Origin of the sequence: Nostoc sp. KVJ20, from assembly GCF_001712795.1 — a bacterium.
In the GTDB taxonomy this organism is placed as follows: domain Bacteria; phylum Cyanobacteriota; class Cyanobacteriia; order Cyanobacteriales; family Nostocaceae; genus Nostoc.
In genome coordinates this window covers 1-42227 of record NZ_KV757659.1, presented here as the reverse complement: position 1 = coordinate 42227, position 42227 = coordinate 1, and the positions used below count along the sequence as shown (strand labels likewise).

The following is a 42227-nucleotide window of genomic DNA, read 5'->3' as shown; positions in this document are numbered from 1 at the left end:
AGTAATGAGTAAAAACTTCTTACTTCTTACTCATTACTTATTACTTCTCCCCGGCACTTGCACAGGCTATAAGAGGTGTGGTGAGAAATCCGGGTTAGCCACAGCCAAACTTTACTTAGAAAACACGGTAGCATTGTTCAGATTTAGAATAAAGCTGACTATCAGTATTTCTTGCGGGCAATGCTGATATATTCATAAACCTAGAAGACAAGTTGCCCTCTATGGCTCCCACCACCTCTACTTACCATATTACTGATTTATTCGCCGAACGAGCTAGAAACCTTGCACCACCAACTTACGGCACTGAGTTAAGCAAAATTATTACTGTTAGCTTTGCCTACGGTTTAGCTGATCCAATTCTCTTTCCCCACGCTGATTTGGCTGCTGCAAGTGCTGCTGTACTGGCAGAAGAGGCTCCGATCGCTCTCAATTACGGGCCACCTTCAGCCCAATTGTATGAACAAATTATCCTCCGCTTGCAGGCTAAAGGAATCGCTGCCGATCGCGATCGCCTGATCATTGGCTATGGTTCTGGTCAGATTTTGGGTTTGCTACCAGATGTATTTGTCGAACCTGGTGACGTAGTAATTGTGGAAGGGCCAACCTTCTTGGGAGTGGTTAGTAGATTTGTCCATGCTGGCGCACGCGTAATTACCATTCCTGTGGATGAGTTGGGGATGGATGTGGACGCATTAGAAGAAACTTTGAGCGATTTGAAGAAACAGGGCATTCGACCCCGGTTTATTTATACTATCCCCACCTTTCATAATCCTACAGGCACTACTATGCCCTTATTTCGCCGCCAAAAGCTTGTAGCACTGGCGGCAGAGTATGGCGTGTTGGTGGTAGAAGACGATGCTTACAGCGATTTGCGCTTCCAAGGGGAAGCTGTGTCTCCTTTGGCAACCCTTGACAAGGAGGGGTGGGTTTTATACGTGAATACCTTTTCAAAAATTATTGCGCCTGGTATCCGACTGGGTTGGGCTTGTGGCGATCCAGCAATTATTGAGCGGCTGGCAATGTTCAAAAGTGAGGGGCCAGTGGGGCCATTTGTCAGCCATGTGGTCGCCCGCTACTGTGCTACAGGCAAACTAGATTATCACATTCAGGAGTTAATCGCTTGCTACAAGCATAAGTGCAATTTGTTGTTAGAAGCGATCGCTCACGAGTTTCCCAGTGATGTAGTTGCTTTGCGACCAGATGGGGGCTTTTTCGTTTGGTGTAAATTGCCACCAGACATCAGCGCCACAGCACTCCTAAACACTGCCAACGAACATGGCATCAGCTTTCTGTCAGGTACGCGTTGCTATGCCAATGGACAGGGAGATGACGCCATCAGGTTAGCTTTTAGTTTTCAAACAACGGAAAAGATTGTTGAGGGAATTGCTGTTTTGGGAGCAGTGTTGCGCGGATGGCGGTAATTCTTCAGGAGGCAGGAGGCAAGAGGCAGGAGGCAAGAGGCAGGAGGCAGGAGGCAGGAGGCAGGAGGCAGGAGGCAGGAGGCAGATAGCGCAGCATTAGCGAGTTCACAGTCCGCGTACTCTTACAGAAAAGCAAGCTACGTGCAGCGTCTCCTAGAGAGCGTCGGGCAGTCTTACTCCTGCCTCCTGCCCGACGCTCGCGGACTCGCTAACGCTGCGCTATCTGCCTCCAACATCCTCGATAAAGTTTGTAAACTTAAAAAATTTGTTCTAAGCGTTGAAAATCGCGCTGGACTTCATACCAGAGAGTTTTATTATGAGGGTCTGTCTTCAAAGCTTTTTTGAGATAAATTCTGGCTTTGAGCAGTTGTTTTTCGGAAATTAGCGCCCGTCCCCAAATTTGATAGACGATCGCTAGCCATTGCCGAACTTCTGCATCTGTTGACAACCGATCTGCTAAAGCTTCCGCCAGTGCGATCGCTTGCGGAAATCGTCTTTCTTGCAAAAACCGCTGCAATTGCTCATAAGTCTTCCACTTTAGCCGTTCTTCTATTTCCAACAGATTCGGCGGCTTTGGTTTCCCTGATTCTTGGCTTGTCACCGTTGTTACTGGTGTTTTCTGCCGCTGCGTTGCCTTGGTGTCATTACGCGCGGTTGACACATGACTTGAATGGGCAACAGTTTCCTCTGGCAGTACTACCGTCAGCAGGAGTTTGTAAGCCTCTGTTAAGGCAATAAATTTATCTTTGGCTTTGTTGTCATCTGGGTTGATATCGGGGTGATATTGCTGCGCCAGTCGCCGATAAGACGCTTTGATGTCAGCAAAAGAAGCTCCCGATCTTAAACCTAGTAAACGGTAGCAATCTCCAAGATCCATCTTGAGCTATGAGCTATCGAATATCGAGATAGGGGCTAACAGCTATGAGCTTTAAGCCTGAACTATTAATAATAAGGGCTAATTTGCTATTTTAAAGTTCAATGTTGACAGTTTGTTTAAAGAAGGGCATTGGGCATGGGGCATTGGGCATGGGGCATGGGTAAGAAGGGTAAAGGGGAATGGGTAAGGGGGAAAGGGTTTATTTCTTCATCCTTTACCCTTTACCCTTTACCCTTTAACCTTTTCCCCTCTCTTGTTGCTTCCCCTGCTCCTCTGCTCCCCTGCCCCTCTGCCCCTCTGCCTTCCTATTCCCCAGTTATTACCGAGGTTCGGTCTTCAATTACACGGTCAATTAAACCGTATTCCTTAGCCTCTTGAGCAGACATGAAAAAGTCACGATCCATATCTTTTTCAATTTTTTCTATGGTCTGACCGGTTTTATCAGCATAAATGCCATTAAGCTGGTGACGAATCCGCAGAATCTCTTTAGCTTCAATTTCGATATCGGTTGCTTGTCCACGGGTGCCACCAGATGGCTGGTGAATCATAATCCGTGAGTGAGGCAATGCTAACCGTTTGCCTTTTGTGCCAGCTGCTAGCAAAAAAGACCCCATTGAAGCAGCTAAACCCACGCAAATAGTCACTACATCTGATTTGATATGTTGCATGGTGTCAAAAATAGCCATGCCAGATGTAACCATTCCACCGGGAGAATTGATGTATATATAAATATCTTTACCTGGATCATCTGAGTCCAGATACAGCATTACAGCGATAATTTGATTGGCAATTTCATCATCAATATCTCGCCCCAAGAATATAATCCGTTCTCGGTAAAGGCGATCGTAGATACTAATCCAATCTGTATATTGTCCACCGGGCATCCGGTAAGGAACTTTAGGAACGCCTATAGGCATAATTTACTCCGTTCTTAATAATTTGGGGGCGGTAGGAGAGTTAGGAATAACTCATAACTCCTGTACAGACGGGATTAATCGCGTCTCTACTCAGCACTCAGCACTCAGCACTCACTAAAGGACACTGGCAGGAAGTGGGGGATTGGCGAGTTCTTCTTTCTCAAAAACTCGGTCAATCAGTCCGTATTCCTTCGCTTCGTAAGGTGTTAGGTATAACAGCCGATCCATATCTTTAGTAATTTTTTCTGGAGGCTGTCCAGTAGTGCGATGCAAGATATCAACTAAGGCTCCTTTATTTACCAAAACTTCCCTAGCGCGAATTTGAATATCCGTTGCTTGACCTTGGGCGTAGCTCTTGGGCTGATGCAGGATAATCGAGGAGTGAGGCAAACTGGCGCGGCAGCCTTTTGTACCAGCACTGAGAAGCATCGCTGCCATACCCATCGCGGAACCGACGCAGATGGTGTGGATAGGAGGCTTGATATATTTCATGGTGTCAAAGATGGCGAAGGCTTCGGTTTCAAAGCCAATGGGTTCGCCACTGTAACCGGAAGTGCCGGTGGAGTTGATATAGATTTTAATCGGTTTTTCGGGGTCGTCGGATTGCAAAAATAGCAATTCGGCCACGATTAATTCCGTGACAGCAGGCACCAGTGGCATCCCAATATAGACAATTCGCTCCTTCAATAAGAGGGAAGGTAAATCTGGCGGTGGTGTCCGGTAAAAGTTATCGCCGTAATATGGGGCTTGAACAGCCTTAATTGGGGAAATGTCCATAGCAACTGATCGCCTGAAACTATGCCGTTAACTGTAATACATCCTAGCGCGATGCACGCCTCCCTCAAGGTGCGGATTTCTCCCTAATGCTGAAGGCGGCTTCGCATCTGCCAATGCTTGGCTTCTAAGATATTCTGATTATATTAGTGTATTTATGTTGGATAGGTTTTCCGTAGAGCTAAAGTAGTGCTTTGAAGTTATTTATTAATATGTATATCCTGAATAGGGACTCTGAGTTATGAAGGTTAGTTTGCACCCTGCCTTGAATGATGGTAATTTGGACGCGAATCAACTGAATAGTCAACGTCAGTTGGGAATTTCGATTTCGGCGATCGCAGAAAATCAAGATCGCCATGTACCCCTGAATTTATGCTTAATTCTCGATCATAGTGGTTCCATGAATGGGCGATCCCTAGAAACGGTGAAAAAAGCCGCGAATCGTCTGGTAGATAGACTCAACCCTGGCGATCGCCTCAGTGTTGTAGTTTTTGATCACCGTGCGAAAGTCTTAGTACCTAGTCAAAGTGTCGAAGATCCAGAGAAAATCAAACAGCAAATTAATCGCCTCAATGCCGATGGAGGAACTGCGATTGATGAAGGATTGCGTTTGGGGATTGAGGAGTTGGCGAAAGGAAAAAAAGATACTGTTTCTCAAGCTTTCCTCTTAACCGACGGTGAAAATGAACATGGTGATAACAATCGCTGTTTGAAATTCGCCCAATTGGCTGCTAGCTATAATTTGACTTTAAATACTTTGGGATTTGGTGACAATTGGAACCAAGATGTTTTAGAAAAAATTGCTGATGCTGGCTTAGGTACTTTATCTTATATTCAAAAACCCGAACAGGCAGAGGAAGAGTTTAATCGCCTATTCAGCCGCATTCAAACGGTGGGATTGACTAATGCTTATCTGCTACTGTCCCTAATGCCCCATGTCCGGCTAGCGGAACTCAAACCCATTGCCCAAGTTTCCCCAGACACAATTGAGTTACCACTGCAACAAGAAGCTGATGGACGTTTCGCTGTGCGGTTGGGAGATTTAATGAAAGATGCAGAACGGGTAATTTTAGCTAATATTTATTTGGGACAATTGCCAGCAGGTGAACAAGCGATCGCTAATGTGCAAGTCCGCTACGATGATCCAGCCGCCAACAAGGTAGGTTTATTGACAGCAAATATCCCAGTTTATGCCCATGTCGTGAAAAATTACCAAGCAGACCTTAATCCCCAGGTGCAACAGTCTATTTTGGCATTAGCTAAGTACCGCCAAACCCAGCTAGCCGAGACGAAATTGCAACAAGGCGATCGCTCTGGTGCGGCGACGATGTTACAAACGGCTGCGAAAACTGCGCTGCAAATGGGAGATACTGGGGCGGCGACGGTGTTGCAAACTTCTGCCACCCAGCTACAAGCTGGCGGAGATTTATCGGAAAGCGATCGCAAGAAAACCAGAATTGTCTCGAAAACAGTTTTGCAAGATACTCCTCCCCAGTAAACTCAGGTTTAGATGAAAGTTAAATTGCTCTCGGCGTTAAATGACAATAATGTTGATGTGGCTCAAACAAGTAGCCAACGTCAACTAGCTATGACGATTTTTGCAATCGCTGGTGAGTCCGATCAAAATCTGCCCCTTAACCTCTGCTTGATTCTGGATAGAAGTGGTTCTATGCATGGACAACCGATAAAAACGGTGATCCAAGCAGTGGAAGGATTAATTGATCGGTTGAAAGTAGGCGATCGCATTTCAGTTGTGGCTTTTTCCGGTTCTGCGGAAGTCATTATCCCTAACCAAGCGATTCAAGACCCCGAAAGCATCAAATCTCAAATCAAAAGCAAACTGACTGCTAGCGGCGGCACTGCGATCGCTGAGGGTTTGGAATTAGGCATTACAGAACTGATGAAGGGGACAAGAGGCGCTGTTTCCCAAGCATTTCTGCTGACAGATGGGCATGGTGAAAGCGGTTTGCGGATTTGGAAATGGGACATTGGGCGAGATGACAATAAGCGCTGTCTGAAACTGGCGCAAAAGGCTGCCAAGCTGAACCTAACTATTAATACTTTCGGATTTGGCAATAGCTGGAATCAGGATTTGCTAGAAAAAATTGCTGATGTCGGTGGTGGGACTCTAGCTCATATTGAACGTCCTGAACAGGCTGTGAATCAATTTAGCCGACTGTTTGGACGGATTCAATCGATTGGACTAACTAACGCCTACTTGCTGTTATCTCTAGTGCCCAATGTCCGATTAGCAGAATTGAAACCCATTGCCCAAGTTGCCCCAGACACAATCGAGTTACCAGTGGAACCCGAAGCTGATGGTAGCTTTGCTGTACGTTTGGGAGATTTGATGCAAGATGTAGAACGAGTAGTTTTGGCGAACATTTATCTGGGACAATTGCCAGAAGGGAAACAAGTGATCGGGCATCTGCAAATTCGTTATGATGACCCATTAGTTAACGAACAAGGCTTACTTTCGCCCTTGATGCCGGTGTATGCAGATGTAGTGCGGGCGTATCAACCGACTTCTAATCCGCAGGTACAACAGTCTATTTTGGCATTAGCAAAGTATCGTCAAACCCAGTTAGCCGAAGCGAAATTGCAACAAGGCGATCGCACTGGTGCAGCCACAATGCTACAAACAGCAGCCAAAACCGCTTTACAAATAGGAGATAAAGGTGCAGCGACAGTGTTGCAAACTTCCGCCACTCGCCTGCAAGCTGGGGAAGAACTTTCGGAAGCAGACTTGAAGAAAACTAGGATTGTATCAAAGACTGTTTTACAGGAATAGTAATTCAGCGTTGCTGATTAACGGGATGAAAGTTTCGCGCCAAGGCGCAAAGTGAGAAAAAATATTTTATTCCTCAATTGAGCAACAAAGTAGTCGCATATTCCTAACTTATTAATTAACAACCAGCCAAGAGTTTGACTTATGCTGATCCAGAAGATTGTCCAAGAATTGCAAGACATCCCTGAAGACAAACTAGCAGAAATTTATGACCTAATTCACTACTTTCGGCTAGGTTTAAGTCAAGAACGTACACAACCCCGCACCCCTGGTTTATTAAAAGGACAACTCGGCGATGCTTTCTTTGAACCATTGCCAGAAGATGAACTTCAGCAATGGGAATGAGCTACCTCATCGACACCCATATCCTGCTGTGGTGGCTCTTTGACGACCCAAAACTCCACACTGACTGCCGAGACATCATTCGCAACCCAGATCATCGGATTATTGTCAGCAGTGCTTCTGCTTGGGAAATTGCCACCAAATAACGGATGGGTAAACTACCCGAAGCCAAACAACTTGTTGAACAATATTCACAGATATTGCATCAGGCTAAATTTATCGAACTTGCCATCACTACAGCCCATGCCCTCAGAGCAGGAAGCCTACCGATCGCCCACCGAGATCCCTTTGATCGCATGATCATGGCTCAGGCTGAACTCGAAAGCTTACTTGTCATCTCCTACGACAAAGCTTTCCAGACTGGACTGATTCAGGTAATTCCCGACCTCAAGTAAAGCCAAGTATCGCCAAACCCAGTTAGCCGAGGCGGATCGCACTGGTGCAGCCACGATGCTACAAACGGCTGCTAAAACTGCTTTACAAATTGGAGATAAAGGGGCGATCGTCCAAGTAGGACGATACAAAAAAGATTAGCACTTTGCTAAAGCCCTTTTCTTGCTAAGACTAGCAAAACTCTGCTAAAAGTGCTAGAGGTAATGATTAGTAGTAGCGTGTCAAGGCTAAAATGTAATGCACTATTTTAATTGCCACGCCAGTAGCTTGAGAATTACACATGAAAACCACTGGCATTCATCATGTAGCTATTATTTGTTCTGACTATAATCGCTCGAAAAAATTTTATGTCGAAACTTTAGGCTTTTCGATCATCGAAGAGACTTTTCGCGCCGAGAGAAATTCGTATAAATTAGATTTACGAGTTGGAGAAAATGCTCAAATAGAGCTATTCTCTTTCCCAAATCCTCCAGAACGACCTAGTAAACCAGAAGCTTGTGGTTTAAGACATCTTGCTTTTCAAGTTGATGATGTTGAAGAAACTGTTTTTTATTTAAAATCAAAAGGAGTAGAAGTAGAAAATATCAGAGTTGATGAAAATACAAGTAAAAAATTTACTTTCTTTAAAGACCCAGATAATTTGCCATTAGAGATTTATGAAAATTAAGCTTCAATTATAAATAATTCAAAAACTTAATCAGTTCGTACAATGAATGATAAGTATGTACAGTTTGGCTGTTTGTGAGTTTCCACAAAATTTGTTTGGATTGTGTTATCACTTCTACTGATAAGCCCTTTTTATTTTGATTAACTTGGAAGCCTGCACGTTTGAAAGCACGAATAGTCCATACAGACGCGATACCCTCACCTATCAAACTAATTTCTCCTTTGTGGGATGTATGGAGATTAAATTCCCCGGAAGCAACATCAAATTCTACACCTTCACTCTCGAAAGTATCAGCAAATGCACCACTCAACACTAAATCTTCCGGTGCGCCAACGTGTAAAATCCCATTAGTTGATAATAGCCAAACTTTATCAGCAAGACGCAAAGCTAAATCTAAATCGTGGGTAGAAAGAAGAATCGCTTGATTAGTTTCCCGCGCTAACTGACGCAACAACTGCATAATTTCCACCCGTCGCGGTAAATCTAAAAATGCTGTTGGCTCATCAAGTAACATCACAATAGGCGACTGAGCCAAAGCCCGCGCAATCATAATTTTTTGGCGTTCACCATCACTTAATTCGCTAACTTGGCGCTGTGCTAAGTGTACTGCTCCTACAGATTTTATTGCCCAATGTACTATTGTTTCATCTTCAGATGTCAAATTTCCCCACCAATCAGTGTAAGGATATCGCCCCATACTCACCAAGGTGTAGGCTGAAAGCATTCCCACATCAACTTTCTCAGTGAGTACCAAACTCAGCCGTTTGGCTAATTCTTGTGGTGCTAACTTGTAAATATTTTCCTCCAAGAGTCGCACTTCCCCCTCAATAGGGGGTTGCATTCCGGCGAGCGATCGCAGTAATGTAGATTTACCTGCACCATTGGGGCCAAGTAAGCAAACTAGTTCCCCAGCTTGCAGAGATACCGAAATATCCGATACAACACACCGAACAGTTTTTCGGGATGTTTTATAACCAATAGTCAAGTTATGAGTTGTTAAAATCGAGTTACTCATGATAAACTTCACCTAAAAAAGACCTGCGTTGCTCCGCGCTTACCTCCGCGTACCTCTGCGTTTCAAAAATCTTAAAAAGACTTTTGGGAATTACGTCGCAGAATTACCCAACTAACAACAGGAGTTCCAATCAAAGCAGTAACAGCATTTAAAGGTAAAACCATCTGACTTACCGCAAGTTGAGAAAACAAATCTGCAAACAATGCTAAGATTGCACCCATCATTGTTACACTAGGAATTAATATCCGATGGTCGGAAGTATTAAAAAGACTACGACAAAGATGAGGAATTGCTACACCTAAAAATGCGATGGGGCCGCAAAAAGCGGTAATTGCTCCAGCTAATATAGATGCACTGGTAATAATAGAAAATCTGGTTTTCTGCACCGTTAAACCTAAACTACGTGCATAAGATTCACCAAGTAAAAGTGCATTCAAAGATTTTGATTGCAACACTGCTCCCAATAAACTCAAAACTATCACAGGAATTAAAACAACTAACTGTTTCCAAGTCACCCCAGCAAAACTACCAAAAGTCCACATGATATAACTTTGAATGCGTTCTTTTGAGCTAAACTGCAACAAAATACTAACAATTGCACTAGTAGCATAACCAAACAATAAACCTAAAATTAATAATGTCATCGTATCTTGCACTCGGCGAGAAACAACTAACATCATCCCTAAAACTGATGCTGCGCCGAGACTTGCTGCTATAACTAAACCAAAATCGCTAATTATTCCCAAATCTGCTAATAATGTTGGTGTCGTAGCACTTGCTGTCAACACAACTAACGCTACACCTAAACTTGCACCAGAACTAATTCCCAATACAAAAGGCCCCGCTAAGGGATTTTTAAATAGGGTTTGCATTTGTAAGCCACTCACACCTAAAGCCGCACCCGCTAAAGTTGCAGTTAAAGCTTTAGGTAGGCGAAATTTGAGAATAATATGAGTCCATGTTACTTTTTCTGGTTCAAGTCCTAGCAAAATTTTGACTACTTCATCCAGAGGAATATCAACTGAACCCAAAGCCAAGTCTAATAAAAAAGCCAAGATTAAACTTACAAGTATAATTATAAAAATAATGGTTTTGAAAACCAGAGATTTTTGGGTTAATAGGGGAAATTTAAATTTATATTTTTCGTTGAACATTATTAATTAAGTTTGCGGTAATAAAATAGTTTATGATTGGGTAATATCTCTGGATGCAGTATTTTAATCAAGTCAGATAAAACTATATCTGGGTTACTAATTCCGCTTTCCCAGTAATCATTACCTCCACTTTCATTCACACGGGCATTATTATTGTAAAGATTGCCTGTTTTCACAGCCTTAAAATCAGCATAGCGATTATCTTCAGCGACTAAATCCTTTAAATTCTTCCAAGATTGACTAAAATTCAACCAGTAATCAGCATTGGCTGCACGTTCTAAAACAACTTCAAAAGATAAAGGTAAACTACCAGAGGATTTATCATCACTCCAGAGATAGTTTGCTCCTGCATCAGCCAGATATTTGGCTACGTAACTTTTACCCCCAGGCATATACCAAGTACCTTTAAAATTGAACCCAACAAATATAGTTGGACGATTTTTTACAGCTTTAGCTTTTTCAGCTACTTGTTCATATTTATTGGCAATTTCACTAAATATTTTTTCTGCTTGCTCGTCTTTATTAAAAAACAGAGCCGTAAATTTTAACCATTCGCTTCTTCCCAGTGGTGTGTCTTCCATATATTCAGAATTTATCCCCACTTTCAAACCCGCCTCTGTGAGTTTGGCATAACTATCAGTTTGGGAATTTCCAGTACCAAAAGTTGTCACCAAGTCAGGATTTAATTCTAATAATTTTTCTATATCCACATTAGAATTCTTCCCTACTTGTATTACATTTTTGGTTTTGATTTTCTCGACTACATCAGGAGTATTGACTTGTTTAGTGTTACTAATACCAATCAGTTTATCAACTACACCTAATTTCGCTAGGTGGGGTAAATGAGTAGTAGATAGAGAAACTATAGAATTAATGGGAACTGTGATTAACTGTGCTTGATTAAATTCTTTTGGCGTGGGAGTTCCACATTGGACTAAAATATATTCAAATTTTGTGTTAGCATTTTGCCAAGGATTTTTTATAGTGACGATTTTGTAGTGTTTATGATACTCCACTGCCAAGCCTGTGGCATGAATAATCTTGATTTTATTAGGGAAGTAATCAGTATTGGGGTCATATTTTTGAATACAGCCGTTATTATTGGTATTTGTAGAGGTGTTAATTGGTGTAATATGGCAAGCAATAATTAAAGTGGCAATTAAGAAGAATTTGCATAAAAAAATAATGGGTTTTGAGTGAGTAAGTTTTACCAATTTCATGGGGTTTTAGGAAAGAGAATTTTGCTCACGCAGAGACGCAAAGGCGCAGAGAGTTAGAGAGGAATAGAAAATAAGATGAACTAAATAAAATCTGTTTTATGTCTTCGCGTGAGATTTTAAAAATAGAAGTTATACGGAATCTGGTGGATAACAATGTTCAATAACTTTCTTACCTTTTAGCAAATGTTCATTGACAATAGTTTCAGCTACGCTTGAGTTAACGCGAGTGTACCAAGTTCTATCATCAGAATAAAATACTACTGGCCCTTGTTGGCAAACTTCCAAACAGCCAGATGTTCTCACTTCTATGTCTAAACTGGCATTTTCAACTGCTGATTTTAAAGCATCAAATGTGGGTTGCCATTTGCGTGAAGGAAGACAACGAGTAGAAGTACAAACTGAGATATAAGAATGCTTCAGAGTATTTTTGGTAAACGGGATTGGTTGAATACCCAATACATAAATATCTCTTAATTCCTGATACAAAGCTAACTTTGATAAATCAGGTTTACCTTCTGGTAATAAATTTTCACCATCAACGAAAGGATTCGGTAATAAAATCGTCATCAATTGTTCATCTGCACCATTCCAAAATTGAATTCCCCAACTTCTGGGATTCCCTTCTGTATTAAACCGACGATAAAAAGCTGCACGACTAACTTGACGCTGCTTCCTGACTTCTACAGGGGTTCTACAAAGAGGCCCACCAAAATTAGTATCAATACACAAATGTAAATGCCAACCTTCAGTAGCTACCGTCAAATATCCATCGTAGAGAATACAAAGTTTTGGTGCAGCATTAAATTCTAATTCCAAAACACTACCTTGGACAATATGTCCCACCCCTACCTGTTGCCAATTTTGCTCAAATAAAGTGTAAAGTAACGATGACAAAACATCACTTCCACAATCAAAATATTCATACTCAATTGTCCCACTTGTAGACAACGCCTCAGTCACAACTTGATTTAATGGTGTAACCAAACAATTAAATTCACTCATCTTCAACTCTCCTCTGCGTAAAAAAACTTTTAACCTTAAAACCTAGAACTCAACCCAACCTGAAAAACCCTCCCTCCATCAGGAAAACCCGGAAACAACTGATAACGCTGGTTAAAGATATTATCTACACTACTTGTCAGTATCAAACTATCACTTAAAGGGACGCGCATTTTGAAATCTAAAGTAGTATAACCAGACAAAAACTCTGTATTATCGTTATTCGTTGGATACCCATTCAAAGAATTCATGAGCAATCCTAAATACCAACCTTGAGGATTTTCATAAGAAACACCCAAATTTAATTTATCCGCACCTGCAAAACGCAACTCTTTATCAACTTCCGCCGGATTAGAACTTTCTAAAATCCGTGGATCATTAGCTGTATAATTAGCAAAAGCATAGATATTCTTCGCTAGCTGCAAATTTAGAGAGGCTTCAATTCCTGTAGTTCTAACTAGTCCAATATTTTCAAAAGTACCTGTATTGCCATTTACAAGTGGTGTCAGTCTTTTAAAGGCAATTGTATCTGACACTGTATTACTAAAGAAGGTCAAACGTAATAAGCCTATATTACCTAACTTTTGGTCAATGCCAATATCAAAACTATCACCCTTTTCGGGTTTAAGTTCAGGATTACCAATATTAGTAGGATTATTGTTAAATAAATTAGCAATGGTTGGCGCTCGGAAGTTTATGATATAGTTAGCTCTGAGTGTTGTGGAGTCAGACATTGCTAATTTTGTACCTACAGATGGTGATGTAAATGAACCATTTACCAAGCTACTGAAATCTTGGCGTACTCCTAAATTGATACTCAAGCTAGAAGTAAGATTATTTTCATATTTGGCGAAAATGCCTCCTTGACTAATACTGTCATCGTAATTTTCTCTATTGAGATTACTGCCATAATTAAAAGTGGTATTACGCACATTTACATTCCGGTAATCAAAGCCGTAAACCAAAATCTGATTTTTGGTCAGATTCCAACTATGTGTGGTTTGAATACCGTAAGAAACCTGGTTAGAATCAAACCGATTTTGAGATGAAAGTGCGCCACTACGGTTATCAAAACGAGTATTGAGAAAATCAGTATAAACTCTGGCTGTTAAAAGTGAATCATTTCCATTCCCTAATTTGGAATTCCAGGTTAAATCAGTGAGAACTTGGTCTGTGTATTTACGATTATTGTCGGTGAGAGAATTGAAAAAACCTTGCCCAAATTGTGGTTCAGGAATTGCTACTCCTCCTGGTACTCCCTGTTGCTTGCTTAAGTATAGGCTTGAGAGACTTAAGGTATTACGTGTTCCTAAATCTGCCTCTAGTTTGACATTAAAGTTGTTAAATAGAGCATCATTATTTGTTCTAGTTCCTGTAAAATTGGCTTCAGGAATTGTAAAAGGATAATTATTTTCTGCTTGGGTAAGGTTGTAACCTACAACCCAATAAATTGCACCTGCTTTCCCACTATTTTGAATACTTTGTTGGTTTAGTCCATAAGCACCAATATTCACCTTGGCTTCTGTTGTAACTTTCTCTGTGGGACGACGAGTGACAATATTAATTACCCCTCCTATTGCATCAGAACCATAAAGAGTTGAACCTCCTCCTGGTAACACTTCAACTCTTTCGATATTATTGGTAGTGAATTCTGAGAGGTCAAAACCCCCGCCACCAAGATTATTAATCGGTCTACCATCAAGCAATATTAATACTTGACCGGTATTAGAACCACGAATAAATTGACCACTTAAAGCGTTAACTTCTGTGCCAACTGTACCATCACCCAAGATACCAGGAAGAAATCGCAGTGCTTCTTTGACAGTTCTTGCACCTTGCGCTTCCATTTCTTCACCCGTAATTACGTAAACAGGACGGGTGGAATCTTTCACTGTCCCTTCGCGGCGAAAGGGTGAAAATACAGGTTCATTCAATAGCTTGTCGATGACTGTTAATTCAATATCTGGTTCTTCTGTGGATGCTGGAGTATTTTCAGGTGTTACTTGTGCAACTGGTTGTAAGTCTCTTGCAGAACCTTCATACTTGGGAAACTCAGATATTTGTGGAACTTGATTAGCAATCGCTACATTTCCTCCACCGACCATCCCATAAATTGCGGTAAAAACGAAGATTTTTGAGAAAAATTCACAACAAGTAACTATACGGGAAGTGGACATGAAACTCCTCGTTTTCAGTAAATGCAGGTATTTATTTGTGCTGTTGAATTTCTAAGATTTAGGGTTACAATGCATTGCCATACCTAAATCATGGTGGATACTATTTTGATAGCAAAAAAGACTTTGTGGTATTCCTTATGGATACCCAAATTCCTATAGGACAACCAAAAATTAAGTGTCGTTACTAACAGCGAAGCGAATTAGTAAAACTTGCAGAGGGTACTGTCTTAAAACAATATTTGTACCCATGAAATTCTTTAATAAAATGTATCATCTGTGCCTCGCAGATAAATGTTTTGTGTCTAGAGTGAGTCGGCGGGCATTCTGGCTCATACAATTTTGGATTTTGAATTTTCGATTTTGGATTATTGAGTAGCTTCCCAATCCAAAATCTAAAATCTAAAATCTAAAATCGGTTTACAGCTGCGGGACAGCGCCGGATTTACACCGAACTTTCCCCCTTGCGTCTGATGGCTGCTCCCCATCAGAACCGACAGTTATGTGTCACATTACCATAGTTACTGTCTATATGTAAATTCATTTGGTAATAATCGGTGAGAGGTTGAGATAATTTTATTTTTGCCAATTATAAATTGTGCTGGAAATTTAGGAAAAACGCAGGTATTAAGTCAACTTTTGTGCTGAATTTATGCGGCAAAAATGAATAATGTATATCAAGATTAAGCCTAGACTACGCCTACTGTAAGCATCGCCTACTCAAAAGCTGCAATTTTGTTATCCCCCTCCCCAGCATTGATCGGCTAAGAATTTAATGATACTTTAGATAAGATTGCAGTAAAAAATAGCTTTTTTGACTATCTATAAAACATTTCATATAAGTACCAAGTTGTTGTCATAAAACCATACAAAGACATAATTGCTGTCGAAAACGTCATATTTTAAACTATCGGTTATTATGCTAGTAAAATTTTACATTCAGACAGAGTGGGCAACTGGTTTTCTTCACTAATGAAGTAGGCTAAAGATGTCCTACACAAGTTGCGTGTCTGAAAGATGAGCAAATAGCTGGTCAATAATTACTGGCTATTTTACATATTTAGAGAAAATCAATCAGCACTACACAATAGCGATTGTCTTTGATATGACTGACTGATTTTAGCAGTAAAGTCTTTACTTTCATGTCAATAGCACCCTGGAATTGGGAACTATAAAAGTAAGAACAAAGCTAGATTTTTCAATTTATACTCATACCTGTGGAATGTCTTATTCCACTAGTAGTCTTTCAGATGTTTTCTAGTTTGATTTCAAACCCTCAAAGCTATCAGGAGTAAATATGCAAGCAACAAACGTAACTCTGAGAATTGCCAACCTCAATACTATGAATACCCAGGATTATATTGAACTAGAACAGCAATATGGGGCTGATAATTATCATCCTTTAGATGTAGTCATCACCAAAGGAGAAGGTGTGTGGATATGGGATATAGAAGGTAAAAAATATCTAGATTTTCTTTCAGCTTATTCAGCATTAAATCAAGGTCATTGTCATCCCAAAATTCTTGCAGCCATGATTGAGCAAGCCGAGAAAGTTACACTAACTTCCAGGGCTTTTCGTAATGACCAGTTAGGAAGATTTTATGAGAAAGTTTCTCAAATTTCTGGTTTACCCAAAGTGCTACCCATGAATTCGGGAGCCGAAGCTGTAGAAACTGCTATTAAAGCCATTCGTAAATGGGCTTATAAGGTAAAAGGTGTACCAGAAAATCAAGCAGAAATTATTGTTTGTAGTAATAATTTTTCTGGACGCACTATTAGTTTGATTAGCTTCTCTACAGAAGAACAATATCAAGATGGATTTGGGCCTTTGACGACTGGGTTTAAAGTTATCCCTTTTGGTGATGCTGAGGCTTTAGAAAAAGCGATTACTCCTAACACTGCGGCATTTTTGGTAGAACCAATTCAGGGGGAGGGAGGTATTATTGTTCCTCCCAATGGGTTTTTAAAGCAAGCAGAACAAATCTGTCGTCATCATAATGTCTTATTGGTTTTTGATGAAATTCAAACTGGCTTGGGAAGAACAGGTAAAATGTTTGCCCATCAATATGAGAATGTTAAGCCTGATGGCATAACTGTAGGTAAAGCTTTATCTGGTGGATTTTATCCCATTTCTGCGTTTATTTCGACAGAGGAAGTGATGGGTGTATTTCAACCAGGAGATCATGGTAGTACCTTTGGCGGAAATCCTTTAGCTGCTGCTATTGGAATTGCAGCACTGGATGTTCTTATAGAAGAAAAGTTGCCAGAAAAAGCCTTACAACTGGGAGGATATTTTCTAGATAAATTACAATCAATTGAAAGTTCATATATTAAGGAAGTGCGTGGTAAAGGCTTATTAATTGGCATGGAATTGCACGCCGAAGCGGGTGGTGCTAGACGTTTTTGTAAAGCCTTAGCCAAAGAGGGATTATTAACCAAAGAAACTAGAGATAATGTCATTCGTTTTGCTCCACCCTTGGTTATTTCCCAATATGAAATAGATTGGGCGTTGGAGAAAATTGAGCTAGTTTTGACAACCACTTGTTAGTTTGGCGTAAATTGAGTATGATGGGTTACTTGTAGTGTTTAAAAAGTCGTTAGTAGCAAAATTGAACAATCGTTTCATCCAATTCATGAGTATCTGGGAATTGCACGTCAAGTTAAATAAAAGACGGCAATCTGATCCTGGTTTGTCCTGGTACGACCACTGCGAAGCGCCTAGTACGTTGGCAAGACTTGCCTTGTAGTCGCTGTGCAGACCGTATAACTTTTATTTTCAATAAAAAGGACAATCTACCATGAATCGTGAAGAACTTTTGCAACAAACTGTGCAACCAATTGACATTAAAGATTTTGATGTTGTTGGCTTAGTGGAAGCTATGGGTAAGACAGCTTTCCAAGGTCGAAATTTGGGGCGGGCAGCAAAAATTTATGACGCAATGCTGCAAGATAAAGAATGTACGATTATTCTGTGTTTAGCTGGGTCTTTGTTTAGTGCTGGACTCAAGGGAATAGTCCACGATTTAATTACTCACAATATGGTAGATGCGATTGTATCTACTGGCGCTAACATTGTTGACCAAGATTTCTTTGAAGCGTTGGGTTATCGTCATTATGTTGGCGACCCCTTTGCTGATGATGAGGTGCTAAGACAGCAAAGGATAGACCGCATATATGACACCTACATTGATGAAGATCAACTGCGGGTGTGTGACATGACGATCGCAGAAATCGCCGAGAATTTAGAGAAGCGTCCCTATTCTTCACGGGAATTTATTGAGCAGATGGCGGTTTATTTAGAACGTCGGGGTAATTATGGTCAATCTGTAGTGCAAGCTGCTTATCAACACCTTGTACCAATCTTTGTCCCCGCTTTTAGTGACTGTTCGGCTGGCTTTGGCTTAGTGCATCACCAATGGAATTCTCCAGAATCTCATTTAACCATTGACTCGGTGCGAGACTTTCGGGAGTTGACGCAGTGCAAACTAGCTTCCAACTACACTGGATTGGTAATGATTGGTGGTGGTGTACCGAAAAACTTCGCTCAGGATACGGTGGTAGCTGCGGAAATGCTGGGATTTGATACGAGTATGCACAAGTATACAATTCAAGTCACTGTCGCTGATGAGCGCGATGGTGCTCTATCTGGTTCTACTCTCAAAGAGGCTCATTCTTGGGGGAAGGTAGATAAAGCTACTGAACAGATGGTATTTTCTGAGGCGACTGTGGCGTTCCCGTTAATCGCGGGGTATGCGTATCATAAGGGGAACTGGCGCGATCGCCAACCACATCATTTAGCTGAGTTATTTACTAGACCTCAACCCAAGGTAGCAACTGTGTAGAGATTTTTAGGGGGCTTTCTTTGCCCCCTAAAATTGCTATACAGATTGCTGTTTCCCTAACTAGCTATGATTTTATTTTGAATTCCCTATCTGTCGCAAACATTTTTTGAATTGGTATTACCCAAAAACACAGAAGCAAAACCGGGAATATATGGGAGTAGAGAGATTAATTAATCAGTACTATTGCTGAATAAAATTAGTAGTATTTTTAGCTATAATATCTCTGTAATTAAGACAGAACTTAGATATTAAAATATGACTAATTTACTGAGGTTGTTGACAATTTCATCTTTGTTACTGTCTACGGGTTTGCCATCTTTTGCCACCAATAAATCCTTCGTAACTGAGAAACATTTCCAAGGTGATGTGGAGCCAAAAAATTGCCCTCTCCAAAAAAGGAAAAAAGGTATTTTTATATATAATCTTTGCCAAGTTAAGGGTAAGCCAATATCTTTATATATCCAAAGTGTTGAAGCATCTGATGGCAATGAAAATGGCGCTCTGGATGTTGCTGTATTAACATACAAAAATGGACAATTAATTCACGTTAGTGCTGAAGATTTTCACAGATATGGTTTCCGCAATCAAAAATTAGTTGCAGCGTGGCATCTAGATAATACCATTGAAAATGTATCATCATCTCAATATCGCGCCATAGAAAAGCGTTTTTTAGCAGAGTCTCGGAAGAGTTTAGAACTATTTGGGATTAAGCAAAAATAGCAGTAGAATCTAATTAATTCGTAAGCTGGAATTTACAGCGATACATTGAAGAAGAATTCAGAATTCAGCAATCTTGACGCTCTCTACGAGACGCTAAAAGCGTAGCTTGCAACTCTTACAGAGTACGCTATCAGTCGGGGATTCAGACCTGCGACTTTCTTGTTGACCACCAATTCGTAGATTTGGTGGATCTTAAACCCAGTTATTCAGACGCGACGCTCGTTCGCCCTTGGTGTCTCCCCTTGGGAGAAGACTCGCTAACGCTACGCTATCCGCCAGTCGTACAAAATTCATTCTGAATTCTGACTCCTGAATTCTATTTGATAAATATATAATTTTCATCTTAACCCGACACGAGGATATGATAATTTTAGAAAATTTTTCAACAGGTAAAATTTTTGAAGTCTATATTTTCGTAGTTTCAATAATGTTTTGTTTTCCAAATATTAAAGGAGAAAATACCAAATAGGATAACTAAAACAGCACCCACCGATGCGGCAGAGGAAATACCGAGAATAAAGGGGTCAAGCTTTTGTTGGGTTGCTTGGAGTTGCGATCGCAGTTGCACAATTAACTTTTTTGCTCGTTGTTCCACTGCAAAAATCTGCCCGATTTCTCGGATTTATTGATATAAATTCTCCCAAAAGTGTTGAATTTTAAGAAAAATACGATAAAAACAGCCCAAAATATGTTAAATTTTGGGCGGAAGATTAAAGTATATCTATTTGATAGTGATTATAAATTCATTTCTCAAGATTGTCAAAGATATCTTGAGAGGACTGCCAAAAAACGATTATCCAGTATTGAACAGTCGTCTGTTCTTTGAGGTAAAAGTTATCTGATGCTATGGATAACAGCTTAACAAGTATGCGAGATTTGTTTAACAGATTAAACAACACAGGATTTGAGGTAGATATTTCTACTTTCTCTAAAGCAAACTTACATCGAAGTCAAAAACCTTTTCAATAAATTTACCAAAAATTAAATGAATTGGTACAGAAGAAAGTTTAAAAAAAGTTACACAAGAAATATGCAATTTGTCCAATGATTTTGCTGAGTTTTTTGCAAATACTCAACCAAGTTTCTCAACACAGCTGGAACAAACTCCGCGCTATAAATTTTCTCCACAAGCATCAGTTTATACAGCTTGCCTGGTTCCAACAGCCACTCACGCGGACATAAAACCAACTTAGTTTAGTTTCATATCCTTCCCTACGGGACGCCAAAGGCGAACGGGATATTGCTACAATCCAATCTATGATCCTACTTAACTCAACTGTGTTAAATCATCCTCATGAGTCGAGATGCGTTGGTAGTGGGAATTAATCAGTATCCTTTCTTAAAAGATACTCCAACAAGCAAAGCGAAACATCTTTTTACCCCTGCTAACGATGCCGAAGCGATCGCGCAACGTTTAGAAGAATATGGTGATTTTCGCGTGCGGCGACTGCCAGAAACGATTCAGGGTGAACAGCGTCGAGTCACATCTGATGGTTTGGTCAAATCTGAGACTTTGGAAGATGCGATCATCCAGTTATTCAACCCAGTAGGCGAAAATATTCCAGAAACAGCGCTGTTATATTTTATCGGTCATGGTTTACGCAAAAATCGCGGCGGGGTAACTGAAGGTTTTTTGGCTGCCAGTGATGCTGATCCCCGAAAGAATCAGTGGGGTATTTCCCTACGATGGTTGCGAGAACTATTGCAAAAAAGTCCTGCCAAGCAGCAAATCGTCTGGCTGGACTGCTGCTACAGTGGAGAACTATTCAATTTTGTAGAAGCAGATTTGGGGACATCGCTTCAGGAACAAACGCGGTTTTTAATTGCTGCATCAAGAGAATTTGAACCTGCTGAGGAAGATATTCAAAGGAAACATGGGGTATTTTCCAAAGCACTTTGGCAAGGACTTGATCCCAGACAACAGCCAGATGGTTTGGTCAACAATGATAAATTAATTGAGTATATTGCCCAAACCCTCAAGGATGTTCCCCAGCAGCCAATTTGGTATAACCCCAACCGGGAAATTATGCTCACTGGTGAACGAGAAGACGTTCTCATTCACATCCCAAATGGAGTTTGTCCTTACAAAGGGTTACGCTTCTTTGATGTTGAAGATGCTACCTATTTTTATGGGCGGGAAGTATTGACCCAAAAGCTGATTCAGCACGTTCAAGTGGGTAAAGGAAATTTTTTGGCCGTGTTGGGCGTATCGGGGAGTGGTAAATCTTCCTTACTGCGGGCGGGGTTGATTTACCAGTTACAGCAACAGCGCAGATTACCAGGGACAGAGGAATGGAAAATTCGGATTTTTAGCCCAGGAGAGCAACCTTTGGTGAGTTTGGCAACGGCATTTCTGGATGAGTCAGCCACAGATATGCAGCGTGCAGAACAGCTAAAAGTGGCAGACGAGGCGATCGCACAAGGAGAAACGGGACTAGCACGATTAATTCGAGCATCGCGATCGCCGCGCACCCTACTAATTGTCGATCAGTTTGAAGAGATTTTTACCGTTTGTCAGAGCCACAGCGATCGACAGCAGTTTATTTCTAGTTTATTGGGGGCGCTCAAACAAACAGGAGATAAACTCTGCATAATATTTGCTATGCGTGATGATTTCTTAGGTAAGTGTGCTGCATATCATGAGCTAACTGATTTGATTCAAACTAATCTGGTGATGGTAACTCCCATGTCTTTAGAAGAGTTCCAGCAAGCAATCCGAGAACCGGCAGCAAAACTAGGACGGAAGGTAGAAGAAAATTTAATTAATGCTATTCTCCAAGACTTGGGAGTTGAGGTAGGACAACCCACACAAGAAGCTGAACCGGGAATGCTGCCTTTGTTGTCATATACTTTAGAGCAGCTTTGGCAACGACAGAAACTGAATTGGTTGAAGCTAGATAGTTATCACCAATTAGGCGGGGTGCGAAAAACCCTAGAAAATTTGGCAGAACAAACTTACAGAGAACTATCGGTTGAGGAACAACGGGTAACGGACTTGATTTTTATCAATTTGACTCAGTTAGGGGAAGGTACACCAGACACACGCAAGCAAGTTCCGCAACGAGATTTAATTTCTTTGGGTAAATCTGCACAGTTGGTAGAGCGAGTAATTCAAAAGCTGGCACTAGCGAAGTTAATCGTCACTAGCGAACAACGCAGAGGTGAAGAGAAGGTGGCGGTAGTGGATGTTTCCCATGAAGCTTTGATTCGCCATTGGTCAAGGTTGCAGGAGTTGCTGGATAATAATCGGGAGGCGATTAGGACTGAGCGTAGAATTAAGGCGGCAGCCGAAGAATGGGAAGATAAAGGTAAGTCTGTTGATTACTTGCTTACGGGGTTGAGATTGGCAGAAGCCGAGAAGTTTTTGCAAGAGCAAGTTGATATTGTAGCACCGTCAGGTTTGAGTTATGAGTTAATAGAGGCTAGTCAGAAAGAGCGCGATCGCATTGCTACCGAACTGGATCGGCTAGAAAAGGAAGAATTAGAACGAGAGCGACTTGCACAACAGCGAGAATTACAACGAGAGAAACAAGCACGGCGTGGTTGGCAATGGCTGGCTTTTGTACTCGGTGCGATCGCTATGGCTACTATTGGCTCATTCGTCTACCGAGAAGGATTGCGGCAGATTGCGATTAGGCAAACTGAGATGGTATCTATTTCTGGTGGCGACGCTATTATCGGCACAGACGATTCCAATGCTTATAGTAACGAAAAACCCAAAAGCTTTTTTCATCTTTCAGATTTTCAAATCCAAAAGTTTGAGGTTTCTAATCATCTTTATCGCTTTTGCGTACAAGCTGGACATTGTGATAAACCAGTTAATCCCAGTCAATTAAATGATCACAAATTTGATCAATATCCAGTAGTAGAAGTGACGGCTTTTCATGCAGCTACTTACTGTGAGTGGCTAGGTATGCGATTACCTACAGAACTTGAATGGGAAAGGGCTACACGCGGTTCTAAAGGAGAACCATGGCCATGGGGTGACAAAACTCCAGTAGCTAATTTTGCTAATATTTCTGGAAAATCTAAAAAAGGTATTGAAGTTATAAATGCTTATAAACAAGGGAGAACTAATGAAGGAGAAGTTTATAACTTAATTGGTAATGTTTGGGAATGGACTGCATCCTATTATCAGCCATCCTATAAAAACTACAATTTGGCATTGATTTGGAAAGATTCAAAACAGCCTATTCCATCAAACTTGTCTCTAATTACTAGGGGAGGAGGATGGATGTCACAAATTGACCGAGTAACTCAACGTTTGGAGACTCCTAGCTCCTTTCATAATCCAGATACAGGAATACGTTGTGCCAATTAATATCATATCCGGTTTATTAATAGACTAAAAATATCAGGAGGAAAAGCAAGGTGTCCGAGCTTAAAAAATTAGAATTTTCAAAGCCTATTACTCGTTATGAGAGTACTGCCATATATGATAATAATCAAGGCTATAAGGTTTTTGTTAAAGCTTATGGTAGTAGCAAAAATGAAATAGAGGAACGGACTAAAAATTTATTTATATCCTTAAATATATCCACAGATGAAATCTTAGAATCAGATACAGTTGACAGTTTGATACCCGAAGCTGACAATCGGCCAGTTTTAAATTCTGAACCTAGCATTTCTACGGAAGCGGAAAATATAGAAGATATAATTCAACCTTTAGAAATTTTTGTAGACTCCCTTCTTCTAGACAATATAAATCCAGGAAGTAAACTCAAATTTGCATTTGAAAATCGATTACCCAGTATAATGTGGAGATCAATAAATGATGATACCTTACAACCTATACCTATAACAACTTTATCAAGAGAAGTTTATAAAACAAGCCCACTTACTAAGGTAGAAGCTATGATTACTGTCCAAAGAGGGAATGCTACTTTCTTCTTGTATCAATCAACAACAGGACAGGGTAATTGGGGGGACTACGTTAGAAAGATTACAGTTTCATCTAACAGTTCTGAAAATCTAATCTATAGAGTAAATCAAAATAAGTATTTTAAACTTATGGTACAGGGTGAACCCGGTACTAATTATAGTATTACAGGAAATTGGGTGGTTACTTAAAATGGATTGATTTCGTTTCAATAACAAGTTAAATTACTTGTCCTGAATCTCTCCCCCTGCCAAATTACTCAAACTCCGACTAGCGACATCTGCACTCAATCCCCAAAGTATCAATTCTAAATAATTAGAAAAGGGGTCAGCACCAAAGGTCATCCCCTTTTCTACATACAAAGCGCGTATCCCTACTAACGATAATCCTACTAACAACGTTAAAGATAACAGTGGTCGCACAATCCAGAGTGTTGTTTCTGCTCGTAATTCATTAGATACTCCTGCGATCGCTATCAAAAATCGGCGCACAAACCTGTCTGATTTAGTTTTCTGCCCAGCAGCAGCCAATATAGCCGCAGCAGCTTCATTTGCAGCTGCCGTCAAACTAGGATCGGGTTTTTGATCTGCTCCCATCATGACTTTGCTGAGTTTGACAAGACTATCCTCTATCTGTCGCAGCAATTCTTTAGCTTTATCATCGCTCTCAAATTTAATCCACTTTCGAGATTCGTTAATTTTGGCTAATATTCCGTCGTCACCACCCACATCAGGGTCTTGTTCCATACCTTCTAACTGCTGTTCGATTTTTCGCAAACTAGTTAAGCAATTAAGACGCTCTTTAATCTTGACTAAATCTGCGTTCACTGTTTCTAAATCCATCTGAGAAACAGAATTCCTAACTTTGTTGACCATTGGACTCAGAATTTCTTGGTCTTGTTGGTCAACTTGAGCAATCATGTTCTGTACTTCGTAGACTTTCGCCAAAGCATCCGATTGGGGAATCCCCTTCTCTTGCATATATTTGAACAATCTGCCTAAAACGATACCCACCAATAAAACAAAAATTGGCATCGCTGGGCCAGTACGCATACTTAAATCCAGTGGAATCGACAGTCTCCCCTCTCGACCTTCCATTGTCAAGTAGACTGCCCCTGTATATCGGTCGGGGGGAATTTGCGATCGCTTCCAGTTCAAAGGTAAGCTAATAATTTTATTAGCAGCTAAAGTTTGGGGACTTAGCGGGGATTGTACCTCGGTTTTAGTAATTTGATAGTTAGTTTGTTTCCCTTGTAAAATTACTTCAGCACTGGTAAGAAGCACAGTTGCTTGATTGGGGTTATCTAAATAAATTAGCCGTTGATCTTGGAAAGCGCTGGCGGGAAGTAATAGATCAGCTAAACCACAATCCCAACTGCATCGGACTAATTGCAACTGAACTTGTTCTGAATCTTTTACAGGTACTAATGCAGGTCTAGCTTTTGCTTTCACTGTTAAAGGAATCACCAAAGCCTCAGAGCGCTTTTGACTAGGTAAAAGTATTTCAATCTGTCCTTGATAAGTTCCTGGTAGCTTTACACCATTCAGCTTCACCTGAAAATCTTTTGGTAAACCCGCTTCTAGCTTGCGTTCCCCGATTAACTCTACCTGCTGACGACCAATTACCTCATCTCCTTCGGTTCGCTTCAAGTCTGAGAGTAGGAATGTCCAAGCTGTTATATTCCCTCCAAAAGCTGTTAACCGGATGTTGCTAATTAAGGCATTCTCTTCCCCAAGCCAACCTTTAATTTCCAAAGGCTTGTCTTTGGCATCAACTTCAATTTTGACATTAGTTTGAGCAATAGCAGGAGCAGGGCAAATGAGCAAAATCAGGAGTGCAGCAGTAATCCAGCGTTTCATGAGTAGGTCAAGCAGTTAATTATGGGCGATGGCACGAGCTAAAGCAATCTCATAAGGAGCATATAATGAATACACTAAACCCAAAGGATTGAGGTTTTGCTGAAGCATTTCTCGACGCACTGTCAGCATAGCTTGTCCTAAAGGTTCTCCGCGAAATACTCGCTTTAGCAGAGTAATGGCATAGAGTTCTGCAAATAATTCTGGTACAGGGCATTCCGTACCAATTACGCCACTAGCACCAGCCGAGCGAAAGTCATCAATTAAGCTGATGTAACTCTCCGGCCCATAATCCCCAGTAGCGCAGCCGTTGAGTAAGACTAAAGGGCGATGCTGCCAATTTACCTCGCAGGCTTCGAGAAAATTACTGGAAATTTTGTCATCGCTGAGTTGCAAGTAGGGCAGATTTTCGATTGCATCTATACCGCCGTGACAATAAAAGTACACAATATCTAAATCAGAACTGTAAGTTGCCCAAATATTCTCCAGTTCCATGATTTCTTCAGCTACTAGCATTTTCACGTAACCAAGTTGTTCAATTTTAGGCAGGTGGTTTTTCCAAAACCTAAAATCCCGCCAGACGTTGAAATTGATGTTCAAAGGTTGATTATTGGCAATTTGCCATACAAGGCTAGGCGTTTGAGAAAGTTCGCCACTTGTCCAAGCTGGAAGTTGCTCGATAGCATAGCGGTAGCCCCAAAAAGCATGGGGGCAAACAACTTTGTAATTATCCTTAAAAGGACAGTCAGTACAGTCGATGTCGTGATGGAGAAATTCTTCGCAGACATGAACTTCTTTACTGGTCATTACCTTACGCTCGTATAGCAACGCCCAAGGGATTGTTGACTTTCCCAATCCTAAAATTGGGTTAATCGGGTTGACTTGGATGACGCTATCGGGTTTTAAGGCGGCGCGTAATTTTTCGCCATTGTCTTCACCTAACGTTCGACCTTTATTTTCGGGGAGTAATGAGCGATATAAATATCGTCCAGCATCGGCTAACTGAGGTAGCCAGGTATTCAGCAGCTCCATATCGCCTTGGGTTTTAAACTGATAACCCTCTTTTGTCGCCGCCATTGAGTGCAATTTTTGCCGCACTCTAGCGATCGCACTTCCCAGCCCAGATTGTAAATTTGTACTATAAGATACTAATTCTTGATTTCCCTGTGTTCTGTCCAGAAAGCGCAGATCAGTGCTACCATCCCGTGTATCAACTTGTACATCTACAGTTAAGAATCGCTCAGGAAGCAGTGCTAGCTTGTCATGAGTCAGCAAGTCAGTGGTAGTAAAGGTAATGGTAGCAGTTTGAGGTGGGCGCAGTGATTCTGGGATTTCTGCCCCTGCTACGGGGATGATGAGGACTGCAAGTTGCTTTGACTGAAGCAAATATCCGCGATATAACAAGTCCACCTGAATGTAGCCTCGACCTTCAAATAAGTTAGGTTTAACGGTGAACTGTACACTGTCTGATGCACCACTGCGGGGTAGGGTTAGCTTTTTGACTGTTGTATCAATGTTAAAGTCCTTAGAAGCCACCACTAAATCTAGAGGTAGGGATTCCGAGTCATTCCACACCTGAGCCAGGGCTTGATCTGGAAATGGAGTCGGCTCACTCTCTATTCCTTTTCGTTCCGGGCTGATGTCTACAAGTAATAAATAAGTCTGTCCGTGAATTAAGGGTTCGCTGGGTGGAACAGTTATGAGATGGCGTAGCCCCTCGCAGGCATCGTCAGGGTTAGCAAAATAGGTATTAAAAAAACGGTAGTTTTTAGTAAATTCATCAATATTTTGGATAAAAGTTTGCTGTTTTACCGTTTGGTCTGGCTTATCGGTGTTAAAGATAGTACCCGTGAGGCTAATAAGTAACTCAGATTGGACGTTACCTTTGAACCCACCGTCGAAAGTTTTGACCTCTTTTGACTCTCCAAAAATATGCTGTTCTAATTCATCAAGGCTAGGAAGAAATTCTTGTGGGATTTGACGGTTTAAAGCATCTAATTTTACTTTGTTAGACTGGAAAAAGCGATTTAAGACGGAATTAGTCTGAATTATAGCCGTCAACTGTTCTTCTATAAATTCCCAGTCATCAGAATCAGTCAGTAGCTGTAGTTGTTGCCCGATATCTTGCAGAAGCGATCGCTCATCGTTACTCAGAGAAACTTCGGGTTCTCTTAAAGCCAATAACAGAGCCAGTAAGACCTTGTTCACAGAGGAATTCATCGACGTAGTTTGCATTTTTCACAACCTAAAACAGTGAATTCACTTAAAATCAATTTATATAAGAATTTCATATATCATGAGAAGAGATGCACTGGTAGTCGGTATAAATTTGTATCCTAGTTTAAAGGATACATCAACTAGCAAAGCCAAAAACTTAATAACTCCTGCGGTAGATGCCGAAAAAATCGCTCAACTTTTAGAAGCCGATCAGGATTTTCGGGTGATCCGACTTCCCGCAAGCAGAATAAATGGTAAATTGCAGGTTGATCCAAATAAACCAGTCTCTAAGGATGAATTATTAGAAGCTATTACCAAGCTATTTTTAACATCAGAAGATTTAGACACAGCACTATTATTTTTTGCCGGACATGGGTTAAAGGAGCCTTTAGGAACTTTAAAGAAAACGCTTTTAGCAACTAGCGATGCTAATCCTCAGTCAAAAAAATGGAATGGTCTACTACTGCGAGATTTGTGGGAAATAATCGAGCAAAGTCCTGTTAAAGAGCAAATAATCTGGATAGATTGCTGCTATGGCGGTGAATTACTAAATTTTAAAGAGAATGAATTTCCCAATGCACACAACCGCTTTTTAATAGCAGCTTCTCACAGTTCGGAAGTAGCTTACGAGCGATTCGATGGTCAACATGGTGTACTCTCAGGAGCGCTCATTGAGGGACTTGATTCTGATAAAATTGACCATCACAGTTGGATAACAGCCCGTACTTTGGGAGTTTTTGTAGACACCCAGCTAAAAAAATATTACGCAGAAACAAAAATACCCCAACTGCCACAAATCAGAACTCCCGATCAAGAAATCCGACTGATTAAAGGCAAAAGTCAGCCTAGCATTAATCAGCAATCAGACACCAATAAATCTCTAGAGCATAAAATACCACTTGTTTTACCTCAATTAGAATTAGACGTATCAAAATTTACAGGACGAGATCAGGAATTAAAGCAACTTGAAGACTTACTTTTAAAGCCCCAAGGAACGAAATTTTGCAGCATTGCTGGGTTAACAGGTGTAGGAGGTATTGGTAAATCAGCCCTCGCCTGTCATTTTGCGACAATACACAAAGCAGATTTTCCCGATGGGGTAATTGGTTTGCGGGTTGACGGTAAGGATGTGAATACTATAGCCCGTGAGTTTGTTCGCAAGTTTGACAAAGAAATTGATCTAGAAGACGAACGAGACGCAGCAACCATTATGCAAGAGGTGTTTGCAGATAGAAGTATGCTGTTGATTTTTGATAATGCAGAAAACGATAGTATTCGGCAATTGCGCCCTGGTGGAAACAGATGTGCTGTAATTGTAACAACACGCGATCGCGGACTAGCAATTTCCCTAGAGATTCCCAACGAGTCTAGAATTAACCTTCCTCCGCTTCCTGAAGCTGATGCACTGTTGCTGTTAGAAAAGCTTATAGACAGAAAACGTGTACAAGCAGAACCAGAGGCAGCCCGACAGATGATCGAACTAGTGGGTTATTTGCCCATCGCTATTAAAATCATCGGTTCACAATTAAGCCTAGATGAATGGCGTAGTCTTGCTCGCCATGCCAAGAGATTAACAGAAGAACGGCAAATAGCACGGATCAAGTTTGGCGACTCTGAACATTTGGATCTATTTGCTTGTTTTTCAGTGAGTTTGGCGTATTTACAGCCAGATGAAATAGATTTTTTTGCTTGCTTAAGTGTTTGTGCCAAAAATGGTTTTTCTTTATTAACTGCAATGGTGGCAACTGGTTGTGATGAGTACGCTACTGAAGATTACCTGAGCAAACTTTATCGGCTGTCGCTAATTAACTATTCTGAAGTCGAGAAAGACCGCTTTGTATTTCATCCACTGATCCATCAGTTTGCCACGGAAAAGGCGATTGAGCTAGGTTTACAAGAGGAAGCAGCAGCAAGACATAGTGAATATTTTATTCAGTTTATCAACAGGGAAATCAATCCTGTAGTTGCAAAAGAAATCGCAGCAGAATTAGATGAGATTATTCTGGCTGCCCAGTGGTTGCAGCAACAAAAAATCACATCAAAGTTTCAAGAAACAGACAAATATAACTTTGCTGTTTGCCTACAACCATTTTTTGAGCAGTATGGTTATTGGGAAGAGGCTGTTGATTTCATGCTGGGATTTGAAAAATTAGCAGAAAGTAATGAAGATTGGGAAAAAGTTATAAAATTTCGGATTCAGCAAGCAAAATATTTATCTTTACAAGGAAAATGGTCAGCCGCAGAAGAACTTATCAAATCTGATCTGATCTCAAAAGTCTTGGACAAAATCGAGGAAGAATCAACTCGTCAACTTTCTGAGGCAAAGTGGCTCAATACCCTGGGTGGTATATTAATGCGGCAAGGAAAATTTGATGAAGCTGTTAGAGTCTTCAAGCGTGCTGTAGGGATTGAGGAACAACTTAATAATCAAGAAGGTTTGACGATAATACTGAATAGTTTGGGTGGGTTACTGCGACGACAGGGAAGCCTCAACGAAGCCGAGGAAATTTTAAACCGCAGTTACGCTATCTCTGAGCAGTTAAATGATAAACGTCATACAGCTTTCGTACTGCACAACTTAGGAATGGTCTTTCTGGAGCAAAATCGCTTAAATGAAGCTTTCTATAATCTAGAGCGCAGTTATGCCGTTTTTAAGGAATTGGGATACCAACGCGGTTTACTAATAACATTAAATAGTCTGGGTGGAGTTTTACGGAAACAGGGAAAACTTGATGAGGCAATAAAAGCGATTCAAGAAAGCGCAGCTATTGAGGAGAAACTGGATGACAAACGCAACCTCATAATAAAATCAAACCTTTTGGGTGGGTTGTACCAGCAGCAAGGACGAATTGATCAAGCCATCAAATCCTTTGAACGTGCAATTACAATTGCACAAGAAACTGACAATAAACAACAATTGGCAATTACTCTGAGTCAGTTAGGTGGGTTATACCAAGAACAAGGACGAATTGATGAAGCTGTCCAATCCTTTGAGTATCGACTAACAATTGATGAGGAAACGGATAACAAGCAGTCATTAGCTATTACTCTAACTCAGTTAGGTGGGTTGTACCAAAAGCAAGGAAGAATAGAGGAAGCCATCCAATCCTTTAAGGATGCGATCGCCATTGCCAAGAAAACTGATAATAAGCAACAGTTGGCAATTATACTGACTCAGCTAGGTGGGTTGTACCAAAAGCGAGGAAGAATAGAGGAAGCCATCCAATCCTTTAAGGATGCGATCGCCATTGCCAAGAAAACTGGTAATAAACAACAATTGGCAATTATACTAACTCAGCTAGGTGGGTTTTACCAGGAAGAAGAACGAATTGATGAAGCCATCAAATCATTTAAACGTGCGATCGCTATTGCCAAAGAAACTGACGATAAACAACAGTTAGCAATTACTCTAACTCAGTTAGGTGGGTTGTACCAAAAGCAAAGAAGAATAGAGGAAGCCGTCCAATCTTTGGAGGATGCGATCGCCATTGAACAAGAAATTGATGACAAGTATTCGTTAACAATTACCTTAAAGCGATTAGCTGGATTGTACCAGCAGCAAGGAAGAATAGAGGAAGCTATCCAATCATTAGAGCATCTGGTCACATTTGCAGAGGGAACAGATAACAAGCAATTATTAAAAAGTATTTTAAAAAAGAGCTTACTTGATTATATACTTTTTTTATGCAATGGTTATGTTTCATATGTATCTGCTAATAGAGAAACGCAAAAAATACATAATATTGAAATGATTTTGCGACGCTGTTATGAGCTATTTGTGAAACTAGATGATAAAAAACAGCAGGCAATAGTACTTAACAGTTTAGGTAAAGTTATTCATAAAAAAGGAGGAGAAGAGAACTTTCAATTAGCTCTTACTTTTTTTAGAGAAAGCATTAAACTTAGTGACCAGATGTATTCAGCAACAGTTCATGCTGCTATCGGTGAGGCTCTACTAGTACATGGAGATATTACGCAGGCGGCTGAAAAATTTCGCTTATGTTTTGAGATAAATGAGAAATTGACAAATAGTAGAGGGTTAATCAAAGTCACTTCACAATTAACAGATATTTTGGTGTGGTTAGGGAAGCGTGAAGAAGCTATTAATTATTGTCAACGTGCTCTTGAGATTGCCATTTATCCCGACAACCAAATTGTTGTTGAACTTTGCAATGAACTAGTAAATCCAAATCCTTTAAAAAAAGGAACAGTCAAATTTATCAAAACAAGTAAGCAAGGGAAACTTTATGGATTTATTGCTCCTGATGATGGCAGTGATGATATATATTTGACAGAAGATTCAATCAAGTATATTTTTAAACTGCAAAAAGGTTCTCGTGTAGAAGTGGAAGTTAAGCAAGAAGCACAAGGTTCTTGTGCCAAAAGTTTACGAATACTTACTAATGATAAAAGTGCATAAATTAAGATAAGTACTCGACTGTTAAATTATTAGCCCAGCAAGAAGAACTTAATAACTCCTGCATCCAACGCAGAAGCGATCGCTCAACTTCTAGAAACCCACGGGAATTTCCGAGTCAAGCGCTTTCCAGCCAACAATATAGATGGGAGATTGCAGGTTAACCCAGATAAACATCAGTTTTATAGGATACAGTAACCGTGACCGTACAGCTATCCACACCTGACTTCCAGTGCCTTACCCGCATCGTACAGAATTTACCCGACTTTGCTAACGTGCGCGATCGCCGTCGTTTAGTCGCAGGTGCATTACAGGGTGTGTCCCAAGCAGATATTATCCTGGCGCGGTTAGATTTAGATGGTGCGCCGATGGGTGTTTCTGTGGAAGTGGTGCGATTTTTAGCTCAATTTGGACGAGTTGCTTACGATAAAGAAGCCCTCGCTGTCTTCCTCAACTATATTCAGCCTTACACTGGGGATGAAGATAAAGACTTTATCGTAAGTAAATTAATGACCGCGTGGCAATTATTCAACATCCTGGCGGTCATTTGAAGAAAATTTCCATACAGAATAACTTTGTTGCTTACACCGATAATAAAGTATTGCAATATACTACTAGTACAGAACCAGGTTCATCGGGGTCGCCTGTTTTCGATGATGATTTTCAGGTGGTTGGTATTCACCATAGCGGTGGTAGTGTTTGTAAATCACAAGTCATGCTAGCAAAGGAATTTAATGAAGCGGAATATCCCCGAATTCCCCTTTACTTGCCACCCCTTAGTCTGTTTCCACCCGATATCTTAAAAGATTGGCTAAGGGATATGAAAGTCTTTCGTGATTTGCAGATCCCTGCTGATTTAACTTATCAGCGATTATGGGAAAAGTCCGATAACGGCATTCCTCAATTTGTCTATGAAGAAATTTGCACGCACTTTGATTTGAGTTGGGAAGGAGGCTTGGCGAAATGGTTGATTTAGCAAGTGTACTCACCGCCAATGGTAAGCAATATTATGCAGGCAAGCCAATTTCATCCCAGGAGTGCCAAAAATCTGGGCTTTATCCTTACTTACCATCACCCGAACTCATCGGAGCTGTTAATCTTGCCATTTTCTTAGAAAAACGTCCCCTATTGCTCAAAGGTGAACCGGGATGCGGTAAAACCACTTTAGCGCAGGCGGTAGCTTACGAGTTGGGTTTACCCTACGAAACTTGGTATATTAAGTCTACAACTAGAGCCAGGGATAGACTCTACACTTACGACGCTGTTGGTCGTTTGCACGATGCTCAACTTGCTCGCATAGGGGAAGCTAGCAATTCCAAAGTCGAGAATTTAGACAATTACATCAAACTGGGGCCTTTGGGACGTGCGTTTAAAAATGAACAACGCACTGTAGTGCTGATTGCTGAATCCGATGCCTAGTGAATGCTGGCGGCAAACTACGGCTGAGGAAATTGCCCGTTTTGTGCCGATGTTTGAAATGAGTCCGCAGGGGATGAATGCGGCAATTAGTGTGTTGCGGGGTCGATATATTGTAGTAAAAGAGTTGGATGAATCTTTATGCTTTTAGAGTTAAGACAATTGAGGATTCAACCGGGACAGCAACTGTTACTTGAGGACGTTAGCTGGCAGCAATTTGAAAATATTTTGGCGGAATTAGGAGAACATCGCGCAGCCAGAATTTCCTATAGTCATGGTTTTTTAGAAATTATGGTTCCCTTACCCGAACATGAAAAAGCCAAAGAAATTATTGGCGATATAGTCAAAATTTTACTGGATGAACTAAGTATCAATTATGATGCTTTAGGTTCAACTACCTTAAAAAGTGAAAAAATGAGTCAGGGAGTAGAACCGGATACTTGTTTTTACATTCAAAATCAAGCGGCAGTTATTGGTAAAAATCGCATAAATTTAAGTGTAGACCCACCCCCAGACTTAGCCATAGAAATTGATTTAACTTCTCGCACGCAATTGGATAATTACCAAATTTTGAGAGTACCAGAACTTTGGCGATATGGAAAACAAGGCTTACAAATTAACGTCTTGCAAGGTGGAAAATATGTAGAGTCAAATTTTAGTCCTACTTTTCCAGATATTACGATAATTGAGCTAGTAAATCAATATGTCCAGCAAAGTCAAGTTGTTGGTAGCAGCCAAGCAATTCAAGCTTTTAGAAATTGGCTGCGGGATAATATTTAATTGTGCCTTTTATTTGAAATGAGTTATTTGCAATGGCAGTTAGTTGAGGTTATTTGATGCCTACCACAAACAAGGAGCGGGAAATACGAATCGCCCAAAGAAGGGTTGAAGGGTTTGCCCAGAAGTTTGGGGAAGCACATCGCAACTTGTATAGCGGCACGGAATGTTGGCACAGAGATTGAGTGAGAGGGTGGGGGAGGTATTAAGCTTGACTGTTGCCCAAGTTGCCCAAGCTGGCGATTTGCGTGGTTGGGGAGAAATAGAAGCAAAAGCTGAGTACTTTGATGCTGCAAAAAGTAGAATTGGAAAAACAGTAGATATAACAGGCATAACAGTTCGTGGCTTTAAGAATGCAGGTGAGATATCCCTATTTAGAATACCCGGAAAGTGACAGAAGGGAGATAACCCCGGATCAAGGCAGATTAATTAAATATCTAAAAAAATGGCAAGTTTATCAAAAGATTATTCATTGCAATATAATAGTTAACCCAAATTAAATTTTTTATACAAACATTTCAGTTAATTTTTTAAGTGAAATCTAAAAATATCTACAAGTTTGATAAATATATCAAAATATTTTGCATTGTCCTTCAAAATTAAATTATATAAACTTTAGATGTAAGTAACATTGATAAAAAATTTGTTATCTACATGTGGAGATAACTAAGTAATCTAGTAGCTACTAACTAGTGTTGGTAACGTTCAAGTCATTAAATAAACTTAAGCTTTGTCTATTTAATGTTGCAATACTAACAAAATTTTTATCCAATAACGAGGATTGATCTAATAGCAGAAAATTCAAGTAATAGTGGGAGCAATTAAATTTTACAATCACCCTTCGGTCGATTGGAAGGAGTTCTCAGTAAAGAAGACCTCACCAATATATTTAGTGGTATTGGTAATGGAGAAGGTGGTGGTACTGGTGGGACAAAACTATTTACAGGTAGGAATTTAAGCAATATTTTCTGTTAGTTTGACAGCAAAATTATTAAAGCCTTTATTTTAGAGAGATTTTGGGTTTAGTAAATTTTTAATTGGTATAAAAAGTAGTAAATTCTCCATAAATTTTTAACTAAAAATAGGAAAATTAGTGCCAATGGAAGAGTCTGCTGTCAATCCCCTTAATGGTGGAGTTAATCCCTTAAGTGCAGGTGTCCCTAACAGCGTTGGTTCCTTTGCAGCTAATGTCAGTTTGTCTGCTGAAGGCAGCCCGTTGATAGGTGGTAGCAATCGGTTATTAAGTAACGGTAACAATCCCATTCCAGGTAGCGGTATCAACCCCTTTGCAGGCGATGCTGGCAGTGGGCTTCAGCAATTAATATTTGATCGATTAAAGTCAATTTTAGGTGATAACTTTTTCAAAGGTATTGATAACACATTGGCAGGAGGTAGTAACCCGTTTGCAGGCAGTGGTTATCCAATTCCAAGTGGGGCTACCAACCCATTTGCAGGTAGCAGTAATCCTATAGCAGGTGCTAGAAGTCTGCTTCAACAATCGCCTTTCGATCCATTGAAAGAAGTCCTTGGTAACAACATACCCTTTAGTAACGGTGGGAATACATCTAATCCTGGTAGCCAAACCTTTAATAAGGACAACGCACCGATTGGTAATGGTAATAAGAATCTTGGTAGTAATAATGCAACTATTGGTAATTTTAACTCGGATTATGGCAGTAACAGCGTAACCATTGGGAATGGTAACTGGAACTTTAATAATGACAACGTAACCATTGGTAATGGCAACTGGCTATTTGGAAATAGTAATACAACTCTTGGTAATGGCAACTGGTATTGGGACGACGGAAGTAATAATTCAACATTAGGTAATGGTAATTGGCACTTCGGCAGTGACAACGCAACCATTGGAAACGGCAATTGGGACTTCGGTACTAATAACACAATTATTGGTAATGGGAACTGGGTTTTTACCAGTGGAAATAAAATTATTGGTAATGGCAATTGGTTGGCGAATACTAACAATACAACAATTGGAAACGTCAATAATCTCAGCAGTTTAGAGTTATCCTCATTAGGGAGCAAGACTGATGTTAACAATCTGATAGACTCTCTTATAGGTAAAATAGGTCAAAATTTTCTTGGGTTCATAGGAGATTTTGATGAATCGAGTAGCCAAACGTTTAACCGCCTCATCCCTTCTAAAAGTGTTGGTAATGACACTAATATATCTGGCGATATTGAGCAACTTTTGGAATCACTCAGCCCAATTCAAGGAAATTTCATCAATTATCAGCCTGTGCAAAACCCTCAGCCTGTCCCAGAATCTGTTTCTTCAGTATCGTTGATAGTAATGGGACTTCTGTGTTTGCTGTTGTCACTGTTCAAAAAACAACAACACTGTTAACGTAAATTCAATCCTTCTAAGCCAATACGGTTCAGTTAAGGCTGAAAGTGATGTAAATTAGGCATTGTTTTGTTTTTATGAGCAGGATAATTGAATTGGCGATGTCTATGTTTAGTGAAGTGAATAACTCAGTAGAGTATTTTCGTGATAGTCACTGCCCTTAAGAAATTGTCTTGTCTTGTCTTGTTGCAACCCAACAAAACCTCGTTCTAATAACATGAATTGAAAACTGTGCCTGCCCTGTCAAGAAATGCGGTGCCTGCGGTGGTCACTGAGCTTGCCGTACCGCTTCCCTACAGGACGCTACGCGAACGTCGAAGCAAGCTAGCAAGAGCGTCTCGTAGAGAAGTGCGGGCTACGCTTACGTACTTCTTGAAATATCTATAGTTGTGCTTCTCTCAATTGTAATCGTTGCCATTAGGAGCAGACAGTTGAATTACCTCCGAAAAACGTGAATACTTAACCGCATCGGTAGGAGGATAATCTGCCGACACTGCAATTAACCCAATTTTGACATCCTCGAAATAAATCACACCTCCAATACGCCCTTCAATTTGAAAAGCTCCATGAAAAAAATGATACGGAGCTATGTAGATCAGCAAACAGTCACTAATCTTTATTGCCCTGTCAAACATCTGCTGACAAGTTTTTTGGAGGACAGCATCTAGATATTCATTATAGGCAGGCTCACCCATGTCAGTGAATTCTAGATGATCCGCAAAATGATCCATATAAAATAGCCAGATATCGGACAAGTCTGCGTCATTCGTGAGTTTTTGCTTAAGTTCTTGCAATCGGTCGATATTCATATTGAGAATATTGAGGATATGGGGCAAACAGACAGTACTGGTGACGTACCTACACTTCTTGATTACATAGTGATTACTGTGTAACAGGTGTACCGTTTAAAGTCATCACAGGATTGCGATCGCAAAGGCTAATATCAGCTTTCCAACGGGAGGGGAATTTTGAATCAATGAAAGTGACTTTAAATCTGCCCCAATGATAGGTAGGTTTCCCATCTGCCCCTTCTCTATAGGTATCGCAACGTACCGATGAAGACTTTTGTATCCAATAACCATTGTATGAACCTCGGTCATTAAACACTCCTGCTAAACCATCAATGAAGATTACTCCATCGCTACCATACCGCCACACGGCAGTTTTATTACGATCTTCTTGATAAACCACTTTATATTCTTCCGTTTTCCAAACCTCATCTGCTAGAGCTTTTTGAGGCGCAGCAGTGCAAATCAATAAGGCGTATGTGAGGAGAACATAGTTCTTTTTCATAAAATTGACTTTGAGCAATTTAAAATTTGGCATGAATTACGAGGTCAATTTTCTCACATTTTTATGTACTTATTGCGAACAAAGAAGCAAGCCGGAGCTGTCTTCGTATCCTTTGAAGAAGGTTTAAGAAGAGCTTATCGCTTCCAGCTACAGGTAATTCAGTACAAGAGGCATATGCGTCCAAGGTCAGCATTAGTAGCAAGAGACAAGTATTGTGGCAATGAAAGCCCTTTTCCCAAAGGAAGACGCTTGCGAATAGGGCTTTTATCGACGGCGCTTGCATTTGATTACGAGTTCATGCCTTATCCATCTTTTTTAACAAGGGCAATCTGAGTTGAAGGATATACCAAATAAATTATTTTATCCAGTGTATATATTCACTTTATTTACTAGCTTTTGCTGTGTCCTGTTAATCACAGATGAATTTCAATATTGGAGCGGTGCATATACAGCTTTTGGGCAAAATCTTCTCATGTCCATTCTCTTTATTGATATGTTGACCAAACGTAATTTGGATGGGTAATTTCTGCAAATTTGCAATATTTTTAGTTGTTTAAGATGTTTTTAAACTCTAAACTTTAACCTGGTTTAACCTTACTAATGTAATAGCTGCGCTCTCTTATTGCTTTTTTACCCAAAGTCAACACCCTAGCTGGGAGGTGAAGAATCAGTACCTCCAAATTTCGTAATGTTGATTTGTTCTCGCTTGGGCATCAGACGGTCGGGATCGTTCCTCCGTCAATGACATATTCAGCGCCTGTGATGTAAGAGGCGCGGTCAGACACCAGAAAAGCGACAAGCTCTGCGACCTCTTCGGGGCGGCCCGGTCGTCCAATCGGGATTCCTCCGAGTGAGTCCATCAGTCCTTGACGTTCAGCATCAAGGTCAGTGCCGGCCTTCTGAGCTAATGTCTCGATGAGTCTCTCAGCCGCCTTCGTTTCGATGAAGCCGGGCGCAACGGTGTTGACACGCACCCCATAGGAGGCAACTTCGTTTGACAGCCCTTTGCTGTATGTTGTCAGCGCCGCTTTTGCCGCCGCATACGCTAATGTCGCGTCGTAAAGTGGGAGCCGACGCTGGATAGACGAGATATGGATGATGACACCTGACTTCTGTTTAAGCATCCGGGGCAGAAATGCCCGATCCAAACGGACGGCGGCGAATAAATTGTCATTGAATGCCTGCTGCCAATCCCCATCTGTCAGAGCAAGCGCGCCACCACTTGGCGCAGAGGAGCCGCCGACATTGTTAATTAGGATGTCCACACTGCCGAAACGAGCGAATACTTCCTGCACAAGTTTGTTCGCCCCATCGGGTGTGCTGAGATCAGTCCCTATGAACAGGTCAGGCGATTGAAGGTTTTCGGGAATTGAACGAGCGGTAGTCATGACCGTTGCACCGGCTTGTCTCAGTCGTGCAGCGATCGCTTCGCCTATGCCTTTTGTCCCGCCTGTTACCAAAACTTTTTTGCCGAGTAGTTCGGTGGAATCAATTCGTATGTTTGTATTTGTATTCATGTTGAATATGTTTGTATTTGTGTTCATGTTGAAATTATCGCGCAGTGGTAACAGGCTGAAAATACTGATAATGAAGTCCAAAGGAGATAAAATTATCCCTATGACAATTTGATACAATGAATTTTGTTAGGGGATGTCTGAGAAGTATCAAATATCACTCATGCGTTAGTACATTAAGTACCCCCCCAGCTCTGCTGGGGGACTCCCAGAGTTTGACATTTTAAAATGGATAAAGTCGAGCTTAGGATGTGGCGATGATGTACAAAAGAAAGATTCCGATAGAACTGAATTGCGGGCTCGATCTCGTCAGGGAAGTCTTGTACGGTAAGTGGAAAATCCACCTCATCTATTTTATTTCGCAAGGTATTAAGCGCCCCGGCGACTTAGAAAGAAAGATTCCGGGAGTAACCCGTAGGGTGTTGCACGTGCAGTTGAATCAACTGGAAGGACACGGGCTGATTTCCAAAAAGATTTACGCCGAGTTGCCCCCCAAGGTTGAATACACATTAACCGAGTTTGGAGAAACTTTACTGCCGGTGATCGAGGCGTTGGGAAAATGGGGTGACGATCATCAAGAGCATTTGCGCCGGGTGATTGCTCAATCTCAGGCAAACGGGAGCAACGCGATTTTGTGAGGTCAGACAAAAAAGGTGCGATGCCTTCGGCGGGCTACGCCTACGCTAAAACTTACATTTGTGTATGAAGTAGTTTTATTTGCAATTAATATACGTAATTGTACGTTGAAGGAGGCAGGAGGTTTTTTCACTTATAGGATTCAAACTAGGCTGTTGACTTTGTGCATTTTTCGGGAATTTTTGGGAAAATTATTCGTGTTATTTTTTGCATGAAGTCTTACGGGCTAAAGGGTACAGAGTCAACACCCTAGATTCAAACCCCTCATGAAAAAGAGCCACAAAACTAGAATTTTTGGAGTTCTTGTCTTAAACCCAAGACCCTATGGTCGCGGGCTGTTACAGATAGCGTAGCGGTAGCTCAGGAGAGGAGCGTCGGGCAGTTTTCCTCCTGCCGACGCTCGCGGACTCGCTAACGCTGCGCTATCCTGCCCTCTGCCTCCAACATCCTCGATAACGCAATCAACTGATAGAGGTATAGAGTTTTGAAACTATCAATCATTACTGCAACCTACAATAGGCCTATGCAGCTGGCATCTACTGCACTGCCAAGCATTCAAAGTCAAACTGACCGCAATTTCGAGTGGATCGTCATCAATGATGGCGCTAATCCTGATACCAAAGATATCATCAATAGCATTAGGGCAAAAGCTGATTTTCCCATCAGTTACATTGAAATGGAACACCCATTACCGAGCAGTGGCTTTGGCTTGTGCTACGCTCGTAACCTGGGACTAGATGCAGCTGGTGGTGACATTGTTTCATACCTGGACGATGACAATAGCATTGCTCCTGAATTCGTTGCCTCAATGCGGCAGTACTTTGAACAACATCCCAATGTCCGATACAGCATGGCAAGACAGCAGCGCCGCCGCGATGTCATCCGTAATGGTAGTGTTGTTCGCCAAGGTAAGCCGTTTGTTTCGCCTAGCAATTGCTGCTCCTTACAGCAGCTTCTATGGCAACAAGAGATATTCGACAGCAATGGTTTCGTCCACTACCGAAGCAATGCTCCTAGATGGAATCCCCAGTTTCAAGTATTCGCGGACTACGAGTATTTGCTGCAATGTGCTTGTATCTGGGGTGAAGGTGGCTTTGGTCTCAATAACAGCATTCTTGTTAATTATATTCAGTCTTCTATCGGTATTATTGGTAGTTCTAACTATGAGCAATGGGCAACTGAGCTATCGCTGATTATCAGTAACCAAGCTAACTATTTCATCTTTCAGGACAATGCTGTTGAACGTTTAAAGCAGCTTGTAAACACTTATAGTACTAAAGGAAAAATCTCATTAACGCCAAAAGCATTTGCCCTTCTTTAAATCTAAAGAAGCTTGTCAATAGCGCTGAATCTAGCCTGAAGTAGAGAGCCAGGAGGCATCTTTATTCTGGCTCCTCACTTCTCAAAACTTTAATAACTAGTTATTGAACAAGTCCAAATCTGTCACAGCACCAATACTGCTAGAAGATACCAATTTGGCATATTTCGCCAACACGCCTTTAGTGTAACGTGGTGCAGGAGGTTGCCAATTAGCACGACGACGAGCCAATTCTT

Annotated in this window: 36 protein-coding genes, 2 pseudogenes and 1 riboswitch; of the genes and pseudogenes, 23 read left to right on the top strand and 15 right to left on the bottom strand. The window is 40.9% G+C overall.

Annotated elements, in window-relative coordinates:
* Positions 1–221: 221 nt before the first annotated feature.
* Complete coding sequence (locus tag A4S05_RS25070) at positions 222–1421, top strand: aminotransferase-like domain-containing protein (protein WP_069072494.1); 1200 nt, start codon at positions 222–224, stop codon at positions 1419–1421.
* Between the two features lie 256 nt (positions 1422–1677).
* Here the strand turns inward: A4S05_RS25070 and A4S05_RS25065 are convergent, their stop codons facing one another.
* From A4S05_RS25065 to A4S05_RS25055, 3 genes are all read right to left on the bottom strand, one after another.
* Entirely contained in the window at positions 1678–2298 is a 621-nt protein-coding gene (locus A4S05_RS25065) for a J domain-containing protein (RefSeq protein WP_069072493.1), read from the bottom strand.
* A gap of 305 nt (positions 2299–2603) precedes the next feature.
* On the bottom strand, positions 2604–3215 hold the full coding sequence (locus A4S05_RS25060; RefSeq protein ID WP_069072492.1) for an ATP-dependent Clp protease proteolytic subunit: 612 nt from the start codon (positions 3213–3215) through the stop codon (positions 2604–2606).
* 114 nt (positions 3216–3329) lie between these two features.
* On the bottom strand, positions 3330–3992 hold the full coding sequence (locus A4S05_RS25055; protein WP_069072491.1) for an ATP-dependent Clp protease proteolytic subunit: 663 nt from the start codon (positions 3990–3992) through the stop codon (positions 3330–3332).
* Positions 3993–4230: 238 nt separating this feature from the next.
* Here A4S05_RS25055 and A4S05_RS25050 point away from each other — a divergent pair, with 238 nt between their 5' ends.
* From A4S05_RS25050 to A4S05_RS25030, 5 genes and pseudogenes are all read left to right on the top strand, one after another.
* On the top strand, positions 4231–5487 hold the full coding sequence (locus tag A4S05_RS25050; protein WP_069072490.1) for a vWA domain-containing protein: 1257 nt from the start codon (positions 4231–4233) through the stop codon (positions 5485–5487).
* Between the two features lie 12 nt (positions 5488–5499).
* Positions 5500–6780 (top strand): vWA domain-containing protein, encoded by a 1281-nt coding sequence (locus tag A4S05_RS25045; protein ID WP_069072489.1) that lies wholly within the window; start codon positions 5500–5502, stop codon positions 6778–6780.
* A 141-nt stretch (positions 6781–6921) separates the two neighbouring features.
* The gene (locus tag A4S05_RS25040; protein WP_069072488.1) at positions 6922–7122 is read left to right on the top strand and encodes a hypothetical protein; all 201 of its coding nucleotides are present in this window, start codon (positions 6922–6924) and stop codon (positions 7120–7122) included.
* Positions 7113–7514: pseudogene (locus A4S05_RS44320) on the top strand (type II toxin-antitoxin system VapC family toxin). The gene A4S05_RS25040 and the pseudogene A4S05_RS44320 overlap by 10 nt, the downstream one beginning before the upstream one ends.
* A gap of 278 nt (positions 7515–7792) precedes the next feature.
* Complete coding sequence (locus tag A4S05_RS25030; protein ID WP_069072487.1) at positions 7793–8179, top strand: SMU1112c/YaeR family gloxylase I-like metalloprotein; 387 nt, start codon at positions 7793–7795, stop codon at positions 8177–8179.
* A gap of 7 nt (positions 8180–8186) precedes the next feature.
* On the opposite strand, the gene A4S05_RS25025 is transcribed toward A4S05_RS25030, so the two are convergent.
* The 5 genes from A4S05_RS25025 to A4S05_RS25005 all read right to left on the bottom strand — a co-directional run bounded on the left by A4S05_RS25025 (position 8187) and on the right by A4S05_RS25005 (position 14672).
* Positions 8187–9194, bottom strand: coding sequence for an ABC transporter ATP-binding protein (locus A4S05_RS25025; RefSeq protein ID WP_069072486.1), 1008 nt, complete (start codon positions 9192–9194; stop codon positions 8187–8189).
* 71 nt (positions 9195–9265) lie between these two features.
* Complete coding sequence (locus A4S05_RS25020) at positions 9266–10348, bottom strand: iron ABC transporter permease (RefSeq protein WP_069072485.1); 1083 nt, start codon at positions 10346–10348, stop codon at positions 9266–9268.
* 2 nt (positions 10349–10350) lie between these two features.
* On the bottom strand, positions 10351–11568 hold the full coding sequence (locus A4S05_RS25015; protein ID WP_069072484.1) for an ABC transporter substrate-binding protein: 1218 nt from the start codon (positions 11566–11568) through the stop codon (positions 10351–10353).
* A 129-nt stretch (positions 11569–11697) separates the two neighbouring features.
* Positions 11698–12570 carry a (2Fe-2S) ferredoxin domain-containing protein gene (locus tag A4S05_RS25010; RefSeq protein ID WP_069072483.1) on the bottom strand — a complete coding sequence of 291 codons (873 nt, stop codon included), beginning with the start codon at positions 12568–12570 and terminating at the stop codon, positions 11698–11700.
* 35 nt (positions 12571–12605) lie between these two features.
* Entirely contained in the window at positions 12606–14672 is a 2067-nt protein-coding gene (locus tag A4S05_RS25005) for a TonB-dependent receptor plug domain-containing protein (RefSeq protein ID WP_084227258.1), read from the bottom strand.
* A gap of 368 nt (positions 14673–15040) precedes the next feature.
* Positions 15041–15254: riboswitch (cobalamin riboswitch) on the bottom strand.
* Positions 15255–16038: 784 nt separating this feature from the next.
* Here A4S05_RS25005 and rocD point away from each other — a divergent pair.
* The 3 genes from rocD to A4S05_RS24990 all read left to right on the top strand — a co-directional run bounded on the left by rocD (position 16039) and on the right by A4S05_RS24990 (position 19303).
* Positions 16039–17289: an ornithine--oxo-acid transaminase gene (gene rocD, locus A4S05_RS25000; RefSeq protein WP_084227257.1), complete on the top strand. Its 1251-nt coding sequence runs from the start codon at positions 16039–16041 to the stop codon at positions 17287–17289.
* Positions 17290–17539: 250 nt separating this feature from the next.
* Positions 17540–18583 carry a 1,9-bis(guanidino)-5-aza-nonane synthase gene (locus tag A4S05_RS24995; protein ID WP_069072481.1) on the top strand — a complete coding sequence of 348 codons (1044 nt, stop codon included), beginning with the start codon at positions 17540–17542 and terminating at the stop codon, positions 18581–18583.
* A 255-nt stretch (positions 18584–18838) separates the two neighbouring features.
* Positions 18839–19303: a hypothetical protein gene (locus A4S05_RS24990; RefSeq protein WP_069072480.1), complete on the top strand. Its 465-nt coding sequence runs from the start codon at positions 18839–18841 to the stop codon at positions 19301–19303.
* A gap of 421 nt (positions 19304–19724) precedes the next feature.
* Here A4S05_RS24990 and A4S05_RS42015 read toward each other — a convergent pair whose 3' ends face one another.
* A complete protein-coding gene (locus A4S05_RS42015) occupies positions 19725–19898 on the bottom strand; it encodes a hypothetical protein (RefSeq protein WP_176727100.1) in 174 nt (57 codons plus the stop codon).
* A gap of 136 nt (positions 19899–20034) precedes the next feature.
* Here A4S05_RS42015 and A4S05_RS39390 point away from each other — a divergent pair.
* From A4S05_RS39390 to A4S05_RS24980, 3 genes and pseudogenes are all read left to right on the top strand, one after another.
* A pseudogene (locus A4S05_RS39390) lies at positions 20035–20311 on the top strand (IS4 family transposase); the annotation flags it as partial.
* Positions 20312–20597: 286 nt separating this feature from the next.
* Positions 20598–23624, top strand: coding sequence for an nSTAND1 domain-containing NTPase (locus A4S05_RS24985; RefSeq protein WP_069072479.1), 3027 nt, complete (start codon positions 20598–20600; stop codon positions 23622–23624).
* A 50-nt stretch (positions 23625–23674) separates the two neighbouring features.
* Positions 23675–24373, top strand: a complete 699-nt coding sequence (locus A4S05_RS24980; RefSeq protein ID WP_069072478.1) for a hypothetical protein — start codon at positions 23675–23677, stop codon at positions 24371–24373.
* Between the two features lie 33 nt (positions 24374–24406).
* Here A4S05_RS24980 and A4S05_RS24975 read toward each other — a convergent pair whose 3' ends face one another.
* Complete coding sequence (locus A4S05_RS24975) at positions 24407–26041, bottom strand: hypothetical protein (protein WP_069072477.1); 1635 nt, start codon at positions 26039–26041, stop codon at positions 24407–24409.
* Between the two features lie 15 nt (positions 26042–26056).
* Positions 26057–28246 (bottom strand): CHAT domain-containing protein, encoded by a 2190-nt coding sequence (locus A4S05_RS24970; protein ID WP_256091158.1) that lies wholly within the window; start codon positions 28244–28246, stop codon positions 26057–26059.
* An 88-nt stretch (positions 28247–28334) separates the two neighbouring features.
* Here A4S05_RS24970 and A4S05_RS24965 point away from each other — a divergent pair, with 88 nt between their 5' ends.
* The 9 genes from A4S05_RS24965 to A4S05_RS24935 all read left to right on the top strand — a co-directional run bounded on the left by A4S05_RS24965 (position 28335) and on the right by A4S05_RS24935 (position 37230).
* Positions 28335–32675: a tetratricopeptide repeat protein gene (locus A4S05_RS24965; RefSeq protein ID WP_069072475.1), complete on the top strand. Its 4341-nt coding sequence runs from the start codon at positions 28335–28337 to the stop codon at positions 32673–32675.
* Between the two features lie 197 nt (positions 32676–32872).
* Complete coding sequence (locus A4S05_RS42010) at positions 32873–33223, top strand: hypothetical protein (protein WP_256091157.1); 351 nt, start codon at positions 32873–32875, stop codon at positions 33221–33223.
* Positions 33190–33648: a trypsin-like serine peptidase gene (locus A4S05_RS43620; RefSeq protein WP_069072473.1), complete on the top strand. Its 459-nt coding sequence runs from the start codon at positions 33190–33192 to the stop codon at positions 33646–33648. The genes A4S05_RS42010 and A4S05_RS43620 overlap by 34 nt, the downstream gene beginning before the upstream one ends.
* Positions 33636–34091 carry an AAA family ATPase gene (locus A4S05_RS24950; RefSeq protein WP_256091156.1) on the top strand — a complete coding sequence of 152 codons (456 nt, stop codon included), beginning with the start codon at positions 33636–33638 and terminating at the stop codon, positions 34089–34091. Before A4S05_RS43620 ends, A4S05_RS24950 begins: the two co-directional genes overlap by 13 nt.
* Positions 34084–34239, top strand: coding sequence for a hypothetical protein (locus A4S05_RS42005; RefSeq protein WP_176727099.1), 156 nt, complete (start codon positions 34084–34086; stop codon positions 34237–34239). The genes A4S05_RS24950 and A4S05_RS42005 overlap by 8 nt, the downstream gene beginning before the upstream one ends.
* Complete coding sequence (locus tag A4S05_RS24945) at positions 34230–34868, top strand: Uma2 family endonuclease (RefSeq protein ID WP_069072472.1); 639 nt, start codon at positions 34230–34232, stop codon at positions 34866–34868. Before A4S05_RS42005 ends, A4S05_RS24945 begins: the two co-directional genes overlap by 10 nt.
* 56 nt (positions 34869–34924) lie before the next feature.
* Positions 34925–35050, top strand: a complete 126-nt coding sequence (locus A4S05_RS43615; RefSeq protein WP_256091155.1) for a hypothetical protein — start codon at positions 34925–34927, stop codon at positions 35048–35050.
* A 26-nt stretch (positions 35051–35076) separates the two neighbouring features.
* Positions 35077–35259, top strand: a complete 183-nt coding sequence (locus tag A4S05_RS24940; protein WP_141699800.1) for a hypothetical protein — start codon at positions 35077–35079, stop codon at positions 35257–35259.
* Between the two features lie 705 nt (positions 35260–35964).
* Positions 35965–37230: a hypothetical protein gene (locus tag A4S05_RS24935; protein WP_069072470.1), complete on the top strand. Its 1266-nt coding sequence runs from the start codon at positions 35965–35967 to the stop codon at positions 37228–37230.
* A 398-nt stretch (positions 37231–37628) separates the two neighbouring features.
* Here A4S05_RS24935 and A4S05_RS24930 read toward each other — a convergent pair whose 3' ends face one another.
* The 3 genes from A4S05_RS24930 to A4S05_RS24920 all read right to left on the bottom strand — a co-directional run bounded on the left by A4S05_RS24930 (position 37629) and on the right by A4S05_RS24920 (position 40157).
* Positions 37629–38039 (bottom strand): hypothetical protein, encoded by a 411-nt coding sequence (locus A4S05_RS24930; protein WP_069072469.1) that lies wholly within the window; start codon positions 38037–38039, stop codon positions 37629–37631.
* A gap of 73 nt (positions 38040–38112) precedes the next feature.
* Positions 38113–38523 (bottom strand): hypothetical protein, encoded by a 411-nt coding sequence (locus A4S05_RS24925; protein WP_069072496.1) that lies wholly within the window; start codon positions 38521–38523, stop codon positions 38113–38115.
* A 713-nt stretch (positions 38524–39236) separates the two neighbouring features.
* A complete protein-coding gene (locus A4S05_RS24920) occupies positions 39237–40157 on the bottom strand; it encodes an SDR family oxidoreductase (protein WP_256091154.1) in 921 nt (306 codons plus the stop codon).
* Positions 40158–40294: 137 nt separating this feature from the next.
* On the opposite strand from A4S05_RS24920, the gene A4S05_RS24915 reads away from it, so the two are divergent.
* Together A4S05_RS24915 and A4S05_RS24910 are read left to right on the top strand one after the other, a co-directional pair.
* The gene (locus A4S05_RS24915) at positions 40295–40675 is read left to right on the top strand and encodes a winged helix-turn-helix transcriptional regulator (protein ID WP_218107983.1); all 381 of its coding nucleotides are present in this window, start codon (positions 40295–40297) and stop codon (positions 40673–40675) included.
* 482 nt (positions 40676–41157) lie between these two features.
* Positions 41158–41994 (top strand): glycosyltransferase family 2 protein, encoded by an 837-nt coding sequence (locus A4S05_RS24910; RefSeq protein WP_084227256.1) that lies wholly within the window; start codon positions 41158–41160, stop codon positions 41992–41994.
* Between the two features lie 96 nt (positions 41995–42090).
* Here the strand turns inward: A4S05_RS24910 and A4S05_RS42000 are convergent.
* Positions 42091–42227: dihydroxy-acid dehydratase (locus A4S05_RS42000; RefSeq protein ID WP_176727101.1), on the bottom strand; the 137-nt coding region annotated here is incomplete at its 5' end.

Coding starts and splice junctions, on each gene's coding strand:
- A4S05_RS25070 (WP_069072494.1), top strand. CDS start 222: ATGGCTCCCACCACCTCTACTTACCATATTACTGATTTATTCGCCGAA.
- A4S05_RS25065 (WP_069072493.1), bottom strand. CDS start 2,298: ATGGATCTTGGAGATTGCTACCGTTTACTAGGTTTAAGATCGGGAGCT.
- A4S05_RS25060 (WP_069072492.1), bottom strand. CDS start 3,215: ATGCCTATAGGCGTTCCTAAAGTTCCTTACCGGATGCCCGGTGGACAA.
- A4S05_RS25055 (WP_069072491.1), bottom strand. CDS start 3,992: ATGGACATTTCCCCAATTAAGGCTGTTCAAGCCCCATATTACGGCGAT.
- A4S05_RS25050 (WP_069072490.1), top strand. CDS start 4,231: ATGAAGGTTAGTTTGCACCCTGCCTTGAATGATGGTAATTTGGACGCG.
- A4S05_RS25045 (WP_069072489.1), top strand. CDS start 5,500: ATGAAAGTTAAATTGCTCTCGGCGTTAAATGACAATAATGTTGATGTG.
- A4S05_RS25040 (WP_069072488.1), top strand. CDS start 6,922: ATGCTGATCCAGAAGATTGTCCAAGAATTGCAAGACATCCCTGAAGAC.
- A4S05_RS25030 (WP_069072487.1), top strand. CDS start 7,793: ATGAAAACCACTGGCATTCATCATGTAGCTATTATTTGTTCTGACTAT.
- A4S05_RS25025 (WP_069072486.1), bottom strand. CDS start 9,194: ATGAGTAACTCGATTTTAACAACTCATAACTTGACTATTGGTTATAAA.
- A4S05_RS25020 (WP_069072485.1), bottom strand. CDS start 10,348: ATGTTCAACGAAAAATATAAATTTAAATTTCCCCTATTAACCCAAAAA.
- A4S05_RS25015 (WP_069072484.1), bottom strand. CDS start 11,568: ATGAAATTGGTAAAACTTACTCACTCAAAACCCATTATTTTTTTATGC.
- A4S05_RS25010 (WP_069072483.1), bottom strand. CDS start 12,570: ATGAGTGAATTTAATTGTTTGGTTACACCATTAAATCAAGTTGTGACT.
- A4S05_RS25005 (WP_084227258.1), bottom strand. CDS start 14,672: ATGGTCGGTGGAGGAAATGTAGCGATTGCTAATCAAGTTCCACAAATA.
- rocD (WP_084227257.1), top strand. CDS start 16,039: ATGCAAGCAACAAACGTAACTCTGAGAATTGCCAACCTCAATACTATG.
- A4S05_RS24995 (WP_069072481.1), top strand. CDS start 17,540: ATGAATCGTGAAGAACTTTTGCAACAAACTGTGCAACCAATTGACATT.
- A4S05_RS24990 (WP_069072480.1), top strand. CDS start 18,839: ATGACTAATTTACTGAGGTTGTTGACAATTTCATCTTTGTTACTGTCT.
- A4S05_RS24985 (WP_069072479.1), top strand. CDS start 20,598: ATGAGTCGAGATGCGTTGGTAGTGGGAATTAATCAGTATCCTTTCTTA.
- A4S05_RS24975 (WP_069072477.1), bottom strand. CDS start 26,041: ATGAAACGCTGGATTACTGCTGCACTCCTGATTTTGCTCATTTGCCCT.
- A4S05_RS24965 (WP_069072475.1), top strand. CDS start 28,335: ATGAGAAGAGATGCACTGGTAGTCGGTATAAATTTGTATCCTAGTTTA.
- A4S05_RS24950 (WP_256091156.1), top strand. CDS start 33,636: ATGGTTGATTTAGCAAGTGTACTCACCGCCAATGGTAAGCAATATTAT.
- A4S05_RS42005 (WP_176727099.1), top strand. CDS start 34,084: ATGCCTAGTGAATGCTGGCGGCAAACTACGGCTGAGGAAATTGCCCGT.
- A4S05_RS24945 (WP_069072472.1), top strand. CDS start 34,230: ATGCTTTTAGAGTTAAGACAATTGAGGATTCAACCGGGACAGCAACTG.
- A4S05_RS43615 (WP_256091155.1), top strand. CDS start 34,925: ATGCCTACCACAAACAAGGAGCGGGAAATACGAATCGCCCAAAGAAGG.
- A4S05_RS24935 (WP_069072470.1), top strand. CDS start 35,965: ATGGAAGAGTCTGCTGTCAATCCCCTTAATGGTGGAGTTAATCCCTTA.
- A4S05_RS24930 (WP_069072469.1), bottom strand. CDS start 38,039: ATGAATATCGACCGATTGCAAGAACTTAAGCAAAAACTCACGAATGAC.
- A4S05_RS24925 (WP_069072496.1), bottom strand. CDS start 38,523: ATGAAAAAGAACTATGTTCTCCTCACATACGCCTTATTGATTTGCACT.
- A4S05_RS24915 (WP_218107983.1), top strand. CDS start 40,295: ATGATGTACAAAAGAAAGATTCCGATAGAACTGAATTGCGGGCTCGAT.